This window comes from Enterococcus sp. SMC-9 (genome assembly GCF_021011285.1).
GTDB classification, from domain to species: Bacteria; Bacillota; Bacilli; order Lactobacillales; family Enterococcaceae; genus Enterococcus_C; species Enterococcus_C montenegrensis.
On record NZ_JAILYE010000005.1, the window covers coordinates 1 to 57,671 of the forward strand.

Consider the following 57,671-nt stretch of genomic DNA (forward strand, 5'->3'; position numbering starts at 1 on the left):
CCCTACCACACGATGGGCAAGTACAAGTGGCAAGAATTGGGTTTAAAATATCCATTAGAAGGAATTGAACCACCGACTGAAAATCGTGTTAAAAATGCAAAAGAACTATTGCATACAGATGAATATATGAAGTACTTAACGCGCTAAAAATTAACAGGAAAGATGCATTTATGATTGAATCTTTCCTGTTTTTTGCTATCATAAAGAAGAATGTAAAACCTATGATTACTAAAGGAGTGTCCCACATGTCAAAAATTTTAGTTTTTGGTCATCAAAACCCAGATACTGATGCAATTGGCGCAGCAATTGCATTTGCCCACTTGCAAAATACATTGCGTGATGAAGAAGTTGAGGCAGTTGCGTTAGGTACACCAAGTGAAGAAACTCAGTACGCTTTGGATCACTTTGGTCTAACTGCACCTCGCGTAATTTCAAATGTAAAAGATGATACAGAAAACGTTATGTTAGTTGACCACAATGAATTTCAACAAAGTGCTGCTGATATTGCAGAGGCAAATATCTTAGCGGTTGTTGACCACCATCGGATTGCAAACTTTGAAACTGCTAATCCATTGTACTACCGTGCTGAACCAGTGGGTTGTACGAGTACAATTGTTTTGAAATTGTATAAAGAAGCACAAGTAGAAATTCCAAAAGCTGTTGCAGGTATGATGCTTTCTGCAATTATCTCAGATACGTTGTTATTCAAATCACCAACTTGCACGCCTGAAGATGTTGCTGCAGCAAAAGAACTTGCAGCTATTTGTGAAACAGACTATGAGGCATATGGCTTAGAGATGCTAAAAGCTGGGACAAACTTAAGCGATAAATCAGCTAGCGTTTTATTAGACCTTGATGCTAAAAGTTTCCCAATGGGCGATAAAAACATCCGAATTGGTCAAGTTAATACCGTTGATTTAAAGGAAGTTTTTGATCGTCAAAAAGAATTAGAAGCCGCAATGGAAGTTGAAAATGAAAAAAATGGTTATGATCTATTTGTCTTAATTGTTACCAATATTTTAGATAGTGATTCTGAGTTACTTGTTATTGGTGAACCTAAGGATAAAGTAGAGGCAGCTTTTAATACAAAATTAGAAAATAATCGTGCGCTACTAAAAGGTGTGGTTTCACGTAAAAAACAAGTTGTACCACAACTAACAGAGGCATTTGCCTAAAAATAGGAACTATTAGAATGATATCCGAGCAAAAGCGGTCGCATCACTTTTTTATGGTAGTGATTGGTGCTTGTTCGGGTATTTTTCTTTAACGATATTTTTAAAGATTGGAATTATGTGAATATGAAATTTTATTATGGCGGTAATCACAAAGAAGCATATCAAAATCTGGCTCACAAGCCCACCTTTCAACAGCTTTGTCACTATCTCTTTCAACATGAAGCTGCTATTTTGCGTGATTTAAAAAAAGAGATTACCAATCATGATCTTGAAAAAACGATTGATACAGCAATAAAATTGCAATTAATAGTACGAAAAGATAGGCGCTATCGACTGCTTTTTCCTGTTGTTACACCAGCATTAGTTGCTAATATTCAGGAGGAAAAAACATTTCAGTTAGCTTTACAAACGTTAAAAAAAGAAAGTGATCAGAACGTATTGACGGCGTTAAATTATTTTAACAATCTTTTAGAACAAGATTATTTTTATGGGGTTACTGACGCGATTTCATTTGCAACTGCTACAAAACTAGAAAATGAGAAATTGCACTTAATAAGTTGTCAGTTAAAAGATCAGACGACTACATTGCCTGGCTATTTTAATGCTTTAAAGAAAAGTGAGTTGACAGCAGAAAACTCTTTATATGCCTTGTTAGGTGATGTGGAGATAAATTATGCTCTTGATCAATTTTCTTATATTATTCAAAGGACTTATCAAAAGAAGAAAGTGCGTCCGTCTATTTTTAGGCAAGCACTAGTGATGACCGATATTTTAGCGATTGATGACAGTGACAATTTACAGCTGGCAGTACCAATTTTTGATCATTATGGTGAACAGGTAATTTCTTTAGCCGATGATGTTTTTAAATGGCAGTTATTATTTACGCGGTTTTTGGATTTTAAAGAAATGGATTTTTTACAATTTATTATTCTTAAAGGATAATGATGAAAATAAGATGAGAAAACAAATTTATTTTATTTGTAACAAAAAATACTTATTTGTTTTTTTAAAGCTAATTAAATCGCAATAGACGCGAAGATAATCCTAAAATGTTACGTTAATATTTTATATTATTGATTTTTTTACACCTAACAGAATTACCCGATTAATTTAAATATCTTTAAATTAAAAAATAATAATAATATATGTTGAATTTCTAATAATAAGATGATATTATTATTATAGAATGAATCAGGGGGGCTTCTGGATGGAGAAGATCAAAAAAGAGTATGTAAAAAGTAAACCGGTAGTAAGTGGTTCGATGATTCAATTTATTTCGATGGCAGAAGTAGAGGCTGCACGAGCTGAATTGAAAGCTAATCAAATTGATGAAAATCATTTTTCTGACGGTGAAATCATTTTAGCGATTCAGCAAAAACAAGAGCTTGGCGCACAGACAATTGTTCCGATCGTGGTTGATTGGTTGGTGGAAAATAACTTTATCGTAACTGGGGCACAGGCGGTTAAATATTTATTAGATAATGCGAAGTATGACAACCAACCGTGCTTATACAAAGTTGTAGGAGAATTAGATTTTGATGCCAATGGAAAGTTCTATCTAATCGTGGCAACAAGTCCAAAACGTAAAGTTGAATCTTTATATAAAGTTTATACAAATGGTGTCATAAAAGAGTTATGGGTAGAAAAATAGAGTTATTAGGAAGTGAGCAATCGCTTCTTTTTTTTGTAATTTTTTATTCTTTTTCAGCTTAGTATTAGAATTCTACCTGATATTTTTTGTGAGCTATCAAAACTAGGGCTATAGTAAATTTTTAACGAGTGTTTTTCTGTTGGTTTATACAGCGGCACTACACAAATAAAAGATGACGGAATCTAGAATTCCGTCATCTTTTATTTGTTATGCGTGTATTTTTATTGGTGCGCTCATAAAGAAAATACTAAAAAAAGTAATGTTAATTGTTGCGGCAATAAGGCTTCCTAAATTAGGTAACGAAAAATCAGCAAGTAAAACACTGTAAAGAACACTGACCAAATAAATTAGAATATCAATGGCCATTAAGACGGCAAAGCTAAAAGGGTACTTCCGGTTTAAAAAGGCAATTAAAAAGAAGAATAGTGCCATTAAAGTCGTTAGTATTTGAATGCCAGTTGCTAAAAGATAGAAAAACGAATGAATATTCCCAGTAGGAAGAAACGTACGTAGAAATAAAATTGAAAAAGCAATAAAATAAAAAATTGTGGCTTCTTTAAATTCAGTCTTTTCTGTTTTCCTACAGTAGTAATAAAGCAGTCCACTAAAGATAACTGTAAATAAAATAAGGAGGTGATTAAAGAAGCTCCCTAGGTTACTACTTTCGCCCAATGCATTTAACGATAATTTAATCGCAAGGGTATCAACTACGTAATCGATACAAAATGTTGACACAAAAAGAATCGTAGCGATAAACCCACAAACTACCGTAAGATATTTTAATAATTTTAAATTTGACATATACTCTCTCCAAATAGTTCTTCTGTTCAATAATAACAAAATAATAAGTAAATGTCGAATGTTTCTCATAAAAAGAAAGTTTCATTAATTTAATATGAAAAAAACACCGCTAATTTGCTAAGCAAAGGACTAGCAAATTAGCGGTGTTTTCTTATTGCCGTAGTTGTCTTTTACGAACTTTTTTGGTCCAAAAACCACCAGAAATGTATTTTGGCTCATAGGAGATAATAAAAGCACGCTCTTCCACACTTTTGATTAATTGATAAAGTTGGCGCTCATTTTTTCGTGGTGATAAAATCTCAAGCACAACACGTTCACCTTCCAAACCTTGTGCATTACTTTGCGTAACGCCATAGCCATTGTCGCGTAAAACTTTAGGTAAATGATTTTCTTCACTGGTGTTTGAAGGCAGGATAGCTGTAACCATAATATAGCCTAAAGCCAGTTTATCTTCTATTTTAATCCCAACACTAATCCCAACAGCATAACCGAGTGCGTATACGAATAAGTTGATAGGATCATCTAGACGATCTAAAACCATTGAAAGTCCTAAAATATAAATCGTAATTTCAACCATACTCACAAGTGGTGCAATGACACGATAACCCTTCATTGTTAACATAAAGCGGAGCGTATTCAGGGTGATATAGGCAAAATTAATAGCAAAGATCATAAATAATAATTTGAAATCCAATTAAAAACCCCCTTATTGCTCCAAAATACACTACAAATTCAGAAATTACAATTGAAAGACTAATCAAAATAGAATATTATTGCAAAAATATTAAGAATAGATTACAATTGTTATATAGAACGGTTGTTATGGAATGTGGGAGGTGAGGAAATGACGCGACGTCTTTTATTAGCAAGTCATGGTTTGATGATATTTTTTGGTCTTTATTATTCAATTTATTTACTTTTGATTAATCCCGAAACGCTTTTTACAGTGGAAGATGCTTTACGCTACCATCCTGCTTTTGATCATCTGTTAGTGGTCTTTTTCAAATTCATCTTGATTTCTGTTAGTAGTTTTTTTGCATTTGTGGCGTTGCGGTTCTTTTTACCGTTTTGTCATTCATACTCATTTATACAAGGAATCATCTTATTGTCACTGGCTTTAATTATCCCATACTTGCCGCTTACCATTCGCATGTTTTTAGCTATGATGGGTTTATTTCAATGTGGGATAGTTAGCTATCATAAACTTGCGATGTTGTAAACGATTTTTTTATAATTGGTAAATCTCTAAATAATAAATTATTTTTAAGCACTTGATTTTTTTTAAAATCAAGTGCTTTTTTGTTTGCTAAAAATCACAACATTTTTAAACAATAATGCTCATTGTTGTCTCATATAAAGTTCCGTCATCTTTTAGAATGTTCGGATTTAGTTATATAATTTTTATTTTTTATTGTGCAAAAATATTTTTAAAGCAAATATCACTTATACATCACCATTGTTATCGCATTCATCAATAATGGTGTAAACGCTTTATATTTTGAGCGGTTTAACTGTTACTAAATAGAATGAATTTCTTTTATAGAAACCGAGTTATTTTTTTACACAAAATACTTTTCAAAGATTAGAAGTGTGTTATTATTATATTAGAAAAAGTTAGCAGTTTAACTGAGTTTATTTCTAACTTTTGATTGGAATTTAATTGTCTGATGGGGAAGATTCATTATAGAAAGGAAACTGGTATGGTTGAAAAAAAGCAAGAAGTTGAAGTGCTAGCAGCAGAAGAACGGTTTTTAACAGGGGAAAATTTTTATAGCCAGCATTTTTTGGGTGCACATAAATTAACTGATGACAGTTTTGTTTTCCGAGTTTGGGCTCCTAATGCGCAACAAGTTTGGTTGGTGGGAGATTTTAATGAATGGGATGATTCACTACCTTTACTAAAGCGAGAATCAGGAATTTGGGAAGTTATAACAGATAAACCTCACGAGGGAGATCTTTATAAGTTTAAGGTGCGCCAAGCAAACGGACGCGAGATTTTTAAAATTGATCCTTTTGCCATTCGTTTTGAAGAACGTCCCGGAAGTGCAGCGGTTTTACATACTTTACAGGAGAAAAAATGGAAAGATGGGTTATGGCAAGGGCGCAAAAAGCGGACGAATCATTTTAAGCGGCCTCTTAACATTTATGAAGTGCATGCAAGTTCTTGGAAGCATCATGAAGACAATACACCTTATACCTTTTCTGACTTAACAAAAGAACTTGTTCCGTATGTTAAGGAAATGGGCTATACCCATATTGAGTTTATGCCATTAATGGAGCATCCCTTAGGAAAATCTTGGGGTTATCAATTAGTTGGGTATTTTGCTCTAAGTTCTTATTATGGTACACCAGAAGAATTTCAAGATTTTGTTGAAGCTTGTCATAAAGAAAATATTGGCGTTTTAGTCGATTGGGTTCCGGGGCATTTTTGTATCAATGAAGATACCTTACCCTACTATGACGGCACGCCAACTTTTGAGTATGAAGATAGAAATCGGGCTCGAAATGTTCGTTGGGGTTCAATTAACTTTGATTTAGGTAAACCACAAGTTCAAAGCTTTTTAATCTCCAGTGCACTTTTTTGGTTGGAATTTTACCATCTTGATGGTATTCGTGTGGATGCTGTGTCTAACATGATTTACCGCGATTATGATGAAGGTCCGTGGTCGCCAAATCACGAAGGAGGCAATCGTAATTTTGAAGGTTATTACTTCTTGCAAAAATTAAATGCTGTGGTGAAGTTAGCACATCCTGAAGCCTTAATGATTGCTGAAGAAAGTTCTTCTGATACGAAAATTACCGGTATGATTGAAAGCGGTGCGCTTGGCTTTGATTATAAATGGAATATGGGTTGGATGAATGACGTCTTGCGTTTTTACGAAATGGATCCAATTTATCGTGGGCATAATTTTAATCTTTTGACATTTTCTTTCATGTATATGATGAGTGAAAACTATATTTTACCTTTGTCTCATGACGAAGTGGTTCATGGTAAAAAAAGCCTGATGCATAAGATGTGGGGAGATCGGTACAAACAATTTTCACAACTACGTAATCTATATACTTATATGATTGCGCACCCGGGTAAGAAGCTGCTCTTTATGGGAAGCGAATGGGGACAATTTTTAGAGTGGAAATATGACCATGGTTTGGAATGGGTTGATTTAAATGACGAGATGAATTCTAAGATGCAACATTTCACTAAGACGTTAAATGAACTTTATCGAACAGAAAAAGCGCTTTGGGAACTAGAAGGCAGCTATGACACGATTGAAATTATTGATGCCGATAATGATGCCGATACCGTATTAAGTTTCATTCGGCGGGGGAAAACCAAAAAAGATTTTGTCATTGTCGTTTTAAATTTAACGCCTGTCGAGCGAAAAAACTTTGCCGTGGGTGTGCCATATAAAGGAACTTACCAAGAAATTTTGAATACGGAAATGAAAGAATTTGGCGGAACGTGGGTTAAACCTAATGCTATAAAAGAGGCAATTACTGTTCCGTTTAAAGATTATGATTATCAAATTCAGACTATTGTGCCAGCACTTGGGGCATTATTGATTAAACCATCTGAAATTAATACACGGGTGAAATCAAGTAGTAAGCGTAAAATGTAAAAGCTGAAAAATAAAAGGGGGGAATGGTGAAATTTCACCGCAAAAATGAAAACAGAAATGTTAGCAATGATTTTAGCCGGCGGTCAAGGAACGCGGCTAGGAAAATTAACCAAAAATATTGCCAAACCAGCAGTCCCGTTTGGCGGACGTTATCGAATTATTGACTTTACTTTAAGCAATTGTGCCAACTCAGGAATTCGCAATGTTGGTGTGGTTACACAATATCAACCATTAGCATTAAACAATCATATTGGTAATGGTGCTAGTTGGGGATTAGACGGCATCAATTCAGGGGTAACGATTTTACAACCATTCTCAAGTTCTGAAGGAAGTAAGTGGTTTGAAGGTACGGCCCATGCAATTTATCAAAATATCGCCTATATTGATCAAATGGATCCACAATATGTTTTAGTTTTGTCTGGCGACCACATTTATAAAATGGATTACGAAGACATGTTAGAAACCCATAAAGCCAATAATGCTTCATTATCTGTCGCTGTTATTGAAGTTCCAATTAAAGAAGCTTCACGTTTTGGGATTATGAATACAGATGAAAGTGATCGCATTATTGAATTTGAAGAAAAACCAGAGGAACCCAAAAACAACTTAGCATCGATGGGGATTTATATTTTTAACTGGGGACGCTTACGGAATGTCTTAATGAACAGCTACTCAAAAGATGGTCAAATGATCGACTTTGGGAAACACGTTATTCCAAACTATCTTGAATCAGGTGAAAATGTATTTGCTTACCGTTTTTCTGGCTATTGGAAAGACGTAGGCACAATTGATTCACTTTGGGAAGCCAATATGGAATTCATCGAGCCGGATATGGAATTAGAAATTCGAGACAAATCATGGCGCGTATTTTCAAAAAATACGATTTCCCCTCCGCACTTTTTAACCGAAACAGCTGCAGTGAAAAATTCATTAATTGTGGATGGCTGTTATGTTTCAGGTGAAATTAATCATTCCATTTTATCAGACGACGTACAAGTGAAAGAAGGAACCGTTATTACTGATAGCGTGGTAATGCCTGGGGCAACGATTGGAAAAAATGTTAAAATTCATCGGGCGATTATCGGGGAAAATGCGATTGTCGGGGACGATGCGGTTATTGATGGCAGCGAGGAAATTGCTGTTGTCGGCTATTCTGAAGTGATTGGAGTGACTCTTGATGAGAACTAATAAAATGTGTGCGATTTTGGGTAATTTACATCGTTATAATGAGTTATTACCATTAACCGAAAACCGTCCGCTAGCAACATTACCCTTTGATTGTAAGTATCGTTTAATCGATTTTAATTTATCCAGTATTGTAAATGCCAACATTAATACGGTGTTTATGGTCTTTAATGAAGGGGAAACACAGTCGGTTTTTGACCACATCGGCGGTGGCAAAGAGTGGAACTTAGACAGCGTTCGCAATCGTTTCTTTATTCATGTCTACCAAGATTTCTTAAAACAAAAAGCAGAAAATAAACATTATTACGATACCGTAATTGATTACTTACGCAAATCAAAGTCAGAATATACGGTCTTTATGGGCAGCAAAATGCTTTGCAACATTGATTTACGTGCTGTTTTAAAAATTCATCAAATGCAAGAAAACGATATGACAGTTGTCTATAAACGGATGCCAAAATCACAAGTTTATCCAACCGATATTGTTTTAGACGTTGAAGAACACGGCAAAATTATTGGTGCAACACAAGCAAAAGATGCGCAATTGACAGACTTGGTGAATTTATCAGCCGATATTTATATCGTTCAAACTAACCGCCTAATCGAGGCCTTATCTCAAGGTCAAAATGAGGGAGTATCTGTTAACTTAGAAAGCTTCTTACGTTCTAATATTACCAACGTGAAAAGCTCTGCTTATGAATATACTGGTTATCTAAACAATATTTTTGATATTAATTCTTACTATCAGGCGAATATGGATATGTTGGAACCACAAAAATTTAGTTCACTGTTATATTCAAGTAAGAAAATTTATACTAAATTAAAAAATGAAGTGCCGACATATTATGCACCGACTTCACAAGTAGAGAATTCACAATTTGCAACAGGTTCAATTATTGAAGGAACCGTGAAGAATTCGTTAGTTTCTCGTCACACACTAATTAGTGAAGACGCGACAGTAGAAGATTCTATCATTATGGCAAATAATAAAATTGGTACTGGGGCGCTAGTAAAATATGCGATTTTAGATAAAGAAGTTCAAGTGGCCCCTGGCGTTAAAATCATGGGGACAAAAGAAGAGCCGTTAGTAATCAAAAAACAAAGTCATGTGATTTCAGATATTTACGGAGGCGAATAAAATGAAGGTATTATTTGCTGCCGCTGAATGTGCCCCTTTTTTTAAAACAGGCGGACTTGGGGATGTTGCAGGTGCCCTGCCAAAGGAATTAGTAAAAAAAGGAATTGATTGTCGTGTCGTATTGCCTTATTTTGCTAAAAAAATTCCGGAAAAATATGCTGATCAGTGTGAAGATTTATTTTCTTTTTATGTAAATGTTGGTTGGCGCAGGCAGTATTGCGGGGTAAAACAGTTAGTTTTAAATGATGTTACCTATTATTTTTTAGACAATTTATATTACTTTGGTAATCGGGATGGTTTATACGGTTATTATGATGATGGCGAACGGTTTGCCTTTTTCCAATTGGCATTAATTGAAATGTTGGAACGAATTGGTTTTCTTCCAGATGTTTTACATGTTAATGACTACCATACTGCCATGGTTCCTTTCTTATTAAAAGAGAAGTATCGTTGGATTAATGCGTATAACAGCATCAAAACGGTTTTAACCATCCACAATATTGAATTTCAAGGACAATACGACGGCAGTGTTTTACCTGATTTATTTGGTGTGGGATTGGAGCGTTATGAAGATGGAACTGTGCGCATGAATGATTGCTTGAATTTTATGAAAGCAGGAATTTTATACGCCGATCGCGTCAATACGGTGAGTCCTTCTTATGCTGAGGAAATACAAACACCACAATTTGGTTCTGGCCTGGATGTTATTTTGCGAATGGAAGCTGGCAAGTTAAGCGGTATTTTAAATGGGATTGATTACGATTTAAACGATCCCAAAACAGATCCTGCTTTACCTTTTCATTATGACAACACAGACTTGACGGGAAAAGCGCAAAATAAAGCTGCGTTGCAAGAAAAAATGGGACTACCTCAAAGAGCCGATGTGCCGCTTTTAGCAGTTGTCAGCCGTCTAACTTACCAAAAAGGCTTTAACCTTTTATTAGATGAACTACACAATATTTTACAAAATGATGTCCAATTAGTCCTACTTGGAACAGGAGATAAGGATTTTGAAAATGGCTTCCGCTATTTTGCAGCGACTTATCCAGAAAAATGTTCCGTTAGCATCTCTTTTGATGTGAACTTAGCTCAAATGATGTATGCAGCTGCAGATGTCTTTTTAATGCCTTCTGCATTTGAGCCATGTGGCTTATCACAAATGATTTCGATGCGTTATGGAACGTTGCCGATTGTTCATGAAATCGGGGGCCTAAAAGATACGGTTACACCTTTTAATATCGTGAGCGGCGTCGGAACTGGTTTTGGTTTTGCTGAATTTAGTTCCTATCAGCTTTTAAAAGCAATTGAAAGAGCGCTGATTTTGTACACTGATGATTTTGCAACTTGGCAAAGCTTAATCAAACAAGCAATGGTCAAAGATTTTAGTTGGAAAACTTCTTCAAAAGAATATGTTGCGTTATATGAAACGCTAATTTAGCAAGTAGGCAGAGGAAACCGAGAAACAGCTGACTGTTTTTCGGTTTCTTACCTGTCGAATTAAAAAGGAAATTACTAAAAAATATTTAGCTGAAGAAGGAATCTTCTTCAACTTTTTAATATCCGGGAGGAAAAGAGATGAAAATTACCAAGAAGGTTTTTAAAGAGGAAATGATCCAGCGGCTCAAAGAAAAATATGCGATGGATATCAGTGATGCAACACCGCAAGAACTTTTTCACGTTTTGGGAAGCGTGGTAAAAACGTATTATGCTGATGATTGGGTACAAACGTGGAAAGATTATTTAACTGAGGAAACAAAGCAAGTTTATTACTTTTCCATTGAATTTTTACCCGGGAAAATGCTCAAAAGTAATTTATTAAATTTAGGAATTTTAGACACCGTTCGGTATGGTTTAACCGAATTAGGTTTTTCATTGGATTCGATTGTGGAACAAGAAAAAGACATGGCTTTGGGAAATGGGGGCTTAGGGCGCTTAGCTTCTTGTTTTATGGACTCGATTGCTTCTTGTGGCTTACCAGGAAACGGCAATGGTATTCGCTATGATTATGGCTTGTTCAAACAGCGTTTTGTTGATGGGTATCAAGTCGAATTACCAGACGAATGGTTAAATAATGGGAATGTTTGGGAAGTGCGCAAAGAAAGTAAGGCTGTCGATGTGCGCTTTGGTGGAAATGTTTACATGATGCCACTAGCCGATGGTCGCTTAAAACCAGTCTATGAAAATAGTCGTCTCATTAAAGCTGTTCCTTATGATACAGCAATGGTAGGGTATCAAAATGATGTGGTAAATACCTTAAGACTATGGTCTGTCGAAATTCCAGCTTCTGAAGAAAGTAAGTATCGCAGTTTAGAAGACCGCCGCGAATTAGAAGATTTAACCGCAGTTTTGTATCCTGACGATTCCAATGAAAGAGGTCGTAGAATCAGACTTTTACAAGAGTATTTCTTTGTTTCGGCAGGTGTTCAAAGTATCGTTCGCTACTTTAAAAAACTAAATAAACCGCTAACTGCCATGAGCCAATCTATTGCCATTCACATTAACGATACCCATCCGGCTCTATGTATACCAGAAATGATGCGAATTTTGCTGGATGAATGTGATTTATCTTGGGAGCAAGCCTGGGAAGTGACTGTTAAAGTAATGAGTTACACCAATCATACGATTATGGCAGAGGCACTGGAAAAATGGCCGATTGAGTTAATGCAGGAAATGCTGCCACGGATGTATCAAATCATTGCTGAAATTGACCGTCGTTTTGTTACGCAATATCGCAAATATTATGAAACAAATTTAATCGAGCGTACTCGGATTATCCAAAATGGCCAAGTTCACATGGCGAATTTAGCAATTATTGGTAGCCATAGTACCAACGGTGTTGCTAAATTGCATACCGACTTATTGAAAAATGTCGTGTTACATGATTTTTACGTGATTTTCCCAGGGCGCTTCAATAATAAAACCAATGGTATTGCCCAAAGACGTTGGCTGCAACTTTCTAACGAACCTTTGGCAAAGATTTTAGACGAAACAATTAAAACTTCGTGGCGTAAAAAACCAAATGACTTGCATTTACTACAAAATTTCGTTGAAGATGATGACGTTTTGACAGCCTTAGCAAAAGCAAAACGGGAAAATAAAGTTGCTTTAGCCAAATACATTAAAGAGACAACTGCTATTACCGTTTCTCCTGATGCGATTTTCGATGTCCAAATAAAACGACTGCATGCATATAAACGACAGCTGCTAAATCTTTTACACATTTTGAAATTATACTTTGATCTAAAGAAACAGCCCGATTTACCGATAGAACCGCGGGTATTTATTTTCGGGGCTAAGGCGGCGCCAAGTTACACATATGCTAAAGCCATCATTAAAGCAATCAATGAAACTGCGCAATTAATTAATAATGACCCAGACATTAAAGATCGACTGAAAATTGTCTTTTTAGAAAATTATAATGTGACATTAGCAGAACGGATTATTCCAGCTGCTGATGTAAGTGAGCAAATTTCACTGGCCTCAAAAGAAGCCTCTGGTACTAGCAATATGAAATTAATGTTAAATGGTGCAGTTACCTTGGCAACTTTAGACGGTGCTAATATCGAAATTCGCGATGCCGTAGGAACAGACAATATTGTTATTTTTGGCTTAACTGAAGAAGAAGTTTATGCCTATTATCATGCACAAAACTACAATGCGATGGGAATTTATGAGGATTCACCGACTATTCAAAAGGTTTTGAATGCCTTTATCGATGGCACGATTCCTAATATCCATTCTGAAGGGCAAGAAATTTTTGATTCGTTAATCAAATACAATGATGAATTCTTTGTACTAAGAGATTTTGATTCTTATTGTCGCGCACAAAAACAAATTGAAGAACTTTATCAAGATAAAAGACATTGGCAACAAATTAGTCTAATTAACATCGCCAATGCCGGTCAGTTTTCGGCCGATCATACGGTAGAACGTTATGCAGAAGATATTTGGCAAATTGAACCAGTTTTTGCCCATAAAGAAGTAATGAGGTAATCCCATGACCAAAGTGTATTTTAATTCATGGTTAGAAGAGTATAAAAAGCCCTTTGGCGCGATTTTGGTTAATGAGTTTATATCCTTTAAGTTTAAAGCAGATGATCCTAACGTCACAGGGGTAACGTTAGTAATAGCCCATGATGGCGGTCAAAGCCATACGATTAAGATGGAAAGTTATGGCACGCTAATTTATCATTTTGATTACTTTTTCAACGAGGGCAAAGGTGTTTATTTTTATTATTTTGAATTACATTATTTAGACGCCAACCACGCAGAATATACCCGATATTATGGTGCAGTAGCAGGAGGCGGCCCAGGAAAGCTGGTCGATCACTTAGAGGAGATAAATGCCTATCAAGTGACCTGTTTTGAAAAAAAAGAAACAGCTCCTAATTGGTATCGTAAAGGCGTTTTTTATCAAATTTTTCCCGACCGTTTTTATAATGGTAATCCCAAGGAGTTAGTAAATAATCCTAAGGCCAATACATTTATTTATGGTAGTAAAGAAGATACTCCGATGTATATTAAAGATGAAAACGGCGATATTGCCCGCTGGGATTTTTTTGGAGGCAACTTTAAAGGAATTAAAGCTAAAATTCCCTACTTAAAAGAATTGGGAATTACAGGGATTTATTTGAATCCGATTTTTGAAGCCAGAAGTAATCATCGTTATGATACGAGTAACTATCTGAATATCGACCCCATTTTAGGAACAGAAGAAGACTTTGCTGATCTTTTGGATGCGTTGCATCAAAATGATATTCATGTCATTTTAGATGGTGTATTTAGCCACGTAGGGCGTAACAGTCTTTACTTTAATTACGACGGCGCTTACGGTATTGATAAAGGAGCATATCGTAATATTCATAGCCAGTATTATCCTTGGTTTACCTTTAACCGCTATCCAGATGAATATAATTCTTGGTGGGGAGTAAAAGATTTACCAGAAATTAATAAAGAGAACAAAGAATTCCAAGATTTTATTTTTGGTTCTGCTGGTGTTTTACAAAAGTGGAATAAATTTGGTATTGACGGCTGGCGCTTAGATGTGGCGGATGAATTGCCAGACGAGTTTATTGCCGGTATTCGAAGCAATTTGGACCAATTTGCGGACAAAGTTTTGTTAGGTGAAGTCTGGGAAGACGCCTCTAATAAAATTTCTTATGGCAAAAGACGCCAATATATTTTAGGAAACCATCTCCAAGGGGTTATGAACTATCCTCTAAGAGAGCAAGCACTAGCTTTTCTCACGGCAGATTGTCGTCCAGAAACTATTGCCAGCCATTTTACAACCTTACAAGAAAATTATCCTCGGGACATTTCTTACAATAGTTTCAATAATATTGGGACCCACGATACGGAGCGAATTTTAACGCAATTAAATGGCGATAAACGAAAACTGTCACTGGCTTTTGCTCTGTTGCATCTTTTTCCGGGTGTCCCTTGTGTCTATTACGGTGATGAAGCTGGTTTAACTGGGGGCAAAGATCCAGATAACCGCAAGTTTTTCCCTTGGGATAATATTGAGGAAGACTGTTATGAAGCTTGTCGTAAATGGATTTCTTTACGGGCAGAAAATCCGGTTATTTACGAGGGAGATTTTCTGCTGTTGTACACAGAACGGATTTTAGGAGTACTGCGTTATGATGCAGAAGACTTTGTTTTGGTCTTTTTTAATCCGACAAACGGGCTTCAAGTTTTGAATGTAGCAGAAATTCAAACATTGCGTCCCTTACCGATTACTAAAGAACGCTTGCAGGCGATTATTGGGCGTAACAATACGATTCAAGAGGCCGGAACGCTAACTTTTAGTGGTAAGTTGTTTGAATAATTTATCTTTTTGATTAATAAAAATATTCCTGAACAAAATAAAACTGCAAGTAAGCTCCTACAGGCAAACTGCGCTTGTGGCAAATTTTGTTCAGGTTTTTTTGTATATTTTTTTAAAACAATTGTTATTCGTGGCGAATTTCGCTAGATTTTGGTACTTTATGGTATGATGAAACAAAGTAGATAAAGGATGAATTAAAATGGGAAAATATACAGATATTAACCGTAAACATTACCGTTTTCCAGCCTATGATGATAATGAAAACGTAAAAATTCAAAAAGAAAAGCGGAATCTCTTTGCTAAAGATCGCAGCTGGCTTTTAACTGATGAGCCAGAAGACAAGGGAACCGCCTTTTATACACCACCTAAAAAAAGTGTTTTAAAAAACACACAGATGCAAGAAGAACGGGCCTTGCGCCGTTCCCGTAAAGCGACTGCTGCAAAACAAGGACATACCTTGGCGCAGCAAGAAGAGCTAAAAAAACATCGGGAAAATTTACCAGACTATAGCAAGAAAATTAAACCTGAAACAGATTTAGCCGGTCGAACTTCTCTTTTTGGGAAAGATTATAAGCGCTCCACCTATAAAGTGAAGAACAAACCGCAAATAACACCTGAAGAAAGTACAATGAAGCGTTATTCTTCAGGGCGTTCTTATTTTGTCCCCAAATATATTCCAGCTTCTTTAATTCCTGATGAGAAAAAAGCAGCTGTGGAGGAAACAGAATTAATCGACTCGTTACACAAAAACAAAGAACAGTATTTGCTGTTTGATCATGAACCGGCTGCTTTTCAAGAAAAAAAAGGTGATGATCCTACTGTTGAAAAATTTCATCATGAAAAAAATTCCGAAAAAGAGGATACAACTGCTAAAGCAGCAGTAAATAAGGAAAAAAAGGGGAAAGTTTTAGAGCGCGATTTAAAAGGCTTAATTGAAGATGGGCAATCAGAAAGTCGCCGCAGACCCAGCTATTTTGAAGAGTAAGAGGTTTTGATTAAATGGAAGCATATGATTTACAACTAGAAAAATTGAAAAATGGTGAAATTGAAAAAATTGAAGTGACACAGGAAAATTTTTTCCTTTTTCGCAATGCTTGGGCTAGTCGTGAAGATAAAAAATACTTTGTCGGTGAAGCGCATCATAATGGCGATATTACGTATCATTATGACCCGACTGTTTTGTAGAAATGGGCTAGTGCAAAAGGCTCAGATATCTGCTGCGCTAAAAAACAGTTAGGTATTTAGGTCAGTTGTGTTGCAGCAAGTACGGTCTCTTTTGTAATAAATTGGCTAATTAAAGAAATTTTTATATGTTTTTGATTATTTGCTTTATTTTAAGGCGAAGTATTTAGAAAATGCTATTTATAAAAAGGACTGTCCAAAGTTTTGTTTTGGTCTTATTTAGCAACTGCAAATAAGTGATTCCATTTCATTTTTTAGCGCGATAAAAAGATAAAAGGATACAAATCTTAGAAAAATAAGATTTGTATCCTTTTTAAACCTACTGGAGTGATGCAGAAGACGGGAGTCGAACCCGCACGAGCTTTACGCCCACAAGACCCTCAATCTTGCTTGTCTGCCAATTCCAACACTTCTGCGAAAACAACAACTTATGATACCTTAGAAAAAAATCCTTTGTCAAGATTAAGATTAAAAAGGAAGGTTAATATGAAAAAATCTGACGGTACGTTTCTTTTGCCTGCAGTTTTGTTGGGGCTTTTAGTTGGCTTAATTTTAGATAAGCTTTTATTGGGAATTTTTCTGGGCATTGTGGCAAGTATCGCTATTGACATTGGGATTAATTCTTGGTGGAAAAAAAATTAAAACTTTTGCGAAAAATCACAGGAAAGATTGCTTTTTAAAGGATAAAAAAGTAAAGTAATTAAAAGAATTCAATTAAAAAGGGGCGATGATGATGAAACACTTTGAGAAATCAAATAAATTAGAAGGTGTCAGCTATGACGTGCGCGGTCCGGTGTTGGAAGAGGCCGATCGCATGCAAGAAGAAGGCGTTAGTATTTTAAAACTAAATACTGGTAATCCTGCACCTTTTGGCTTTGAAGCCCCGGATGAAATTGTTCGTGATTTGATTATGAATGTCCGTTCATCAGAAGGCTATTCTGATTCTAAGGGAATTTTTTCGGCACGAAAGGCAATTGAACAATATTGCCAATTAAAGGGATTTCCTAATGTTACGATAAATGATATTTATACTGGCAACGGTGTTAGCGAATTAATTACAATGTGCATGCAAGGCTTGTGTAATGACGGTGATGAAATATTGGTACCCTCCCCGGATTATCCACTGTGGACAGCCTCTGTTTCTCTTGCTGGTGGTAAACCCGTTCATTATATTTGTGATGAAGAAAGTGAATGGTATCCTGATCTTTCGGATATGCGTGCGAAGATTAACAGTAAAACCAAAGCAATTGTAGTCATTAATCCCAATAACCCTACAGGTGCTCTATATCCAAAAGAGATATTAGAAGGTATCGTGGAATTAGCGCGGGAATTTGATTTGATTATTTTTTCAGATGAAATTTACGATCGTTTAGTTATGGATGGTCTAACCCATATCCCAATTGCAACTTTGGCCCCAGATCGGTTTGTCGTTACTTTAAATGGTCTGTCAAAATCACATCGTGTTGCGGGTTTTCGCGTGGGGTGGATGGTCTTAAGTGGGGATAAAAAAGGTGTGAAAGATTATATTGAAGGGCTAAACATGTTGTCTTCCATGCGCTTGTGTTCTAATGTATTATCCCAACAAATCATTCAAACTGCTCTTGGGGGGTATCAAAGTAGTGATGAATTATTATTGCCGGGTGGTCGAATTTATGAGCAGCGGGAATATATTTACAATGCTTTAAATGATATTCCCGGACTTTCAGCAGTAAAACCAAAAGCTGCCTTTTATATTTTTCCTAAAATTGATATTAAACGGTTCAATATCAAAAATGACGAACAATTTGTTCTGGACTTTTTACATGAACACAAAATTTTATTGGTGCATGGTGGCGGCTTTAACTGGCAAGAGCCCGACCATTTTCGGATTGTCTATTTACCAAAAATGGACGACCTGAAATTTACAGCCGAAAAATTACGAGAGTTTTTAGCAACCTATCAACAAAAATAAAATAAAAAAGAGAATGATAAAATTGTGCCGTTGAAAAGTTTAACTTTTTAACGGGGAACACAATTGTTCATTCTCTTTTTTTACATATATGTAAAAACAAGTATGTGGTTATGTAAATGTATTTTTATTCGGTTTGTTAAAGAAGCTCGCAGACTTTTTTACTGATGATAATCCTTTTTGCGTACTTGGTTTCTAATTCTTCGTTTGGATCGGTGACATTGATTAAAAATGAATTTTGATATTCTTTTTCAATCCAGCCATAAAATTTTTCGTCTTGCCAGATAAAGCTAACATTTGATGGTTGTTTCATTCTAAAATCCTCCTTATTTTTTCAATTGTTGCGAAAAAGTTGCTCGTTTTCGGTAGCGCCTTTGCGGGTATTATGTGATAAAATATACAAAAAGGGTAATGCTAATTCGCATAATTGGAGGCAGTTAGAATAATGACAGCAGAAAATGTTTCGTTTGGCCACGTTTTAAAACAAATTCGTAAAGATCGTAAATTAACGCAAAAAATGTTGTCGCAAAATATTTGTTCGCAAAGTGTCTTAAGTCGGATTGAAAATGATGAAGAATTACCAAATGTCTTGGTGATGCAAAATTTGTGCGAACGCTTAGGCGTAACAATCGATCAAGTTATGACGCTCCACTTTGAGGAGATTAGAAAAGTAAATTTACTCTTAGATCAAATGGCTTATCACTTTTTTCATAAAGAGTATATAAAGCTTGCTGCCTTATTAAACCAACCAGCTATTTTAGACCAGTTGTATTTAGACACAGATTTACAGCTCTATTACTATTATCTAGGTAGTTGTGAATACTTTTTGGGTAAAGATTTGGAGTTGGCTTTACAACATTTAAAACACGGTCTTTCTTATACATTTCAAGCAGATAAACATTTTATTGCTTCAAATGAAATTCAATTAATTTCTTGTATCGGTCGCGTGCAAGTGGATTTAGGCCAAAAAAAAGAAGGCGAGTTCAACTTAGCCTATAGTATGGAACTCTTTTATACATTGCCAAATGAACGTATCGACTGTCGGCTTGCAAAAGTTTTCTATAATTACGGTCTGTTTTTATATCGAGAAAAGCGTTATGACGAAGCGATGGACGTTGTCAAACGAGGAACGGAAATGGTGCGCAAACAAAAAAGTTATTATTATTTGGAAGAACTTTTCCGCCTTGAGGGCTTGATTTATGAAGCGCAGGGCAAAAATGAGCAATGCGAAAAATACTTCAAAATATCTAGCGCTGTCCAACGGATTACAAATCTGTAAAATGGTGTAGACCTTTCTTGACTTCTGGGAAAAGAAGGAGTAATTTTAAGTTAGTAAATCAAAGGAGCGATTTAAATGCGAACATTTATTTATGCTGACAAGTTTTTCTTAAACTCTGATACCAAATCAGCCGGCTATTTAGAAATTATTGACGGAAAATTTGGTAACTACTATGCTGAACTACCTGAAAAAGATGCGAATATTATTGACCATAGTGGCAAATGGATTGCCCCAGGTTTAGTGGATACACATATTCATGGTTACAAAAACCAAGATGTTATGGACAATAATGCTGAAGGTTTGAAAATCATGTCTGAAGGTTTGTTGGAATGTGGCGTAACTTCTTATTTGCCAACAACTTTAACTTCTACAAAAGAGTTATTAAAAGATGTTGCAAAAACAATTGGCGACACATACCAAGATGTAAAAGGTGCTAAAATTCAAGGGATTTATTTTGAAGGACCATTCTTTACAGAAGAACATAAAGGTGCGCAAAATCCATCTTACTTTGGCGACCCAGATATTGATACTTTCCATGAATGGCAAGAAGCTTCGGGCGGCTTGATTAAAAAAATTGCGTTAGCTCCTGAACGTAAAGGCGTTAGCGAATTTGTTAACCAAGTAACTGAAGAAGGTGTTGTTGTTGCATTGGGTCACAGCAATGCAACGCTAGAAGAAGCAACGGAAGCTGTTGAAGCTGGAGCAAGCGTGTTTGTTCACGCTTATAATGGGATGCGTGGTTTGAATCACCGCGAACCCGGTATGGTTGGTGCGCTACTTAGCCTGCAACATGTATTTTCAGAATTAATTTGTGATGGTCACCACGTTCATCCACAAGCGGCTGAAATTTTAATGGAAAAAGCAGGACATGATCATGTAGCATTAATCACGGACTGCATGATGGCTGGCGGTATGCCAGATGGAAATTATATTTTAGGCGAATTTCCTGTAGTCGTAAAAGATGGTACTGCTCGTATGAAAGAAGGCAATTTAGCCGGTAGTATTTTGAAATTAAAAGAAGCAATCAAAAATGTAGTGGATTGGGAAATTGCCACACCAGAAGAAGCGATTATGATGGCAACTTGGGTTCCAGCTGTCAGCTGTAAAATCGATGACAAATGTGGTTTGATTAAAAAAGGGCGGGATGCAGACTTTATCGTCTTGAATCCCGATATGACATTAGCTGCCACTTATTTAGATGGCACAAAACGCTACGAAGCTTAATTTAAATAGATTTTTTTTGACGATAGCCAAAATATTGGTTATCGTCTTTTTTTGTTGCAGGAAATACTTTGCGTTATTTTAAATTTCCGTCAAAGAAAAAATGAAATTCGACAGTTGAATTTTTGTGTAAGAAATATCTTGTGTTAAACTTAAATTAACGAGAATTTTTTTTTGTGAGGGAGCTAATTTTATGAGTTATATCGAAGTATTTAATGAGGTGAAAAAGTATCAAATGGGCAACACTGAAATCATCGCCAATGATAATATTACCTTCAGTGTTGAAAAGGGTGAAGTTGCTGTTATTTTAGGGCCAAGTGGTGCTGGAAAATCGACAGTTCTAAATATATTGGGAGGAATGGATACTTGTGATAGTGGCCAAGTTACAGTGGACGGCGTAGACATTGCCCGTTTTGATGCCAAACAATTAACCGGTTATCGAAGAAATGACGTGGGTTTTGTCTTCCAGTTTTATAATTTAGTTCCTAACTTGACTGCCAAAGAAAACGTAGAATTAGCATCACAAATTGTAACTGATGCTATGGATGCAGAAGAGGTTTTACTTAAAGTTGGTTTAGGCAAACGTATGAATAACTTCCCGGCACAATTGTCCGGAGGGGAGCAACAAAGAGTAACGATTGCTCGCGCTTTGGCAAAAAAACCTAAAATCTTGCTTTGTGACGAACCAACTGGGGCATTGGATTATGAAACAGGGAAACAGATTTTGGAAATTTTAAAAGATACAGCAGCGGAATTTCAAACAACGGTAATTATTATTACCCATAATTCTGCTATTGCACCAATGGCCGATCGGGTGATTAAAATTAACGACGCCAAGGTTAGAAGTATCACGCTAAACGAAAACCCACTTTCTGTTGCAGAGATTGCGTGGTGAGGAATAGATGAAAAGTGCTTTGCTCAAAACAAGTTTGAAAGAGATAAAAAATTCACCGGCTCGCTTTTTGTCGATTCTAGGTATCATCTTTTTAGGAACAGCCTTTTTTGTTGGGATTGGTGCAACAGGACCAGACATGATCACCTCCAGTGATAATTATTATGATCAAACGCAATTAGCAGATGCTACCATAATAGCAACATTAGGTCTATCCGATACGGATCTTGATTTAATCAAAGAAGATAGCCAAGTCGCAACCGCAGAACCGGAATATATGCTTGATTTAAATTTAAGCGATAAAAACCAAGTATTGCGATTTTTGGGGTATGATAAAAAACAAAAGCTAAATCAGTATCACATCGTAAAAGGGCGCTTACCCAAACAGTCAGGTGAAATTGCATTAGATGATTTAGCAGACTATCACAAAGACTACCGCATTGGTGACAAATTTACAGTGGCAGTTGATGATGATAAAAAACAACAGCTAAAAAGAAGAGAATTTAAAGTTGTGGGGTTTGTGAATAGCCCGGAATACATTGAAAATATTAAACGTGGGAATACTAATGTCGGCACTGGTACGGTCGATTATTTTGCAGTCGTTGATAAAAGTGACTTGAATCTTAAAGCCTATAGCCGGATTTTGGTGCAATTTAAAGATAGTAAAAAACAGGTGGCCTATTCAAAGACTTATGAAGATACTACGGATAAAGGAATTAAAAGCCTAAAAAGAAAGTTGGCTAAAAGACCACAGCTACGTCTAGTTGAGGTCAAAGAAGAAGCTCAAGTACAATTAAAAGCAGTTCAAGCTGAAATTACAAAAGGTGAGAAAGCTTTAGACACAGGCGAAGATAAACTAAAAGCAGCCAAAGAAAAAATTGACAATGCCAAAAAGGAATTAGCCACCAAAACAAAAGATGGCAAAATAGCCCAAGAAACAGCGGCAAAAAATTTGGCCACAGAAGAAGAGGAACTCCAGCAGCGAAATGAAGAATTAAACCAACAGGCGCAATTGTTAAAAACTGAGCAAGAAAATGTAAGAAAAGCGCGTAAAGCGGCAACTACTGCTCCAGCTTCCCAGGAAAATGATTTGAAAATCAAACAAGTTCAAGCACAAATTACGAGTGGAAATGATTTGAAAAGTCAGTTAGAGCAACTGACGGTTGATGAAGAAGAACTTTCAGATATGATTAGTGAACAGAAAAGTTCCCTTTTGCAACTGGCAGAATCATTGCAAGCCGACGAGCTGGTTAAAATGATCAACAATTGGGATGAAGAAAATACGACGTCAGCCGATATTATGGCAGCTTTAAAAGAAGTCACCAAACAAGTGAGCGACTTAAAAAATCAGTTAACACAATTGCAAAATAGTCAAACAGACAGCTCTTTTGATCTTCGTGAGATTGAAGAAAAAGAACGGAGCTTAGCCCAAGAAGAAACAAAATTGGAAGAAGCAAAAAAAGCGCTGGAACAAGATGCTGAAAAATTGAGCACAGCTAAACAAACCCTAGCCAAAGAAAATGAAAAGGCCAAGGAGGATTTGCAAAAGGCTGAAACTCAAATCTCAGATAGCGAAAAAGAATACCAAAAGCAATTGGCAGATTTTCAAGCAGAAACAAGTGCCAATATGCCTAAATTACTAGATGCAGAATTACAATTAAAAAATGAGCAAAAACGTTTAAGTGACCTAAAGCCAGCCGAGTATATTTTTAGTGATCGCAATGATAATCCCGGCTATACAGAATACAAGCAAAATGCCGATCGCATTACCTCGCTAGCGACCGTTTTTCCTCTGATATTTTACTTGATTGCAGCATTGGTTAGTTTGACTACTATGAGTAGAATGGTAGAAGAAAAAAGAGGCGAGATTGGAACTTTTAAAGCGTTAGGGTATCGCAATTATGAAATTGCTTTGAAATTTCTTATTTATTCCTTATTAGCGGGAATTATCGGTTCACTACTGGGGTTATTGGTTGGCTTCAAGTTGTTTCCAAGTATTATTATTGAAGCCTATGGTCAACTTTATAACTTGCCTTCTTTTGTTACACCATGGTATTTAAATTATACAATCATCGGTATTGTCGTGGGTTTGATTTGTACCGTTGGAGTCGCGATGTTGACGGTGCGACTTGATTTAATTGCACCCCCTGCAACTTTGCTGCGTCCTAAAGCACCAAAGGCCGGAAAACGCGTGTGGTTAGAAAATATTAAACCGTTGTGGAAACGCCTGAACTTTAATCAAAAAGTCACACTGCGAAACTTATTCCGGTATAAATTGCGGATGCTGATGACAATTGTCGGAATTGCTGGCTGTACGGCCATGATTGTGACCGGATTTGGTTTGCGGGACTCCATTACCGATATCATCCCTTTGCAATTTGAGAAATTGTGGCATTACCAAGCTGTTGTTTCCTTTAGTGATGATCAGGCAGCAAAAGATCGTTACCAAAAAGATGCCAAACAATTAAATCGCTATCAAGACACGCTGTCAGTTAGCATGGAGACCTTCAACGTTTCCGGTCATGGTAAAACACCGCAAGATGTTAGTGTCTATGTACCGCAAAATGCCAAAGATTTAGACCAGTTCATTTTATTAAATAATCGTCAAAGTAAGCGGGAATACCAATTACAAAACAAGGGTGCTGTAATTAATGAAAAATTGGCGCAACTTTTTGACCTAAAAATTGGGGACACCATTCAGTTAAAAGATAACAATAAACAAAGCTATCCAGTTAAAATCGCGGGAATTGCTGAGAACTATACCGGACATTTTGCTTATTTGAGCCCAGCTTATTATGAACAAGTCTTTCATAAAAAGCCGGATTACAATGCTGCTTTCTTATTATTTAAAAAGGATTTAACCAGCAGTCAGGAAAAAGACGTAGCCGAAAAGTTGATGGACAATCCTGGTATTGTCAATGTAACTTTTCTATCAGATTCACTAAATGCACTAGATGACACGACCCAAGCGTTGACGATTGTAGTTTGGGTATTGATTATCTCAGCGGGACTTTTGGCCTTCATTGTTTTGTATAACTTAAACAATATCAATATCTCTGAAAGAATTCGCGAGCTTTCAACCATCAAAGTCTTAGGATTTTACGATAATGAATTAACCATGTATATCTATCGGGAAAATATTATTTTAACAATCTTCGGTATTTTACTTGGATTAATCTTAGGTAAAATTGAACACGATTTTGTCTTGAAGACAGTAGAGTTAGATATGGTCATGTTTTCACCAACTATTCAGCCTTTGAGCTATTTGTATGCCAGTCTCATTACAATCTTCTTTACGATAATTGTGGGTATTTTTGTCTATGTTAAGTTAAAAAACGTGGATATGATTGAAGCCTTAAAATCAAATGAATAAAAAAGATCAAGTCCGTTTTGTTTTTTGTCTTAAGAGACAAGCGGACGGATCTTTTTTATTTTTCTTTGTATCCGTTTTCGTTTTGTGTCTTAGGACAGTTTTGTTACAATTAAAGTAATAACAACAAAGGAGGAGGAAAATGTCTTTAAAAGAAGCAGGAATGATTACAATTGTTGCCATGTTATTTGTCTTTTTTATTTTAACGGCATTATGGGGTGCGTTACTTTTATTTAAAAAGATTTTTAAGGAGATGAAAGATGACTGAGATTATACAAAATATGATAGAAACATCGGGTTTTGCCGGCATGACGGGAAAACATTTGATTATGATTTTAATTGCGATTATTTTTTTATACTTGGCGATTTTTAAAGAATATGAGCCTTACTTACTATTACCCATTTCTTTTGGTATTTTATTGGTGAATTTACCTTTTACAGGAATTTTTGCTAGCCCGACAGATGTTGAACCAGGGGGACTTTTGTATTATTTGTATCAAGGAACAAATCTGGGAATTTATCCACCGCTTATCTTTTTATGTTTGGGGGCATCCACTGACTTTGGTCCTTTAATAGCTAATCCCAAAACCCTACTTTTAGGTGCGGCAGCGCAATTTGGAATTTTTGCGGCCTTCTTTGGGGCGATTTTACTCGGTATGACTGGACCAGAAGCGGCAGCAACCGGAATTATAGGTGGTGCAGATGGTCCGACTGCCATTTATTTGACTACCAGATTAGCGCCGCATCTATTGTCTGTGATTGCAATTGCCGCATACTCTTATATGGCGCTAGTACCGTTGATTCAACCGCCAATTATTAATGCCTTAACTACAAAAAAAGAGCGGAAAATTAAAATGCAAATGCAACGGACAGTAACAAAAAAAGAACGGATTGTTTTTCCAATTTTTACCACCATTTTTGTAGCGCTGGTGGTTCCGGCAGCGACGACCTTAATTGGTTGTCTGATGTTGGGTAATTTGATTCGTGAATCACAAGTGGTACCTAAGTTAACTGAAACGCTGCAAAATGCTATGATGTATATTATTACCATTTTGCTAGGGTTAACGGTTGGTGCCAAAGCAGAAGCGGACATTTTTTTATCGTTAGAAACAATCAAAATTATCATTTTAGGATTATTTGCTTTTGCCATTGGAACGGCCGCAGGAATATTATTTGGCAAATTAATGTGTAAACTAACAAAGGGCGAAATAAATCCGATGATAGGTGCAGCCGGTGTCTCAGCAGTGCCGATGGCAGCCAGAGTGGTGCACAAGGAAGGTTTAAAAAATGACCCGACGAATTATTTGTTAATGCATGCCATGGGGCCTAATGTAGCTGGCATTATTGGTTCTGCCGTGGCAGCGGGAACGTTGTTAGCTTATTTTGGTTAAAAAAAGAAGATGGCCATCATTGACCATCTTCTTTTTCATTTCTTTTTTTTATTTCGCTTTGTACTTCTGCAAGCATAAAGTGTAATTTTTCTTCTTTTTTCTTTAATTCCACTAAATCTTCGGCAATCTCTTTTTCTTTTTCGTTGGTCGGTGGCCGCAATATGAAGTTAATCGCTAAGGCAATAAACGTCCCGATAAAGGTGTCCAACACCCGATCAATGGCAAAATAAACCGATTGGCTTTCGGTTACACTTAGCGTAATTAAAAGCATGGTGGCAATTGCTGAAATAATACCAGAATTATTATTAATTCCATCAGAGACAATAATCACCAAAGCTACAAAAATCGGTAACGCAACCAATTCTACTAAGAAATCATGGTGGAAATATTGTTTGATAAAAAAATAAAGAATTGCGGCAATACCGCCAATTGAATTACCCAAGACGCGAGATTTGCCAAAAGAAACGGTTGTGGTTAAATCTTGACGCAATGAAAAAACAGCAGCTAGCGCGGCAATCAAAGGTTGCCCACGGTCGATAAAATGAAAAAGCAAGATACAAATCATAACTGCTAGTGCTGTTTTCATGGTGCGCATTCCAATTCGAAAACGTCCTAATCGCATTATTTAGCTCCTGTTCTATAATTTTTGCTTTGTAAATAAGCTGGTGAAATTTGATTGTTCTTCTATAAATATGATAACGAAAATCCATTAAGATTGCCAGTTTACTGTGAAATCGGTAAACTAAAAGCAAAGGAGGGTCTTATGAAAATTGGATTACGTACGATTAAAACAGTAATTGCTGCCAGTTTTGCGATGTTTTTTGCGCAATTATTAAATTTATTATATGCACCAGCAGCCGGTATTATTGCCGTCTTAAGTGTCGGCAATACCAAAAAAGCTACGCTACTCACCGCTTTTTATCGCGTCGTATCTTTGATTATTGCGACGATTATCGCCTTTTTTATTTTTAATATATTGGGCTTTAATCCTTTTTCCTTTGGTATTTTTTTATTGCTATTTATTCCAGTTTCCGTTTATTTCAAACTAGATGACGGCATCGTTGTCAATTCGGTTTTAGTTACCCATTACTTAACGGAACAATCTTTTGCGTGGCAAATTATTACTAACGAATTTCTATTAATGAGTTTAGGTGTAGGGCTTGCCTTATTGGCAAATTTGTATATGCCTGATATTGGCAAAAATTTAAAAGAAGAACAGACAATTATTGAGGTGATGTTTAAAAAGCTTTTAGCCCAACTGGCAAGTGGGTTAAATACACCTGCTGCTGCCAAAAAAGCCCAACAAACCTGTGGACAGCTCGTGGCATATTTACACGAAGCACAAATTAAAGCCAAGCGGCATCAGCAAAATCAATGGTTTCAAGAAGACACGACTTTTGCCACCTATTTTACGATGCGGCGTGGGCAAGTATTGATTTTAAGAGACATGATAAACTTATTGGATCAGATTGAAGTCGAAGAAGAATATGTAGCTGACATGCGTTATTTGTTGCAAACAACCGCCAAAACATTTGGGTATGACAATGATGGCCGCGAATTGTTACAGTTAATTGCAGCAATTGGTCATAACTATGAAGAAAGTCCACTGCCTAAAGACCGTTTAGAATTTGAAAATCGGGCCCGGTTGTTTCAATTTCTGCAATTGTTTACCAGTTTTATTGAAACAAAGGTGGAATTTAGTAGTAATTTAGAAAATTAAAAAAGAGGGCGCAAAAATTACTTATAAAACACCGCTTATTTGTAAAAGAGAAGGGGACTAAAATCAGTCAAGCGCTTTTACGAATAAACGGTGTTCCAAATGTTTTAGGAAAAATGTTCGGAAGTAGTTTATGTTGCTTTTTTTAGTTAGTGACTTGTTAAGTACCCGGTTGTAAAACTGTGCTATTTAGCCCAATCTTTTTGCATTTGATCTAAAATAGCAATAACATCATGGGTTAAAAAGAGAGATTTATTGGGTTTGCCTTCAATAGTTGCGGTTAAGTTATCAATTTCATAACCAAAAGCTGCGTTACTGGCACCGCTAATAATAGTTTCTTTGCTGCCGTCTGTATAGGTTAATGTCGCTTTATCTGCTCTAGGATAGTCATTAATTTCCAAATAGCCATTTTCAAAAGCTACAATACCAATTTTGGGCATTTTTGCTTGGAAGGTTAAGCTAACGGTAGCCAATTCATCTTCTTTTGTACGTAAAATGGTCACCGACTGTTCATCGACGCCAGTTGAAAAAGGTACCATAGTAGTTGCAACAACAACTGGTGTGCTAGATAAAAAGTAACGGGCAAAAGAAACCGCATATGTGCCAATATCAAGTAAAGCACCACCGGCTAATGCTGGATTAAAAAAGCGATTTTTAGGATCGGGTTCTTTGTAGCTGCCAAAAGGTGCTTGAATCATTTTTAATTTGCCTAATTTGTTTTGATCAATTAAGCGTGTTAGTTCATCGTATAATGGCATGTTGAAGATTGTCATTGCTTCTTGTAAGATTAATTTTTTCTCTTCTGCAATTTTCATGACATCTTCTAGTTCAGCTAAGTTCATTGTGATGGCTTTTTCACATAAGACGTGTTTGCCTGCTATTAAAGCTTTTTTGATATAATCATAGTGAGTGGCATTTGGGACTGCCACATAGACAATATCGATATCACTATTGAGCATTTCCTCATACGTGCCGTAACTATTGGCAATTTGATAACGAGTGGCAAATTCTTTTGCTGTTTCTTCTTTACGAGAAGATACAGCGGTAAGGGTACTTTGTTTACCGGTAAAATTTTCCGCAAATTCGTGGGCAATCCCACCAGTACCGGCAATTCCCCATTTGTAATTTTTCATAAAATCAGCTCCTTTGCTTTAGTTTAGCAATCTTTTAAAAATTAGGAAAGTTACAGGCCTATACCTATCTTAAACAAATAATTTAAGTAAAATAAATAAGAGGAGGATTCTTATGCACGAAGTATATATCACCATTTTAGTACAAACAATTAAAGAACAGTACACAAATGAAGTAACATTTTATCAAAATGTGTTAAATACTGACAAGGTCAGCTGGGAAAAATGGAAGAGTGGAAACGGTACATTAACTCCAGAGCAAAATCAAAAAATTAAGAATCTTTTTAGCGATTATGAATGGATGCTCATGCAAAAAGTGCTGCGCCAAACGATTATTTTCCCCGAAAAAAGAACGCAGGCAGTTAGTGAATATCGCCGTTTGAAAACGCAGATTGCACAAAAATGGTTACAAAAAAAGTTGGCTGATGTTGAAGTAATTACCCATAATGAAGAAAAAGAGAATAATCAGTTGCTTGATTTACGCGTTTTTATTACGTATGATGAGTGGGGTTTTGATGATATCTTAAGTTTTCGCTTGCCAGCACGGATTCAACAACAGTTACAACAAGAAAAAGTTGGCCTGTTAGCTTGGGTTAATGAAAATTTAGAAGAAACCTACAATCAATAGCTATTAAAGGAGCGTTTTAGACTTTTGAATAAAATAATCGGAGTAGGTGCGGTTTTAATCGTAGCTTGTGCCACTTTTTTTGTTTTTTTTGGTCAATATCAACAAAATTATGCGAATAAAACAGTGGCATCCACAGCCATTAGTGCCAAAAAGACAACAACCACCACCTCTTCAACACCTATGCGACCAACAGACTTGCCACAGATTGCACGAGATGATTGGAGGTTAGTCTTAGTTAGCCCGGATCATAAAATCGTAACAGAAGTACCAGAAGAACAATTAACCACCTTAGCTGATGGGCATATTGTCGATCAAAGGATCGTGAAAAGTTATGAAGAATTAACGGACGCTGCTAAAAAAGACAATATCAAGCTCCATCTGGTTTCTGCGTTTCGCTCAGTTGCTTATCAAAAACAAGTTTTTAATGAGCGCGTGACGCAATTAGAAAATCAAGAGCAGTTAACTAAAGAAGCCGCAACACAAAAAGCCAAATTGACCATGACCGAACCTGGTTATAGTGAACATCATACCGGACTTGCAGTAGATGTTGTAGATGAAAATTGGTTAGCCTCTAATCCCAATATGGTGTTAGATGAAAGCTACAGTAGTCAACCAGGCGCGCAATGGTTACAAAAAAATGCCAGTCGCTTCGGTTTTGTCGTGCGCTATCCTGATGGTAAACAAGCTATTACGAAAATCACCTATGAACCGTGGCATTTACGTTATGTTGGAGTAAAAAGTGCTGAATATATGACAAAACATAATTTAACACTGGAAGAGTATCTTGACCTATTAGAAAAGTGGGAGGGTTATGAGCATTAAAAGAAAATACACGAAACGTAAAAAGGCCGGCTTTCCAGCAATTTTAGCCGGATTTTTGCTTATTTTAGCGGCTTTTGTTTTTTCAATTAAACAATTAAGCCAGCCGACTACACCGACACAAGTGGCATCTGTAACAAATGAAGAAGTCAGTCGCAAAGAATTTATAAAAAAATTAGTTCCCCACGCCCAAGAACTTCAAAAAGGCTATGGCGTTTTACCTAGCATTATCCTAGGTCAGGCAGCGCTAGAGTCGAATTTTGGTCAAAGTCAATTAGCTAGTGAGTATAAAAATTTATTTGGCATTAAAGCTTATGGAGATGTCCCGAAAGTAAAATTAGATACCCAAGAATTTGTCAACGAACAATATATCACCATTAAGGGTGAATTTAAGGTTTATGATTCTTGGGAAGCTTCTATGGATGATCACACGATGCTTTTTGTTAACGGTGTGAACTGGGATCGACAAAAATATGAGTCTGTATTATTAGCCCAAGATTATAAACAAGCTGCAAAAGCCTTACAAGAGGCGGGATATGCGACAGATCCTCAATATGCTGATAAAATTATAAGTATGATAGAAGAGTATAATTTAATGCAATATGACTAGTTTTCAATCAAAGGAGGAGTGTTTTCATGGAGCAAAAAATGCCGAAAATCTCGACTGAATTACGCAAAGATATCGTGCGCGTTCCTAAAATTATCCGCGAAGCAACCGGCATACAAATTTTTGGACGTCGGATACGTTCCATTATCTTTACAACTGATATCGCGATTATTCGCAATACCGATGCCGATGCGGTTATTGCTGTGTATCCTTTTACACCACACCCGGCTATTACCAAATCGATTATTGAGGCTGCTGATATCCCCGTTTTTTCTGGTGTAGGTGGCGGCTTAACACAAGGTGAACGTTCGACTTATATGTCGATGTTTGCTGAGGCACAAGGATCGATTGGCGTCGTTTTAAATGCACCAACATCAGTAGACACCGTTCAAATGGTTTGTCGCGTAGTAGATATTCCTGTTGTAAGTACAGTGACCTCTAAATTAACACCAATTGATGAAAAATTAGCGGTGGGGGTTAAAATTATTAATATCAGTGCGGGCAAAGATACGGCAGATACTGTTCGACATTTCCGTGAAAACTATCCTGATTTACCCATTATGGCAACGGGCGGTCCAACAGAAGAAAGTATTTTAGAAACGATTCAAGCTGGCGCCAATGCCATTACCTTTACACCACCATCTAATGGGGAATTATTTAGTCGTAAAATGGAACATTATCGTCAAATGGAAATTGATAAGGAAGGCTAAATAAATTGTAGTAAAACCGATAAAAAACCAGTCAAAAGTTCGCTGAATTGCTAGACTTTTGACTGGTTTTTATTCAATTATAACCTGTTATTAAAAGTGCGAGCCAATTTAAGTTTCTTTAAAAAAATAAATTTTTACGCTGAAATTCCGTATCTTATCACTCGTTTTCTAATTTAGCTTTTATAAGGTTAAAGCGCATTTATAAAATAATTTTGGCGTCTTTTTCTTTAATTCCGTAGATTTTTTGTTTGTGATTGTCTTGCCAATAATACAGTTCACGGCTTTTATTGGTCATAAGAGCAATCAGTAAATCTTTAATGGTTAAAGGTGCTTTATTTTTTTCGGCAATGAAAACAAAGTCGCCTTTTTGATCGATTTTGATAGCTGTAACGAAAGCATCTTCGATATAAAGACCTTGGTAATTTTCTTTTTTTGGCATAGTAGCCAAAATAGTGACGAACTCTTTTGCTTGCATAATCTTCCTCCAACGACGAACTAGTAAGGTCACTATAGCATAGTTTTTAAAAAAAGTTTCTGCCTTTTTATGACAGAAATGCCATGAGCTAAAATTTTGTCGTAACTGTTATTCACCAGCAGTTGAGAAGGAATGAAAAAATCTTACAGAAATTATCATTCTTTCAAGAAAATTGGTTGCCAGTTTTCAATGAAGGTGTTATACTCCAATACATAATTTATTGCGCATGGCGCAGTAAGCTACATACCTGCTTATATATCGTCGTAATCTGGTCGACAGTCTCTACCCAGTACCGTAAATACTGGACTATAAGCAAAAAACGTGCGTAAGGCGCTTTTTTTGCTTAGACTGGCAAAAAGCGTCTTTTTTTGTTAGTTTGGCAGTAAAGATGAAAAATTAAGAAGGAGCAGTGTGATTATGAAAGAATTAGTAGCAAGAATCAAAGAAGATGGGCGTGTATTAGGTGACGGTGTTTTAAAAGTGGATAGTTTTGTAACCCACCAAGTTGATCCCGTTTTAATGGAGGCAATCGGCAAAGTTTTTGCAGATGTCTTTAGAGCAGCTAATATCACAAAAGTCGTGACGATTGAAGCTTCCGGCATTGCTCCAGCGCTTTATACGGCACAAGAATTAGGGGTTCCTTTAGTCTTTGCCCGCAAGTCTAAAAGTTTAACGATGAACGAAGAACTTTTGACAGCGCAAGTTTATTCCTTTACAAAACAAGTAACGAGTACTGTTTCGATTTCAAAAAAATTCTTAACAAAAGACGACAATGTATTATTAATCGATGACTTTTTAGCAAATGGACAGGCAGCAAAAGGTTTAATTGAGCTTTGTCAACAAGCTGGTGCTCATGTTGAAGGAATCGGCATTGTGATTGAAAAATCTTTCCAAGATGGCCGCAAACTTTTAGAAGACATGGGGATTAAAGTTGTTTCATTAGCACGAATTGCATCATTAAAAGCAGGTGAAGTTGAATTTATCGAGGAGGATGCTTAATTGGATAAGCAGACACAAAACGGAAAAGCAGCCGTATTAGGGTTGCAACACTTACTTGCGATGTATGCCGGTGCCGTGGCAGTGCCACTTTTAATCGGAACAGGTTTAGGTTTTAACGAAACACAAATGACCTATTTAATTTCTATTGATATTTTCATGTGTGGGATTGCAACGCTTTTACAATTAACAGTAACGAAATTTTTTGGTATTGGCTTACCGGTAGTTTTAGGGTGTGCCATTCAAGCTGTTGCCCCGTTGATTTTAATTGGTAGTAAATCAGGTGTTGGTGCCATTTATGGTTCCATTATTGCTTCTGGAATTTTTGTAGTTTTAGTAGCAGGTTTCTTTTCAAAGATTAAAAAATTGTTCCCCTCATTGGTAACAGGAACAGTTATTACAGTGATTGGATTAACTTTAATTCCGGTTGCTATTACCAAAATGGGTGGCGGCGATGTGACAGCTCAAAATTTCGGTGATCCCAATCAATTGATTTTAGCTTTTGTCACCATTTTATTAATTGTTGGTGTTCAAGTTTTCGCTAAGGGATTCTTGCATTCAATTTCTGTTTTAGTCGGACTTGTGGGGGGAACACTACTGGCTTGTTTGATGGGATTAGTTGATTTTGCTGCAATTGGTCACGCACCTGTTTTCCATATTCCGCAACCATTTTACTTTGGAAAACCAACTTTTGATGTTTGGTCGATTTTACTTATGATTATCATCTCGATTGTCAGTATGGTAGAGTCAACGGGCGTTTATTTTGCGCTAGGAGATATTACAGGTAAAAAAATTACAGAAGATGATCTTAAACGCGGGTACCGCGCAGAAGGATTGGCAGTTATTTTAGGTGGCATTTTTAATACATTTCCATATACTGGTTTTTCACAAAATGTTGGCTTGGTACAACTATCAGGGATTAAGACGAAAAAACCAATTTATTTTTCAGCTATTTTCTTAATTATTTTAGGACTTTTCCCTAAAATCGGTGCTATTGCTCAAATTATTCCTGAACCCGTTTTAGGTGGGGGGATGTTAGTTATGTTTGGTATGGTGGCTGTTCAAGGAATGAAGATGTTGTCAAAAGTTGATTTTAACAACGATAAAAATTTGTTGATTATTGCTGTGTCCATTAGTTTTGGCTTAGGCTTTAACTTAATGCCACAACTTTTTAGCCAATTACCAGAGACTGTTCAAATGTTCACCGGTAATGGGATTGTTATGAGTAGTTTAACTGCGATTATTTTAAATCTTGTCTTTAACGGTTTGAAAGATGATGAAAAAGTCGTGATTGATTAGGCAATAAAGCAAAATAGAAAATTGATGCAAATGACAGTGCGCTTGTCATTTGCATTTTTTTGTTTTAAATAAAACACGAACGAAAAAACTAAAAACAATATTATTATTCGAGTAATTATTTACAGTCGAAATTATCCTTGTTACAATAAAAAAAAGTCAACGATAAAGGAGCAAATCATGACAGCAGAAGTTGCAATAATTATGGGAAGCGTATCCGATTGGGAAACAATGAAACACGCTTGTGAGCAGTTGGATGAATTAGAAATCAGCTATATAAAACAAGTTGTATCTGCCCACAGAACACCAGATTTAATGTTTGAATTTGCCGAGGGGGCAAGAGAAAAAGGAATAAAAATAATCATTGCCGGTGCGGGTGGCGCTGCACATTTACCTGGTATGGTCGCTGCCAAAACAACGTTGCCAGTGATTGGTGTTCCAGTTAAATCACGAACATTAAATGGTTTGGATTCTTTGCTTTCGATTGTGCAAATGCCAGCTGGAGTGCCGGTTGCGACGACGGCAATAGGACAAGCTGGTGCAACAAACGCCGGACTACTTGCGGCGCAGATGCTTTCCATGTATGATTTAGACATAGCGCAAAAATTAGCTGAAAAGAGAGCGACGATGCGTGAGATTGTGATGGAAAGTAGTGATCAACTTGGTTAAGCCTTTATTACCAGGAGCTGTAATTGGGATTGTCGGCGGTGGACAATTAGGTCGAATGATGACCATTAGTGCAAAGGAAATGGGATTTCGTGTTGGTGTTTTAGATCCAGCCGAAGACTGCCCGACTGCGCAAGTGGCCGATTGGCACATTGTTGCAGCTTATGACGACGTTTTTGCTTTAGAAGAAATGGCACGACGTTGTGATGTAATTACTTATGAATTTGAAAATGTAAGTGTGGATGCCTTAAATGCGATTATTTATACCGCCAATGTCCCACAAGGTACAGATCTTTTAGCGATTACCCAAGACCGTTTAATGGAAAAAGCTTTCTTGGAAGAAAATAATATTGTGATTGCTCCTTATGAAACAATCATTAGCCCAACTGATATTCAAGATGCTATTGACAGTATCGGTTATCCTTGTGTGTTAAAAACCACGCGGGGAGGTTATGACGGAAAAGGACAGTATGTTTTATATAGTACTGCTGATTTGGCGCCGTCCATGAATCTATTGCGTTCAGGTACTTGTGAATTGGAAGCGTGGATTCCTTTTGAAAAAGAAATTTCCGTGATGGTTGCCGGTAATGGCAGCGGTGAATTTATGGTGTTTCCAGTAGTAGAAAATATCCATCGTAACAATATTTTACATGAAACGATTGCGCCAGCACGAGTTGCAACCGAAGTTTCACAAGAAGCACAACGAATTGCCAGAGTGATCGCAAAAGCGCTGGATTTACGAGGTGTTTTGGCCATTGAAATGTTTTTAACCAAAACAGGTAGCATTTATGTTAATGAATTAGCGCCTCGGCCGCATAATTCTGGTCACTATTCTATTGAAGCTTGCAGCCAAAGCCAATTTGACGCCCATATACGTGGGATTTGCGGTTGGCCACTAGGTGAAGTCAAATTATTAAGTGATGCTGTTATGGTCAATATCTTAGGTGATGAGCTAGGGGAAACCTATGACTTGATTGCACGAAAACCCAATTGGCAGTTTCATTATTATGGAAAAGCACAAGCAAAATCTGGCCGTAAAATGGGACACATTACCATTACCACAGATGATATTTATGGCACCTTAGAGGAAATCTACCAAACCAATATTTGGGATTAGATAACGCGTGTCTTAAAAGTTTAAATAGAATATAAAATAGAGGAGCTATTGCATGTTAGAACGTTATACACGCCCGGAAATGGGTGCAATTTGGACAGATGAAAATCGTTATAAAGCGTGGTTAGAAGTAGAAATTTTAGCTGATGAAGCTTGGGCTGAATTAGGTGAAATCCCAAAAGATGATGTAAAAAAAATTCGCGAACAGGCAACATTTGATATTCCAAGAATTTTAGAAATTGAAGAGGAAACGCGGCATGACGTGGTTGCCTTTACCAGAGCAGTCTCAGAAAGTTTAGGAGAAGAACGCAAGTGGGTACATTACGGCTTAACGAGTACCGATGTGGTTGACACAGCTTACGGTTACTTATTAAAACAAGCTAATGATATTTTACGCAAAGACTTACAAAACTTTTTAGAAATTATCGGCAATAAAGCTATCGAGCACAAAAACACAGTCTGTATGGGTCGGACGCATGGTGTCCACGCAGAACCAACTACTTTTGGCTTAAAATTAGCTACTTGGTATTCTGAAATGAAGCGAAATATCGAACGCTTTGATCATGCTGCCAAAGCAGTTGAAGCTGGCAAAATTTCTGGTGCAGTGGGAACATTTGCAAACATTCCACCTTTTATTGAAGAATATGTCTGTGAACACTTGGAAATTCGGCCCCAAGAAATCTCAACACAAGTATTGCCTCGCGATTTACATGCAGAGTACTTTGCTGCAATGGGATTAATTGCAACTAGTATCGAACGTTTTGCTACTGAAATTCGTGGATTACAAAAATCTGAAACAAGAGAAGTAGAGGAGTATTTTGCCAAAGGTCAAAAAGGCTCATCTGCTATGCCACACAAACGCAATCCGATTGGCTCTGAAAATATGTGTGGACTGGCGCGGGTGATTCGTGGTCATATGCTAACTGCCTATGAAAACGTACCGTTGTGGCACGAGCGGGATATTTCTCACTCTTCAGCAGAACGTATCATTGTTCCGGATACAACAATTTTATTGAACTATATGTTAAATCGTTTTGGCAACATCGTTAAAAATTTGACAGTCTTTCCGGAAAATATGAAACGAAATATGGATGCTACTTTTGGCCTGATTTACAGTCAACGGGTAATGTTAAAGTTAATTGATAAAGGAATGACCCGAGAAGCAGCATATGATTTGGTACAACCAAAAACTGCCTTTGCATGGGATCATCAAACGGCTTTTCGACCTTTGTTAGAAGAAGATGAAAAAATCACTTCTATTTTAAGTAATGAGGACTTAGATGATGCCTTTGATTATCATTACCACCTTAAAAATGTAGATGCAATCTTTAAACGTGTCGGTCTAGAATAAAAAAACGACGAACTCGCAAATGGGTTCGTCGTTTTTTATTTCTGGTTGTTTAACTTTATAAATAACTCTGCGGCTATTTGAACCTTATGCCGCAAAACCAAAATTTCTATAAAAAAAGACGCTGATAATAAATCAGCATCTTTAACCAAATACTACTTTTGGTTGTGTATAATGGCGCATTCTTTCATCTCGCAAAACAGCGAGGATGTTTTCTACAAAGGAAAAATTATACTCTTCCAAATTAAAAAATACTTTAAAAGTATAGTTGTTTTTAAAGAAACGTTGTTCATGAATCTGTTCGATAATTAACTCTTCGTTGTGACTGTTTTGATATCGAAAAATTCGTTTGCGACAGTCAACATGACGTTTTGATGCTTGTTTTACCTTGCGAAAAGTATAAAACGAAGTATTTTTATTCATTTGATAAACTTCTTCTACTGCTAATAAGTCGTTAAACAGCCGACGTTTTTCTTCAAATACAAGGGAATCCAAAAAGTTGGCAACCAGTTGACTTTCTTCCATGCATAGGCCTCCTAAAAATAATCCTATCAATGAGTCTAAAAGTACTATAACACTTTTTTATTTTACTGTAAACGCTTCATTAAAAACCGCTTTGAAAAACTATTTTAAAAAATTTTACGAATAGTTATATCAATAAAAATATTTTTTTTGAAAAAAAGTTAAACACGAACAATTAAGTACGTTTTGATAATTATTATCCAGATAAATGTTGACCCGTATCTTTGCGATTGTTAAAATAAACACAAGTTAAACACGAACGATTTTGGCGATGCAAAATTTAATGTCAATAAAATGAGGTGCAAAATGCAAAAAAAAGAATTACGTTACGCCGGCAAAGCTAAAAAACTTTATACGACTGACGATCCAGCTGTTTATTGGGTAGAATATCTTGACCAAGCTACTGCGTTAAATGGCGCTAAAAAAGATCAAGTATCTGGCAAAGGGGCGCTAAATAATCAAATTACCAGCTTAATTTTCCAACAACTAAAAAACGAAGGAATTCCCTCTCATTTTGTCGGGAAAATATCAAAAACCGAACAATTGATAGAGTGTGTAGAAATAATTCCACTGGAAGTTGTTGTTCGGAACACTGCTGCAGGTAGCTTCTCAAAACGATTACAAGTTGCAGAAGGAACACCCCTTAGTTTTCCGGTTGTAGAGTTTTATTACAAAGAAGATAAACTAGATGATCCTTTCATTAATGACGATCACGTAAAATTACTAAAATTAGCTACAGGCAAAGAGATTAACGATATTAAACATTTAGCTCGAAATGTAAATGTGGCGTTACAACGAATTTTTGCCCAAATTGGCATTAAATTAATTGACTTTAAAATTGAAATTGGACGCACCACTTCCGGGCAACTGCTCTTGGCGGATGAAATTTCACCAGATACTTGTCGACTTTGGGATTTGGCAACCAATGAACATTTAGATAAAGATATTTACCGACGTGATTTAGGGGATTTGGTTCCTGTTTATGAAGAAGTTTTAAAGCGTTTAGAAAATCAATTTTTAGTGGAGGAGCAATAGCATGTATTTCGTAAAAGTTTATGTAACGTACAAAGAATCAGTTTTAGATCCACAAGGGCAAGCAGTTAAAGGTGCCGTTCATCGTATGGGTTATGAAGAAATTGATGAGATTCGCATCGGAAAATATTTTGAAATTAAAGTAGCTAAAGGCGATCGGCCCGTTGAGGAAATGATTGAAAATATTTGTGACAAGTTACTTGCTAATGTCAACATGGAAACTTATCGTTACGAAATTACTGCAATGGAGGAAGTTTAATATGAAATTCGCCGTAATTGTATTTCCCGGCTCTAACTGTGATATGGATATGCTTTGGGCGATTAAAGATGTGATGGGATCACAAGCCGAATATGTCCGTCATGATGTTACTTCTTTAGCGGGTTTTGATGGTGTGTTATTACCTGGGGGATTTTCATATGGTGATTACTTGCGCTGTGGTGCAATTGCTCGTTTTTCACCAATTATGGCTGAAGTGAAACGATTTGCCAAAGAAGGAAAGCCTGTATTTGGTACTTGTAATGGTTTTCAAGTGTTAACAGAGGCGGGCTTGTTACCGGGGGCTCTAATTCGGAACAAGTCGTTACACTTTGTTTGCAAAACGACACCTTTAAAGGTGAACAATCAAACAAAATTTACTTCTGAATATGAAAACGATGAGGTAATCAAAATCCCCGTCGCTCATGGGGAAGGAAATTATATCTGCGATGAAAAGACATTAGCAAAATTAAAAGCCAATAATCAAATTGTTTTTACGTATGAAGAAGATGTGAATGGCAGTATGGCAAATATCGCTGGCATTTGTAATGAAGCTGGTAATGTTATGGGAATGATGCCCCATCCAGAACGTGCGATGGAAGAATTATTAGGTTCAACAGATGGTCGTCGTTTTTTTGCCTCAATTTTGAAAAATTTTGGAAAGGTGCCAGTTAAATAATGATGAAAATAAGTGAACCAACACCACAAGAAATAAAAGAGCGTAAAATTTACGCGCAGTGGGGCTTAACTGATGAAGAATATCAGATGATTTCAGAAGATATTTTAGGGCGCTTACCTAATTATACTGAAACTGGTCTTTTTTCTGTCATGTGGAGTGAACATTGCTCTTATAAAAATTCAAAGCCCGTTTTACGCAAATTTCCAACTAGTGGACCCCAAGTTTTACAAGGACCTGGTGAAGGTGCTGGGATTGTTGACATTGGTGATGGTCAAGCGGTTGTTTTTAAAGCGGAAAGTCACAATCATCCGTCAGCTGTTGAACCTTATGAAGGCGCAGCTACCGGGGTTGGTGGAATTATTCGCGATATTTTTAGTATGGGAGCACGTCCGATTGCAGTTTTAGATTCTTTGCGTTTTGGCGAGCTGAATAATTCCCGCACAAAATATTTATTAGAAGAAGTGGTGGCTGGAATTTCAGGTTATGGTAACTGTATTGGAATCCCAACTGTCGGCGGCGAAGTAGCCTTTGATCCTTGCTATGAAGGCAATCCGTTAGTTAACGCTATGTGCGTTGGGTTAATTGAGCACAAAGATATTCAAAAAGGCCAAGCTAAAGGTGTCGGAAATGCAATTATGTACGTTGGAGCCAAAACAGGACGTGATGGCATTCACGGTGCAACCTTCGCCTCAGAAGAATTTGTTGAAGGCCAAGAACAGCAACGTTCAGCCGTTCAAGTAGGCGATCCATTTATGGAAAAACTGTTACTAGAAGCCTGTCTAGAATTAATTTTAGAACATCAAGATATTTTAGTTGGCATTCAGGATATGGGGGCGGCCGGTCTGGTATCTTCCAGCTCAGAAATGGCTTCAAAAGCTGGCTCTGGTTTAAAACTATATCTAGATGATGTACCACAACGGGAAACGGGTATGACCCCTTATGAAATGATGTTATCTGAATCGCAAGAGCGCATGTTAATTTGTGTGAAAAAAGGACATGAAAAAGAAGTTGAAGCGCTCTTTAGTAAATATGAGTTAGACGCAGTCACAATTGGTGAAGTAACCGATGACGGTTTATATCGGTTGTATCATCGTGGTGTTGAAGTAGCGAATTTACCTGTCGATGCGCTAGCAGAAGAGGCACCGACCTATCATAAAGCATACGCAGAACCAGCGCGAATCAAAGAATTTGCCAAATTAGCTGATTTTACGCCAGTAGTAGAAGACGCTACGGCTACTTTATTACAACTTTTACAACAACCTACTATTGCTTCTAAAAAAATGATTTATGAAACTTATGATTCACAAGTACGTACGAATACCGTAGTAGCACCAGGAAGTGATGCTGCTGTTTTACGGGTACGTGGGACAAAAAAGGCTTTGGCGATGACGACGGATTGTAATGCGCGCTATTTATATTTGAACCCAGAAATTGGCGGACAAATTGCCGTTGCCGAAGCGGCACGAAATATTGTTGCAAGTGGTGGACAGCCACTAGCAATTACCGATTGCTTAAATTATGGCTCGCCAGACAAACCAGAAGGATTTTGGGAACTATGGACCTCAGCTGATGGAATCAGTGAAGCTTGCCGCACTTTGGATACGCCGGTTATTTCGGGGAATGTTTCTTTATATAACGAAACAGACGGCAAAGCAATTTATCCAACGCCAATGATTGGAATGGTTGGTTTAATTGCTGATAGTAAAAATATTACTACCCAAGACTTTAAAGACGCAGATGACTTAATTTATCTTGTGGGGGAGACGTTTGCTGATTTTAACGGAACTGAAATCCAAAAAATGCAAAAAGGTCTAATTGAAGGTAGACTTATGAATTTCGATTTAGCAAATGAAAAAGCCAATCAAGCTTTGGTATTAAATGCTATTCAAAAAGGACTTGTAGTCAGTGCACATGATTGTGCTGAGGGTGGTTTGGCGATTGCGTTAGCCGAGTGTACGTTTAAAAATGGTTTGGGAATTTCAGTTGATGTTTCAATGCCAAAAGAAAACCTATTTTCAGAAACACAATCTCGTTTTGTTTTATCAGTGAAAAAGACAGCTCAAAAAGATTTTGAAATGTTAGCAAAAGATAAAGCAACTTTGATTGGGACAGTCACTAATGATGGAAAAATTAAAATTAATGCAAATGACGGCAACATTGCAGTTGCAACGCATACTGCAAAAGAACTTTGGGAGGAAGCAATTCCATGTCTTATGAAGTAAAAAGTTTGAATGAAGAATGTGGCATTTTTGGCGTCTGGGGTCACCCAGACGCTGCGCGTGTCACTTATTTTGGTCTCCATAGTTTGCAACACCGCGGTCAAGAAGGAGCGGGGATTGTTTCAAACGATGCCGGTAAATTGTACGGCTATCGTGAATTGGGGTTATTGTCTGAAGTTTTTAAAGACGATAGACAGCTCGCACAATTAAAAGGAAATGCGGCGATTGGCCACGTGCGATATGCGACGGCCGGTAATGGTAGCGTTGATAATATCCAACCCTTTTTGTTTAAATTTTACGACTGTTCTGTCGGTCTTGCCCACAATGGTAATTTGACCAATGCTTGTAGTTTACGGACAGAATTAGAACGTGATGGCGCGATTTTTCATTCTAATTCTGATACTGAAATTTTAATGCATCTGATTCGGCGGAGTAAAAGAGAAACGTGGTTGGATCAATTAAAAGAAGCGTTAAACCAAGTTAAAGGCGGTTTTGCCTACATTTTAATGCGGGAAGACTACATGATTGCAGCGCTTGATGCCAATGGGTTTCGTCCTTTGGCCATCGGGAAGATGAAAAACGGGGCCTATGTGGTGGCCTCTGAAACATGTGCCTTAGAAGTTAGCGGGGCAGAATTTGTTCGTGATGTACAACCCGGAGAAATTATCATCATTAATGATGATGGGGTTAAAATCGAACATTTCACTAAAGATACCCAACATGCTATCTGTTCGATGGAATATGTCTATTTTGCGCGACCAGATTCCAATATTGCCGGAGTGAATGTTCACACAGCGAGAAAAAATATGGGGCGAAATTTAGCCAAAGAAGCACCAGTAGCAGCTGATATGGTCATTGGTGTGCCCAATTCTTCTTTGTCAGCTGCTAGTGGCTATGCAGAAGCTTCAGGTATTCCTTATGAACTGGGATTGGTGAAAAATCAATATGTAGCCCGCACGTTTATTCAACCAACTCAAGAATTAAGAGAGCAAGGAGTGCGGATGAAATTATCAGCTGTTCGAGGAGTAGTTGCTGGTAAAAAGGTAATTATGGTGGACGATTCGATTGTAAGAGGAACTACCAGCCGCAGGATTGTGGATTTACTAAAAGAAGCTGGTGCCAAGGAAGTGCACGTCAGAATTGCTTCACCACCTTTAAAATATCCTTGTTTTTATGGCATTGATATTCAAACACGAAAAGAATTAATTGCGGCCAATCATTCGGTAGAAGAAATTCGTCAAGTGATAGGAGCCGACTCGTTAAGTTATTTAAGCGAAGAGGGTTTGATTAACGCCATTGGATTAGATTTTGATGCCCCATATGGCGGTTTATGTATGGCCTATTTTAACGGGGACTATCCAACCCCTTTATACGATTACCAAGAAAAATATCAGGCTTCATTAAAAGAACAAACTTCATTTTTCTAAATAAAAGGAGCGAAAATAAGTGGCCAATGCATATGCAAAAGCTGGCGTTGATGTGAACGCTGGGTATGAAGTAGTAGAGCGAATCAAAAAACATGTGAAAAAAACGGAACGTCTAGGTGTGATGGGTGCGCTAGGTGGCTTTGGTGGTTGTTTTGATTTAAGTAGCTTAGGTGTAAAAGAACCCGTTTTAATTTCCGGGACTGATGGTGTCGGGACTAAACTAATGGTAGCTTTTAAAGCGGATAAACACGACACTATTGGTATTGATTGTGTGGCGATGTGTGTAAATGATATCGTTGCGCAAGGAGCAGAACCTTTGTATTTCTTAGATTATTTGGCAACTGGCAAAAACGAACCTGCTCGCTTGGAACAAGTAGTTGCAGGTGTGGCAAACGGGTGTCTTGAAGCTGGTGCGGCTTTAATTGGTGGTGAAACTGCTGAAATGCCAGGTATGTATGCAACAGATGAATACGATTTAGCTGGCTTTGCAGTAGGTGTAGCCGAAAAAAGTCAAATAGTAACCGGCGAAAATATCAAAGCAGGCGATATTTTGTTAGGATTGCCCTCAAGTGGAATTCACTCAAACGGTTTTTCGCTTGTTCGAAAAATTTTCTTTACCGAACATAATTTAAGTGAAGCTAAAAAGATTGCTGCGTTAGGGGATAAACCGTTAGGCGAAGTTCTCTTAACCCCAACTAAAATTTATGTGAAATCAATCCTCCCGCTAGTAAAAGAAAATTTGGTGAACGGCATTGCCCACATTACCGGTGGTGGTTTTGTAGAAAATATTCCGCGGATGTTAAAGGAAAATGTTGCTGTTGAAATTACAGAAGGTACCTGGCCAGTTTTACCAATTTTTGACGTGTTGGAAGATTATGGCAAAATCAATCACGCTGAAATGTTTGAAATTTTCAATATGGGAATTGGTATGGTATTGGCAGTAAGTCCCGAAAAAGTGGAACAAGTTAAGCAGATTTTAGCAGCTTTAAATGAACCTTGTTATGAAATTGGTCGAATTGTCGAAAAAACAAAAAACACGCCTTTACTTACGATCCACGAGGAAAAAAAATGAGGATTGCAGTTTTAGCTTCTGGGAATGGGAGTAATTTTGCTGCTATTGCCGATTATTTTCAAAAAGAAAGCGTAGCAGCGGAAATCGCCTTCGTTTTTAGTGATAAAAAAAATGCTTTTGTGCTGGAACGGGCCCAAAAAATTGGGGTTGCAACGTTTCAATTTAGTCCTCAAGACTTTCCAAGTAAAAAGGATTATGAAAAAGCGCTGTTAGCGTTAATGCAGCAAGAAAAAATTGATTTAATCGTTTTGGCGGGTTATATGCGCATTATTGGCCCCCAACTTTTGGCGGCTTTTCCCAAAAAAATTATTAATATCCATCCGTCATTACTACCGGCTTTTCCTGGTCTTAACGGCATCAAAGATGCCTATGATTATGGCGTCAAAGTAACGGGGGTAACGGTACATTACATTGATGCCGGTGTGGATACTGGTCCGATTATTGCCCAAGTTCCTGTTTTAATTTTAGATGATGATCTAGCCAGTTTGGAAGCCAAAATTCACCAAGCCGAGCATCAATTATACCCCGCCGTTTTAAAACAAATTGTACAGGGGCAGCAATAAAGACTTGGCAATCGTTACACTTTAATGCCTATTACGGAATAAAAATTAATTAAGAGGAGTTTATGAAATGAAAAGAGCTTTAATCAGTGTTTCCGATAAAACCGGTGTCGTAGAACTGGCAGAAGGATTACTACAGGCTGGCTGGGAAATTATTTCGACTGGCGGCACGCAAAATGCCCTTACAAAAGCCGGTATTGCGACAATTGGAATTGAAGAAGTAACTCATTTTCCAGAGATGATGGACGGTCGGGTTAAAACATTACATCCTCTTATTCACGGTGGGCTATTAAGTCGTCGTGATAATACTGAACACGTCAAAGCTATGACAGACCATAATATTCAGCCAATTGATTTGGTAGTGGTCAATCTTTATCCTTTTAAAGAAACTATTTTAAAAGCGGATGTAACGACAAAAGGTGCCATTGAAAATATTGATATTGGTGGGCCCAGTATGTTGCGCTCAGCTGCTAAAAACCATGAATTTGTAACGGTTGTGGTTGATCCGTTGGATTACGGGAAAGTTTTAGCCGAAATTAAAGAAAATGGGAAGACAACTTTTGCAACCAGACAAAAATTAGCCGCAAAAGTTTTTCGACATACGGCTGCTTATGATGCGTTGATTGCAGGCTTTATGACAGAGCTTGTGGCAGAAAAAGAGCCAGAAAAGTTAACTTTAACGTATGATTTGAAACAAAATTTGCGTTATGGGGAAAATTCTCATCAAGAGGCGGCTTTTTACGCCGATGCATTACCGGTCAGCTACTCGATCGCGCAAGCCAAACAACTTCATGGTAAAGAGCTGTCTTATAATAATATTAAAGACGCCGATGCAGCAATTCGGATCGTAAGAGAGTTTAAAGAGCCAACGGTAGTAGCGCTAAAACATATGAATCCTTGTGGCATCGGCTCAGCTGATACCATTGTAAAGGCCTATGATTTTGCTTATGATGCCGATCCAGTTTCTATTTTTGGAGGAATCATTGTTTTAAATCGAAAGGTAGATCTGGCGACCGCTGAAAAAATGCACAAATTATTCTTGGAAATTATTATTGCCCCAAGTTTTGCTACAGATGCCTTAGAACTGTTAAGTAGTAAGAAAAATATTCGTTTAATGACACTAGATTTTAGTGAAGTCAATAAAGCTGAATTACCAGAAAAAGTTTCCGTTTTAGGTGGATTACTCCTGCAAGATCAAGATGTAATAAAAGAAGAGGCAAATGATTTTAAAGTGGTCACTAAAAGACAACCAAGTGCCCAGGAGTTAAATGCTTTAGCTTTTGCCTGGAAGGCCGTAAAACATGTAAAATCAAATGCAATTGTGTTGGCAAATGAACATCAAACCGTTGGGATTGGTGCCGGTCAGATGAATCGTGTTGGTTCTGTTAAAATTGCAATTGCGCAAGCAGAAAATGCTGGCAAAATGGACGGTGCAGTTTTAGCCAGTGATGCATATTTTCCAATGGGAGACTCAGTGGAATTTGCCGCAGAGCATGGCATTAAAGCAATTGTGCAACCGGGTGGAAGTATTCGTGATCAAGAATCAATTGACATGGCGGATAAATACGGTGTTGCAATGGTCTTCACGGGTGTTCGTCATTTCCGTCACTAAGAGAGGATATTAAAATGAAATTATTTATTATTGGTGGCGGTGGTCGTGAACACGCCATTGCTAAGAAATTGTTAGCAGATGAAAAAGTGGAACAGGTATTTTGTGCTCCGGGAAATCCAGGGATGAAACAAGATGGGATAATAACTGTTGCCATTGCAGAAAACGAGCATGAAAAACTCATTGACTTTGCCAAGAAAGAAAATGTTACGTGGACTTTTGTTGGGCCTGAAGCCCCGCTACAAAGAGGGATTGTCGATGATTTTCAAAAGGCAGGTTTACTAATTTTTGGTCCGAATCAAAAGGCAGCGCAGATTGAAAGTTCAAAAGATTTCGCCAAACAAATTATGGTAAATAATCAGATTCCAACCGCAGCTTATAAAACTTTTTCTGATTATCAAAAAGCGGCGGCTTACGTTGAGGAAAAAGGTGCCCCAATTGTCATTAAAGCTGATGGATTAGCGGCTGGAAAAGGTGTAGTCGTAGCTGAAACAATAGAAGAAGCACTAACGGCGTTAGCCGACATGTTAGAGGGAAATCGTTTTGGTGAAAGTGGTGCTAAGGTAGTCGTCGAAGAATTTTTAGCTGGAGAAGAATTTTCCTTATTGGCGTTTGTTAAAAATGAAGAAGTTTACCCTATGGTTATTGCCCAAGACCATAAACGCGCCTATGACGGAGATAAAGGACCAAATACCGGCGGCATGGGTGCATATTCTCCTGTACCGCAAATCAGTGATGAAATGGTGACAAAGGCAGTTAAAGAAATTTTGGAACCTGCGGCTTATGGCATGGTAAAAAACGGCACACCTTTTACTGGAATTTTGTATGCTGGCTTAATAGCGACAAAAGATGGGGCCAAAGTAATCGAATTTAATGCACGCTTTGGTGATCCAGAGACACAAGTTGTCTTACCGCGCTTAAAATCTAGTTTAGCAGATATTATTACGGCACTTTTAGAAGGGACAAAACCGGTGGTGACGTGGCATGATCAGGCAGCATTTGGGGTAGTCGTTGCCGCACAAGGCTATCCTGGCGATTATCAAAAAGGTATGGTATTGCCACAAACTACAACTGAAAAGACAGAATTATATTATGCTGGGACAGCTAAAAAAGCTGAAAACTTAGTCGCAGCCGGTGGTAGAATTTTCTTAGTCGCAGCCCAAGCTAGCGATTTGAAAACGGCCCGCGATGAGGTTTATGCAGCGCTAGCTCAAATGGACTTGCCGCAAATGTTTTATCGCAAAGATATTGGCGCAAGAGCATTCAAATAAATTCAGAACAACAGCAGGACATATGTTTGAAAAACAGTAGGTGGGACAAAATGTTTGTCTTGTCTGCTGTTTTTATTTGTGGAGGATTTTTTAAATTAAGTTGTTAGCGTTTTCTCTAAGTTGTGTTAAAATTTAACAGGAAGCAATTTTAATGAACTATATTTGCAAATTTGGAGGTTACAAGATGAAACAAGTTAACTTTGGACCAAATGAATTAGGTGTCTCTAGTGTCGTCTTAGGTTGTATGCGAATTACTGAGGCCAAAGATCCTGTCGCGGTGATTCACGCAGCCGTAGAAAATGGCATCAACTTTTTTGATCATGCGGATATTTACGGGCAAGGAAAATGCGAAGAAATTTTTGCAGAAGCTTTTGCTAAAACCGGCTATAAAAGAGAAGATATGTTTATCCAAAGTAAGTGTGGCATTGTCCCAGGTAAAATGTTTGATTTTTCAAAAGAACATATCATATCTTCAGTAGAAAAAAGCTTGAAACGCTTAAATGTCGACTATCTAGATGCACTATTACTACATCGCCCAGATACATTGATGGAGCCAGAAGAAGTAGCGGCAGCTTTTGATCAATTGGAGTCAGAAGGTAAAGTAAAATATTTTGGGGTCAGCAATCAATACTCACGCCAAATTGAATTGTTAAAAAAATATGTGCGCCAACCCTTAGTTGCCAATCAATTACAATTTGGAATTATGCATACGGGCATGATTGATTTTGGCTTACATGTGAATATGACAGATTCTCGTAGTGTTGATCACGACGATGGTATTTTGGAATTTTCACGATTGAATGATATGACAATTCAAGCTTGGTCACCTTATCAATATGGTTTTTTTGAAGGGGTCTTTATTGGTAACGAGAAATTCCCTGAATTAAATAAAAAATTAACAGAAATGGCTGAAAAGTATAATACGACACCAACTGGTATTGCGTCAGCCTGGATTTTACGTCATCCGGCCAATATGCAAGTGATTGCTGGTACTATGAATCCGCAACGAATTGAAGAAATTGCCAAAGCTAGTGATGTGGTAATGGCAAAAGAAGATTGGTATGACATTTATTTAGCAGCAGGAAATGATTTGCCATAAATTAATTATAATTTCTGATAATAAATAGCGTGAAAACGATAATCGTTCGGAATTTCCGAACGATTTTTGCGTTTTAAGAAAATATTTACGATTATTCTGTTGCATTTCTGAATAAGATGGGCTAAATTACATAGGGCGCAAAAAATGTGACCCAAATAAACAAATGGAGGCTATTCATTATGTTTGATATGAAAGTTTTTGATTATGAAGATGTTCAACTGATTCCAAATAAATGTATCGTAAGTTCTCGTTCCGAGTGTGATACAACGGTAACCTTAGGGAAGCACTCGTTTAAAATGCCGGTAGTACCTGCTAATATGCAGACGATTATCGATGAAAATATCGCGGAATTTTTAGCTGAAAATGGCTATTTCTACATTATGCATCGTTTCAATGAAGATGCCCGTATTCCTTTTATCAAAAAAATGCAAAGTCGTAACTTGATTACGTCAATTAGTGTTGGCGTAAAACCTCATGAGTACACTTTTGTTGAAGAATTGGCAGCAGAAAATCTAGTGCCAGACTACATTACAATTGATATTGCCCATGGGCATGCTAATGCTGTGATTGAAATGATTCAACACATTAAACGTTTATTGCCAGAGACATTTGTCATTGCCGGTAACGTGGGAACACCAGAAGCAGTTCGTGAATTGGAAAACGCTGGTGCGGATGCAACTAAAGTTGGAATTGGACCAGGTAAAGTTTGTATCACTAAAATTAAAACCGGTTTTGGTACAGGGGGCTGGCAATTAGCAGCTGTGCGTTGGTGTGCAAAAGCGGCTAGAAAACCAATCATTGCCGACGGCGGAATTAGAACCCACGGAGATATTGCAAAATCCGTTCGTTTTGGTGCTACTATGGTTATGATTGGCTCGCTGTTTGCTGGGCATGAAGAATCTCCAGGGGAAACCAAAGTACAAGACGGTGTTGTCTTGAAGGAATATTTTGGTAGTGCTTCTGAATTTCAAAAAGGTGAAAAGAAAAATGTAGAAGGTAAGAAAATTTGGATTCCTTACAAAGGTAAGCTTGCAGATACTTTGGTGGAAATGCAACAAGACTTACAGTCATCGATCTCTTATGCGGGCGGCAAAGACTTAGAAGCAATTCGCAAAGTCGATTATGTGATTGTGAAAAACTCTATTTTTAATGGCGATACGATTTAAGTAGTACTTTTAACCACGACTGTCGACGGTCGTGGTTTTTTTCATCCTGTTACAGGTTATGCTAGAATGAAGACGAAGGATTAGATGTTATTTGTGATCGAAATTTATTATTTTTTTGAAAGAGGGGATAAAATGACAATCAAAGTCATGTCGATTTTTGGTACACGACCAGAAGCGATTAAGATGGCACCACTTATTAAAGCGCTGGAAAAAGATACGCGTTTTGAATCAATTGTCACTATAACAGCACAGCATCGTGAAATGCTAGATCAAGTGATGGAAATCTTTTCGTTAAAAGCGGATTTTGACTTGGATATTATGAGTAACGGGCAGACGTTGACTGATATTACGACCAAAGTTTTATTGGAATTACAGCCAGTGTTAAAACAAGCACGACCAGATATCGTGTTAGTTCACGGGGATACTACAACAACGTTTGCTGCGGCAACTGCCGCTTTTTATCAGCAAATTCCAATTGGTCACGTCGAAGCCGGATTAAGAACTTATAAAAAATATTCGCCTTATCCAGAAGAAGCCAACCGTCAGTTGACGGATGTTTTAAGTGATCTTTATTTTGCGCCGACTGCCACCAGTGCGGAGAATTTGCAACAAGAGCATCATTTATCTGATCATATTTATATCACGGGTAATACAGCAATTGATGCCATGAAATATACGCTGAAAAAAGAATATGGACATCCTGCACTTTCAGCAGATAAAAAACAGATCCTAGTTACCATGCATCGACGGGAAAACTTAGGGGATAAAATGGCATCGGTATTTCATGCATTGCGCCGCTTAGCCACGGAATTTCCTGAAGTTTCGATTGTTTTTCCGATGCACAAAAATCCATTAGTACGACAAAATGCACGAAAACAGCTGGGGGATTTGGCAAATGTGGCGTTAATTGAACCACTAGATGTAGTGGATTTTCATAATATTGCTGCTAGAAGTTATTTGATTATGACCGACTCTGGCGGGGTGCAAGAAGAAGCCCCCTCACTTGGGGTGCCGGTTTTGGTATTGCGGGATACAACGGAGCGACCAGAGGGAATAAAAGCTGGAACGTTGCGCTTAGTGGGGACTGATGAAGAGCAAGTTTATGAAGCGGCTAAAAATCTTTTAACCAGCCAAGAGGCATATAAAAAAATGGCTCAGGCGAAAAATCCATATGGCGATGGAAAAGCGAGTGAGCGAATTTTAAATGCTATTGTTGCGTATTTTACAAAAAATAATGAAGGGATATAAAAAGTTTTAACAAATTAGGACCAAAAGCCACCATGGCTATTGGTCCTAATTTGTTAGGCTGTTATTATTCAAAAGAGGAAAAGTTAAGAGAAATTCCCTTAGGCGGAATGTTTGTGGGCAGTTACTTGTTGTAAAGCCGACTCGATTTTAAGAAAGTCGTGAAAATCAGGTATCGGTTTAATCGTCACGATGGGAAGATGACCAAACATTTCTTGCGGCGAGAAGGTTGAGATGATTAAATCATAAGCTTCAAATTGTTCGTGCATCTTTTGGTGATGTGTATTGACACAGTCGATTAGTTCGAAATCGGTTTGGTTAATAAAATGCTGTTGTAACTTTTTTTGTAAGTAGTGGGGATGTGCTAAAGAAACGTCGGATAAAATTAACGTTCGGGTTTTAAACTGCCAATATTCCAAAACTTGAGGCAGTAAAGTAATGATAAGAAATAGTTGATGGTACATATGGTCAATCGTGATTTGAATGTTGTTTTTAATTCCATAGTCGCCAATAAATTGCTTCAAACCAGCAATAATATGAGGAAACTTTTTCTCGTAATTCAAAACAAAGCCACGCCTTGAATTGGATAAAATCGCAATGAAGTCACTATTTTTTAAGTAAATATAATTTTCATTGCAAAAGTGCCACACTAATTCTTCCAATTGCAAAAAGGAAATGGTCGTTGATGTTAATGCGAGTAAGTCTTCTAGAAAACGCGTCGTTAATTCACTTAACTCTTGAATACGAGCATTCGTTTTTTTGGCCAAGGTAAAATGCTCAAAAGAAAGTAGTAAATAATCATAGCAAAGTGGCCAAAGGGTTTCTTCAAAATCGTAATGCCAATTCATAGTTAATAAAGAGTCTTTTAGCTGAAACAGTGCAGTTTCTGTTTTTTTTGTCGCTGTTTTGATAAAGTTGCTTTTAAACTTTTCTTGAAGAGGGTGGTTATTATTTTGACGCCATAAAGAAACTGCGCCTGCAAAGTAGAGCTGCTCGTGTAGCCGGTAATTTTGCGGCAATTGATTTTCTTTTAAAATGGTACGAACCAAATCGCTTAAGGCATGATCGCTTTTACTGTCAGGTAAGAGATATGCTGCAGCGTAGCGTTTTTCGCAAAAATATAATGTGTATAACGCGCGAATAAACACTTCATTTCCTTCAATTCGGACAGGACGGTTGGCTATTTTAACGTTAAAGGGAGCTAAAAGTTGAGAAAAATTATGATGCAACCGATGAAAGCTAGCGTTACTTAAGTAAAGCGTATTGGCACAGTCAGAAAAGGTAAAACAATCTTCAAAAAGTAAGTGTTCTAAAAAGCGCATTTCGCTTGTTTCTTGCATCAAATAATCGTAAAGGCGATCTAAGCCAAAGTCAAAAGGGGCTTGCCAATAATAACGATTTTGATGAAAATCAATTTCAAAACCAGGAAAGTAGCTTGTTATTTCAGCAATTGTATTGCGAATGGTTTTTAATGAAAATGGGCAGATCTTTAACAATTTATCTAAAGTAATGCCGTTAGGGTGTTGATAAAGGGCTTCAATGACGATAAGTTGACGTTGCTCCTGGCGAGCTAAAAAAGAACGTAAATTCATAAAACTCTCCTGTGTAATAATTATAAGAAAATAATAATTATAATTTTTTACAGTTAATAATACGGTGAAATAAGAGATTGCGCAATGAGAATTGCGGGCTTTTTAAATCTTTACAAAAATTTTATTAAAACGAGATTGAGTTATTTTTTTTTGAAAAAAATGTTTCGTTAGTGTTGACAAAGAAGTTTAGATTCTTTAGGATGTAAGTGAAAAGAGATTGAAATTTTCATAATTAAATATTTGTTAGGTGAGGCTCCTATATGGACACAAGCTGCTGCCGCGAAAGAATCGAGAGACTCTTAGTTGGTAGAACAGGAATGATCGTGAAGGTTATTCATAACGCAGCTGATAGCAGATGCTATCTACGCCCTATAGTGCTAAAGCTCAACATGAACATACGCTTATTAAACGCGTGCTCATTGTTGAGCACGCGTTTTTTCTTTTTGACAAGGTGGTCTTTTCAAAAATGAAGTGAGCAGATTTTTTTGGTTACGCTTTGCCGGCTAAATATTTGAAATAAAGTTCAGAAAGGTTGATTGACATGGAACACCCCAGTCCCTCGCGACAGAAACTAAATAAAAACAGCTAGGGAAGCGGGAGTCTTTCCTAGTGGCAAGGAGAGAAAACATGTTATTTACAAAAAACACAAAAGAACAAGAATTAAAAAAATTAGCACTTTTATCAGAACGAGAATTATTTATGGAGCTGAGAACCTCTATTAACGGGTTATCTTCTGAAGATGCAAGAAAACGGTTAGAAGAGTATGGTGAAAATCGGGTAGATGCGCAAAAACCGACACCTGCTTGGCTCTTGTTTTTAGAAGCCTTTAAAGATCCTTTTGTTTTGGTTTTGGCGGCTTTGGCCATTGTATCATTTGCAACGAGGGATTATGAGGCAGCCATTGTTATGATAGTGATGATTTTAGCCAGTGTCATTATTACCTTTGTGCAAGAATATCGCTCTCAAAAAGCAAGTTTAGAATTAAAGAAATTAATCGAAAATACTTGCGCAGTAACACGAGATGGGCTCACCAAAGAAATTCCGATGGATGAAGTGGTGCCAGGGGATATCGTGACCCTTGCAACAGGTGACATGATCCCAGCTGATGCTGTTTTGATTTGGACCAAGGACTTATTTGTTAATCAATCTTCTTTGACTGGTGAGTCAATGCCAGTGGAAAAATTTGTCGAAGCTGGTGTTAAAAAAGATGAAGATGTTTCTGCACTAGACTTAGATGATTTAGTATTTATGGGGACAGATGTATTAAGTGGTCAAGGAAAAGTTATCATTTTAAAAACGGGACAACAAACTTTCTTTGGCGATATTGCCAAAAATGCAACGAGTAAACGTGGAAAAACAGCTTTTGATATCGGTTTGACTCGGGTTAGCAAGTTGTTATTACGGATGGTAATGGTTTTATTTCCGGTAGTCTTTTTAATTAACGGCCTAACAAAAGGAGATTGGACTTCTGCGTTCTTTTTTGCAATTGCCGTAGCAGTGGGCCTAACGCCTGAAATGTTACCGATGATTGTGACGAGTAATTTAGCCAAAGGTGCACTTGCATTATCCAAACAAAAAGTCATTGTAAAAGAGTTGCCTTCTATTCAAAATTTAGGCAGTATGGATGTATTGTGTACGGATAAAACCGGTACAATCACTGAAGACCGTGTAGTTTTGGTGCAACATTTAAATCCAATGGGAAAAGAAAATCAAGCTGTTCTAAACATGACATATCTTAATTCTCACTATCAAACCGGTTGGAAAAATTTGATGGATATTGCCGTTTTAAATTATTTTGAAGAAAATAGTTGCCAGTTGCCTTTTGAAAATGTCGTTAAAATCGATGAAATTCCTTTTGACTTTTCTCGTCGTCGGTTAACTGTTGTGGTAAAAGCTGATAATCATCAAATCATGGTAACAAAAGGTGCTGTGGAAGAGATGGAACAAGTTTGTAAATATGCTGAAATTGATGGTGAAGTTGTTCTCTTAGACGATGAATTAAGAGAAAAAATGCGCAACGTGAATATTAAGATGAACGAACAAGGGATGCGAGTTTTAACCGTGGCGGTGAAAAGAGATGCCCACAGTGATGCGAATTATTCGGTTTCAGATGAAAAAGATATGACCTTAATCGGATTTATGGGCTTTTTAGATCCAGCCAAAGAATCGGCGATTTCTGCCATTAAGTCGCTACATGCACACGGTGTTTCAGTAAAAGTTTTAACCGGCGATAATGCTATCGTTGCCAAAAAAGTTTGCCAAGATGTAGGCATTGGTGTTACCAATATTTTGTTAGGGACAGATGTTGAAGCTTTATCAGATGAAGAATTGATGGCACAAGTGGATGAAACGAATTTATTTGCCAAATTAAATCCCATGCAAAAATCCCGGCTAATTGAAGTCATTCAACGAAAAGGTCACACCGTTGGTTTTATGGGGGATGGCATTAATGATGCACCAGCGTTAAGAAAAGCTGATGTTGGTATCTCCGTGGATACAGCAGCCGATATCACCAAAGATGCCAGTTCAATTATTTTGTTAGAAAAAAGCCTAAATGTGTTGGAAACAGGGGTCATTGAAGGCCGTCGGGTTTTTTCTAACATGATGAAATACATTAAGTTTACGATCAGTTCAAACTTTGGCAATGTCTTTTCAATTTTAGTAGCAAGTGCTTTTTTACCTTTCTTGCCGATGCTTTCGATGCAATTATTGGTACAAAATTTGATTTATGATATGGCACAATTGACAATTCCTTGGGATAATGTAGATGAAGAAGAGTTAGTAAAACCTGTGCGTTGGGAAATTGGTGATTTGTTTAAATTTACCGTTTCCATCGGTCCGGTTTCTAGTATTTTTGATATTTTGACTTTTTTGGTAATGTGGTTTGTTCTAGGTGCAAATACAGTTGCAGAACAAAGCCTTTTCCAAACAGGCTGGTTTTTAGTCGGTTTAACGACGCAGACCTTAGTTGTTCATATGGTTCGCACTAGAAAAGTACCCTTTATTCAAAGTCGGGCTTCCTTACCAGTTATTTTGACTAGTCTTTTAGCAATTGTAACAGGTTTTGTATTAGTTTTATCCCCATTACGAAGTGTTTTTGATTTTGTGATGTTACCTGCGAATTATTGGGGTTGGTTCATTTTAATCATCATAGGTTACCTGATTGTGATTGAAATTGCGAAACGACTTTACATTAAATTCACTTCTGAGTGGGTATAAAGAGATAAATGCGGCAGTTACTTCTGTAACTGTCGCATTTTTAATATCTTGCTGTATTAGCAATTAATTGGATTTTTGTCAAATGAAATCTAGAATTTTTAAAAGCGCTTCACAAATGTGATGGAATTCACAAAAATAATTTGATATTAAGCTGTTTTAACGAATTTTTATTTCGTGATTTAGTGAGCGTCTTAGTTGTATTTATTTCAGATAAATGATAGCTTAGTGATGTAAGTTTTACGAATTACCTAATACAGAATATTATGCTGTTATACTTAGGGTCATTTATTTAGGAGAGGAATGGATAATAAAATGGCAAAGAATGTAATCGATTTCCAAAAGATTTTGGATGAGATCAATGCTGATTTTCCAACGTATCAGGCATTAGACAAGGACGGTAAGGTGGTTAATAAAGATTTAATCCCTGACTTAAGCGATGATGAATTAGTTGCGTTGATGACACAAATGGTGTGGTCACGCGTTTTGGATCAACGTTCAACTGCATTAAACCGTCAAG

Annotated in this window: 52 protein-coding genes, 1 tRNA gene, 1 pseudogene and 2 riboswitches (1 of these 56 running past the window's edge); of the genes and pseudogenes, 45 read left to right on the plus strand and 9 right to left on the minus strand. The window is 37.1% G+C overall.

Annotated features, from left to right (window positions below):
* The 4 genes and pseudogenes from pflA to K4422_RS08380 form a co-directional block, all read left to right on the plus strand.
* Positions 1-147 (plus strand): annotated as a pseudogene (pflA, locus tag K4422_RS08365) (pyruvate formate lyase 1-activating protein); the annotation flags it as partial.
* Between the two features lie 98 nt (positions 148-245).
* The gene (locus tag K4422_RS08370; protein ID WP_206905892.1) at positions 246-1,175 is read left to right on the plus strand and encodes a manganese-dependent inorganic pyrophosphatase; all 930 of its coding nucleotides are present in this window, start codon (positions 246-248) and stop codon (positions 1,173-1,175) included.
* A gap of 123 nt (positions 1,176-1,298) precedes the next feature.
* On the plus strand, positions 1,299-2,117 hold the full coding sequence (locus K4422_RS08375) for a DUF1803 domain-containing protein (RefSeq protein ID WP_230710502.1): 819 nt from the start codon (positions 1,299-1,301) through the stop codon (positions 2,115-2,117).
* Between the two features lie 265 nt (positions 2,118-2,382).
* Positions 2,383-2,826: a hypothetical protein gene (locus K4422_RS08380; protein WP_206905890.1), complete on the plus strand. Its 444-nt coding sequence runs from the start codon at positions 2,383-2,385 to the stop codon at positions 2,824-2,826.
* A 207-nt stretch (positions 2,827-3,033) separates the two neighbouring features.
* On the opposite strand, the gene K4422_RS08385 is transcribed toward K4422_RS08380, so the two are convergent.
* Together K4422_RS08385 and K4422_RS08390 are read right to left on the minus strand one after the other, a co-directional pair.
* The gene (locus tag K4422_RS08385; RefSeq protein WP_206905889.1) at positions 3,034-3,627 is read right to left on the minus strand and encodes a hypothetical protein; all 594 of its coding nucleotides are present in this window, start codon (positions 3,625-3,627) and stop codon (positions 3,034-3,036) included.
* A 151-nt stretch (positions 3,628-3,778) separates the two neighbouring features.
* On the minus strand, positions 3,779-4,321 hold the full coding sequence (locus K4422_RS08390; RefSeq protein ID WP_268991020.1) for a DUF2179 domain-containing protein: 543 nt from the start codon (positions 4,319-4,321) through the stop codon (positions 3,779-3,781).
* A gap of 150 nt (positions 4,322-4,471) precedes the next feature.
* Between K4422_RS08390 and K4422_RS08395 the strand changes: the two genes are divergently transcribed.
* From K4422_RS08395 to K4422_RS08435, 9 genes are all read left to right on the plus strand, one after another.
* Positions 4,472-4,846, plus strand: coding sequence for a hypothetical protein (locus K4422_RS08395; RefSeq protein ID WP_230710504.1), 375 nt, complete (start codon positions 4,472-4,474; stop codon positions 4,844-4,846).
* A 481-nt stretch (positions 4,847-5,327) separates the two neighbouring features.
* Positions 5,328-7,247, plus strand: coding sequence for a 1,4-alpha-glucan branching protein GlgB (gene glgB, locus K4422_RS08400; RefSeq protein ID WP_230710506.1), 1,920 nt, complete (start codon positions 5,328-5,330; stop codon positions 7,245-7,247).
* A gap of 45 nt (positions 7,248-7,292) precedes the next feature.
* Positions 7,293-8,435 carry a glucose-1-phosphate adenylyltransferase gene (locus tag K4422_RS08405; RefSeq protein ID WP_230710508.1) on the plus strand — a complete coding sequence of 381 codons (1,143 nt, stop codon included), beginning with the start codon at positions 7,293-7,295 and terminating at the stop codon, positions 8,433-8,435.
* Complete coding sequence (gene glgD, locus K4422_RS08410; protein ID WP_230710520.1) at positions 8,425-9,570, plus strand: glucose-1-phosphate adenylyltransferase subunit GlgD; 1,146 nt, start codon at positions 8,425-8,427, stop codon at positions 9,568-9,570. Before K4422_RS08405 ends, glgD begins: the two co-directional genes overlap by 11 nt.
* Before the next feature lies 1 nt (position 9,571).
* Positions 9,572-11,008 carry a glycogen synthase GlgA gene (glgA, locus tag K4422_RS08415; protein ID WP_230710526.1) on the plus strand — a complete coding sequence of 479 codons (1,437 nt, stop codon included), beginning with the start codon at positions 9,572-9,574 and terminating at the stop codon, positions 11,006-11,008.
* A gap of 143 nt (positions 11,009-11,151) precedes the next feature.
* Positions 11,152-13,563: a glycogen/starch/alpha-glucan phosphorylase gene (locus tag K4422_RS08420; RefSeq protein ID WP_442896732.1), complete on the plus strand. Its 2,412-nt coding sequence runs from the start codon at positions 11,152-11,154 to the stop codon at positions 13,561-13,563.
* Positions 13,564-13,567: 4 nt separating this feature from the next.
* Positions 13,568-15,397, plus strand: coding sequence for a glycoside hydrolase family 13 protein (locus tag K4422_RS08425; protein WP_230710531.1), 1,830 nt, complete (start codon positions 13,568-13,570; stop codon positions 15,395-15,397).
* 199 nt (positions 15,398-15,596) lie between these two features.
* Positions 15,597-16,382, plus strand: coding sequence for a hypothetical protein (locus K4422_RS08430; protein ID WP_230710533.1), 786 nt, complete (start codon positions 15,597-15,599; stop codon positions 16,380-16,382).
* Between the two features lie 14 nt (positions 16,383-16,396).
* The gene (locus tag K4422_RS08435; RefSeq protein WP_206903741.1) at positions 16,397-16,582 is read left to right on the plus strand and encodes a hypothetical protein; all 186 of its coding nucleotides are present in this window, start codon (positions 16,397-16,399) and stop codon (positions 16,580-16,582) included.
* 328 nt (positions 16,583-16,910) lie between these two features.
* Here K4422_RS08435 and K4422_RS08440 read toward each other — a convergent pair.
* Positions 16,911-16,995: transfer RNA gene (locus K4422_RS08440), tRNA-Leu, on the minus strand.
* Positions 16,996-17,065: 70 nt separating this feature from the next.
* On the opposite strand from K4422_RS08440, the gene K4422_RS08445 reads away from it, so the two are divergent.
* The gene (locus K4422_RS08445) at positions 17,066-17,221 is read left to right on the plus strand and encodes a hypothetical protein (protein ID WP_206903740.1); all 156 of its coding nucleotides are present in this window, start codon (positions 17,066-17,068) and stop codon (positions 17,219-17,221) included.
* 91 nt (positions 17,222-17,312) lie between these two features.
* Entirely contained in the window at positions 17,313-18,530 is a 1,218-nt protein-coding gene (locus tag K4422_RS08450; protein WP_230710536.1) for a pyridoxal phosphate-dependent aminotransferase, read from the plus strand.
* Positions 18,531-18,666: 136 nt separating this feature from the next.
* Here K4422_RS08450 and K4422_RS08455 read toward each other — a convergent pair whose 3' ends face one another.
* Positions 18,667-18,840, minus strand: a complete 174-nt coding sequence (locus K4422_RS08455) for a DUF2187 domain-containing protein (protein WP_206903738.1) — start codon at positions 18,838-18,840, stop codon at positions 18,667-18,669.
* 132 nt (positions 18,841-18,972) lie between these two features.
* Between K4422_RS08455 and K4422_RS08460 the strand changes: the two genes are divergently transcribed.
* From K4422_RS08460 to K4422_RS08485, 6 genes are all read left to right on the plus strand, one after another.
* A complete protein-coding gene (locus K4422_RS08460) occupies positions 18,973-19,806 on the plus strand; it encodes a helix-turn-helix domain-containing protein (RefSeq protein ID WP_230710538.1) in 834 nt (277 codons plus the stop codon).
* Between the two features lie 75 nt (positions 19,807-19,881).
* Positions 19,882-21,030 (plus strand): N-acetylglucosamine-6-phosphate deacetylase, encoded by a 1,149-nt coding sequence (nagA, locus tag K4422_RS08465; RefSeq protein ID WP_206903736.1) that lies wholly within the window; start codon positions 19,882-19,884, stop codon positions 21,028-21,030.
* 190 nt (positions 21,031-21,220) lie between these two features.
* Entirely contained in the window at positions 21,221-21,922 is a 702-nt protein-coding gene (locus K4422_RS08470) for an ABC transporter ATP-binding protein (protein ID WP_206903735.1), read from the plus strand.
* A gap of 7 nt (positions 21,923-21,929) precedes the next feature.
* On the plus strand, positions 21,930-25,292 hold the full coding sequence (locus tag K4422_RS08475) for an FtsX-like permease family protein (RefSeq protein ID WP_230710540.1): 3,363 nt from the start codon (positions 21,930-21,932) through the stop codon (positions 25,290-25,292).
* 139 nt (positions 25,293-25,431) lie between these two features.
* Entirely contained in the window at positions 25,432-25,557 is a 126-nt protein-coding gene (locus K4422_RS08480) for an OadG family protein (protein WP_206903733.1), read from the plus strand.
* The gene (locus K4422_RS08485; RefSeq protein WP_230710545.1) at positions 25,550-26,680 is read left to right on the plus strand and encodes a sodium ion-translocating decarboxylase subunit beta; all 1,131 of its coding nucleotides are present in this window, start codon (positions 25,550-25,552) and stop codon (positions 26,678-26,680) included. Before K4422_RS08480 ends, K4422_RS08485 begins: the two co-directional genes overlap by 8 nt.
* Before the next feature lie 16 nt (positions 26,681-26,696).
* On the opposite strand, the gene K4422_RS08490 is transcribed toward K4422_RS08485, so the two are convergent.
* Positions 26,697-27,302, minus strand: a complete 606-nt coding sequence (locus tag K4422_RS08490) for an FUSC family protein (RefSeq protein WP_206903731.1) — start codon at positions 27,300-27,302, stop codon at positions 26,697-26,699.
* A 141-nt stretch (positions 27,303-27,443) separates the two neighbouring features.
* Here K4422_RS08490 and K4422_RS08495 point away from each other — a divergent pair, with 141 nt between their 5' ends.
* On the plus strand, positions 27,444-28,400 hold the full coding sequence (locus K4422_RS08495) for an aromatic acid exporter family protein (RefSeq protein WP_230710547.1): 957 nt from the start codon (positions 27,444-27,446) through the stop codon (positions 28,398-28,400).
* Between the two features lie 182 nt (positions 28,401-28,582).
* On the opposite strand, the gene K4422_RS08500 is transcribed toward K4422_RS08495, so the two are convergent.
* Positions 28,583-29,530 (minus strand): Gfo/Idh/MocA family protein, encoded by a 948-nt coding sequence (locus K4422_RS08500; protein WP_206903729.1) that lies wholly within the window; start codon positions 29,528-29,530, stop codon positions 28,583-28,585.
* Between the two features lie 112 nt (positions 29,531-29,642).
* On the opposite strand from K4422_RS08500, the gene K4422_RS08505 reads away from it, so the two are divergent.
* From K4422_RS08505 to K4422_RS08520, 4 genes are read left to right on the plus strand one after another with little or no spacing between them, the layout of a single operon-like run.
* Entirely contained in the window at positions 29,643-30,155 is a 513-nt protein-coding gene (locus K4422_RS08505) for a hypothetical protein (RefSeq protein ID WP_206903728.1), read from the plus strand.
* A 24-nt stretch (positions 30,156-30,179) separates the two neighbouring features.
* Positions 30,180-30,977 carry a M15 family metallopeptidase gene (locus K4422_RS08510; RefSeq protein ID WP_230710550.1) on the plus strand — a complete coding sequence of 266 codons (798 nt, stop codon included), beginning with the start codon at positions 30,180-30,182 and terminating at the stop codon, positions 30,975-30,977.
* Positions 30,967-31,584, plus strand: coding sequence for a glycoside hydrolase family 73 protein (locus tag K4422_RS08515; protein WP_230710552.1), 618 nt, complete (start codon positions 30,967-30,969; stop codon positions 31,582-31,584). The genes K4422_RS08510 and K4422_RS08515 overlap by 11 nt, the downstream gene beginning before the upstream one ends.
* Positions 31,585-31,610: 26 nt before the next feature.
* On the plus strand, positions 31,611-32,291 hold the full coding sequence (locus K4422_RS08520) for a hydrolase (protein WP_230710554.1): 681 nt from the start codon (positions 31,611-31,613) through the stop codon (positions 32,289-32,291).
* Between the two features lie 199 nt (positions 32,292-32,490).
* On the opposite strand, the gene K4422_RS08525 is transcribed toward K4422_RS08520, so the two are convergent.
* The gene (locus K4422_RS08525; RefSeq protein ID WP_206903724.1) at positions 32,491-32,766 is read right to left on the minus strand and encodes a hypothetical protein; all 276 of its coding nucleotides are present in this window, start codon (positions 32,764-32,766) and stop codon (positions 32,491-32,493) included.
* A 231-nt stretch (positions 32,767-32,997) separates the two neighbouring features.
* A riboswitch (purine riboswitch) is annotated at positions 32,998-33,095 on the plus strand.
* An 88-nt stretch (positions 33,096-33,183) separates the two neighbouring features.
* Between K4422_RS08525 and K4422_RS08530 the strand changes: the two genes are divergently transcribed.
* The 5 genes from K4422_RS08530 (at position 33,184) to purB (ending at position 38,189) form a co-directional block, all read left to right on the plus strand.
* On the plus strand, positions 33,184-33,765 hold the full coding sequence (locus K4422_RS08530) for a xanthine phosphoribosyltransferase (protein ID WP_230710557.1): 582 nt from the start codon (positions 33,184-33,186) through the stop codon (positions 33,763-33,765).
* Positions 33,766-35,061 carry a nucleobase:cation symporter-2 family protein gene (locus tag K4422_RS08535; protein ID WP_230710559.1) on the plus strand — a complete coding sequence of 432 codons (1,296 nt, stop codon included), beginning with the start codon at positions 33,766-33,768 and terminating at the stop codon, positions 35,059-35,061.
* A gap of 177 nt (positions 35,062-35,238) precedes the next feature.
* Positions 35,239-35,727: a 5-(carboxyamino)imidazole ribonucleotide mutase gene (purE, locus tag K4422_RS08540; protein WP_230710561.1), complete on the plus strand. Its 489-nt coding sequence runs from the start codon at positions 35,239-35,241 to the stop codon at positions 35,725-35,727.
* Positions 35,711-36,841, plus strand: coding sequence for a 5-(carboxyamino)imidazole ribonucleotide synthase (gene purK, locus K4422_RS08545; RefSeq protein WP_230710563.1), 1,131 nt, complete (start codon positions 35,711-35,713; stop codon positions 36,839-36,841). Before purE ends, purK begins: the two co-directional genes overlap by 17 nt.
* Positions 36,842-36,893: 52 nt before the next feature.
* Positions 36,894-38,189 (plus strand): adenylosuccinate lyase, encoded by a 1,296-nt coding sequence (gene purB / locus K4422_RS08550; protein ID WP_230710565.1) that lies wholly within the window; start codon positions 36,894-36,896, stop codon positions 38,187-38,189.
* Positions 38,190-38,330: 141 nt separating this feature from the next.
* Here purB and K4422_RS08555 read toward each other — a convergent pair whose 3' ends face one another.
* Positions 38,331-38,711: a hypothetical protein gene (locus K4422_RS08555; RefSeq protein ID WP_206903718.1), complete on the minus strand. Its 381-nt coding sequence runs from the start codon at positions 38,709-38,711 to the stop codon at positions 38,331-38,333.
* Positions 38,712-39,014: 303 nt separating this feature from the next.
* Between K4422_RS08555 and purC the strand changes: the two genes are divergently transcribed.
* The 12 genes from purC to wecB all read left to right on the plus strand — a co-directional run bounded on the left by purC (position 39,015) and on the right by wecB (position 52,346).
* The gene (gene purC, locus K4422_RS08560) at positions 39,015-39,743 is read left to right on the plus strand and encodes a phosphoribosylaminoimidazolesuccinocarboxamide synthase (protein WP_230710566.1); all 729 of its coding nucleotides are present in this window, start codon (positions 39,015-39,017) and stop codon (positions 39,741-39,743) included.
* A 1-nt stretch (position 39,744) separates the two neighbouring features.
* Complete coding sequence (gene purS, locus K4422_RS08565) at positions 39,745-39,999, plus strand: phosphoribosylformylglycinamidine synthase subunit PurS (RefSeq protein WP_206903716.1); 255 nt, start codon at positions 39,745-39,747, stop codon at positions 39,997-39,999.
* Between the two features lies 1 nt (position 40,000).
* Positions 40,001-40,675 carry a phosphoribosylformylglycinamidine synthase subunit PurQ gene (gene purQ / locus K4422_RS08570; RefSeq protein WP_230710573.1) on the plus strand — a complete coding sequence of 225 codons (675 nt, stop codon included), beginning with the start codon at positions 40,001-40,003 and terminating at the stop codon, positions 40,673-40,675.
* The gene (gene purL, locus K4422_RS08575; protein WP_230710575.1) at positions 40,675-42,897 is read left to right on the plus strand and encodes a phosphoribosylformylglycinamidine synthase subunit PurL; all 2,223 of its coding nucleotides are present in this window, start codon (positions 40,675-40,677) and stop codon (positions 42,895-42,897) included. The genes purQ and purL overlap by 1 nt, the downstream gene beginning before the upstream one ends.
* Complete coding sequence (purF, locus tag K4422_RS08580) at positions 42,882-44,321, plus strand: amidophosphoribosyltransferase (RefSeq protein WP_230710577.1); 1,440 nt, start codon at positions 42,882-42,884, stop codon at positions 44,319-44,321. Before purL ends, purF begins: the two co-directional genes overlap by 16 nt.
* Positions 44,322-44,340: 19 nt before the next feature.
* Positions 44,341-45,393, plus strand: coding sequence for a phosphoribosylformylglycinamidine cyclo-ligase (purM, locus tag K4422_RS08585; RefSeq protein ID WP_230710579.1), 1,053 nt, complete (start codon positions 44,341-44,343; stop codon positions 45,391-45,393).
* A complete protein-coding gene (gene purN / locus K4422_RS08590) occupies positions 45,390-45,956 on the plus strand; it encodes a phosphoribosylglycinamide formyltransferase (protein ID WP_230710581.1) in 567 nt (188 codons plus the stop codon). Before purM ends, purN begins: the two co-directional genes overlap by 4 nt.
* A gap of 67 nt (positions 45,957-46,023) precedes the next feature.
* Positions 46,024-47,565: a bifunctional phosphoribosylaminoimidazolecarboxamide formyltransferase/IMP cyclohydrolase gene (gene purH, locus K4422_RS08595; protein WP_230710583.1), complete on the plus strand. Its 1,542-nt coding sequence runs from the start codon at positions 46,024-46,026 to the stop codon at positions 47,563-47,565.
* Positions 47,566-47,579: 14 nt separating this feature from the next.
* Positions 47,580-48,833: a phosphoribosylamine--glycine ligase gene (gene purD, locus K4422_RS08600; RefSeq protein ID WP_206903709.1), complete on the plus strand. Its 1,254-nt coding sequence runs from the start codon at positions 47,580-47,582 to the stop codon at positions 48,831-48,833.
* Between the two features lie 184 nt (positions 48,834-49,017).
* Entirely contained in the window at positions 49,018-49,932 is a 915-nt protein-coding gene (locus tag K4422_RS08605; RefSeq protein ID WP_230710585.1) for an aldo/keto reductase, read from the plus strand.
* A gap of 188 nt (positions 49,933-50,120) precedes the next feature.
* A complete protein-coding gene (guaC, locus tag K4422_RS08610; protein WP_206903750.1) occupies positions 50,121-51,098 on the plus strand; it encodes a GMP reductase in 978 nt (325 codons plus the stop codon).
* 132 nt (positions 51,099-51,230) lie between these two features.
* Complete coding sequence (wecB, locus tag K4422_RS08615; protein WP_206903707.1) at positions 51,231-52,346, plus strand: non-hydrolyzing UDP-N-acetylglucosamine 2-epimerase; 1,116 nt, start codon at positions 51,231-51,233, stop codon at positions 52,344-52,346.
* Between the two features lie 98 nt (positions 52,347-52,444).
* Here wecB and K4422_RS08620 read toward each other — a convergent pair whose 3' ends face one another.
* Positions 52,445-53,935 carry a helix-turn-helix domain-containing protein gene (locus K4422_RS08620; protein WP_230710587.1) on the minus strand — a complete coding sequence of 497 codons (1,491 nt, stop codon included), beginning with the start codon at positions 53,933-53,935 and terminating at the stop codon, positions 52,445-52,447.
* Positions 53,936-54,167: 232 nt separating this feature from the next.
* Positions 54,168-54,338: riboswitch (M-box (ykoK) riboswitch) on the plus strand.
* A 224-nt stretch (positions 54,339-54,562) separates the two neighbouring features.
* Here K4422_RS08620 and mgtA point away from each other — a divergent pair.
* On the plus strand, positions 54,563-57,154 hold the full coding sequence (gene mgtA / locus K4422_RS08625; protein ID WP_230710589.1) for a magnesium-translocating P-type ATPase: 2,592 nt from the start codon (positions 54,563-54,565) through the stop codon (positions 57,152-57,154).
* Positions 57,155-57,454: 300 nt separating this feature from the next.
* Positions 57,455-57,671, plus strand: the start of a protein-coding gene (gene pdhA, locus K4422_RS08630) for a pyruvate dehydrogenase (acetyl-transferring) E1 component subunit alpha (RefSeq protein WP_396140026.1). It continues 899 nt past the right edge of the window; the window shows 217 of its 1,116 coding nt (coding positions 1-217); it begins with the start codon at positions 57,455-57,457; its stop codon lies beyond the right edge, outside the window.

Coding starts and splice junctions, on each gene's coding strand:
- K4422_RS08485 (WP_230710545.1), top strand. CDS start 25,550: ATGACTGAGATTATACAAAATATGATAGAAACATCGGGTTTTGCCGGC.
- K4422_RS08405 (WP_230710508.1), top strand. CDS start 7,293: ATGAAAACAGAAATGTTAGCAATGATTTTAGCCGGCGGTCAAGGAACG.
- K4422_RS08490 (WP_206903731.1), bottom strand. CDS start 27,302: ATGCGATTAGGACGTTTTCGAATTGGAATGCGCACCATGAAAACAGCA.
- purL (WP_230710575.1), top strand. CDS start 40,675: ATGATGAAAATAAGTGAACCAACACCACAAGAAATAAAAGAGCGTAAA.
- glgA (WP_230710526.1), top strand. CDS start 9,572: ATGAAGGTATTATTTGCTGCCGCTGAATGTGCCCCTTTTTTTAAAACA.
- K4422_RS08480 (WP_206903733.1), top strand. CDS start 25,432: ATGTCTTTAAAAGAAGCAGGAATGATTACAATTGTTGCCATGTTATTT.
- K4422_RS08520 (WP_230710554.1), top strand. CDS start 31,611: ATGGAGCAAAAAATGCCGAAAATCTCGACTGAATTACGCAAAGATATC.
- wecB (WP_206903707.1), top strand. CDS start 51,231: ATGACAATCAAAGTCATGTCGATTTTTGGTACACGACCAGAAGCGATT.
- purQ (WP_230710573.1), top strand. CDS start 40,001: ATGAAATTCGCCGTAATTGTATTTCCCGGCTCTAACTGTGATATGGAT.
- K4422_RS08375 (WP_230710502.1), top strand. CDS start 1,299: ATGAAATTTTATTATGGCGGTAATCACAAAGAAGCATATCAAAATCTG.
- glgD (WP_230710520.1), top strand. CDS start 8,425: ATGAGAACTAATAAAATGTGTGCGATTTTGGGTAATTTACATCGTTAT.
- purE (WP_230710561.1), top strand. CDS start 35,239: ATGACAGCAGAAGTTGCAATAATTATGGGAAGCGTATCCGATTGGGAA.
- K4422_RS08505 (WP_206903728.1), top strand. CDS start 29,643: ATGCACGAAGTATATATCACCATTTTAGTACAAACAATTAAAGAACAG.
- K4422_RS08495 (WP_230710547.1), top strand. CDS start 27,444: ATGAAAATTGGATTACGTACGATTAAAACAGTAATTGCTGCCAGTTTT.
- purB (WP_230710565.1), top strand. CDS start 36,894: ATGTTAGAACGTTATACACGCCCGGAAATGGGTGCAATTTGGACAGAT.
- K4422_RS08385 (WP_206905889.1), bottom strand. CDS start 3,627: ATGTCAAATTTAAAATTATTAAAATATCTTACGGTAGTTTGTGGGTTT.
- K4422_RS08395 (WP_230710504.1), top strand. CDS start 4,472: ATGACGCGACGTCTTTTATTAGCAAGTCATGGTTTGATGATATTTTTT.
- K4422_RS08455 (WP_206903738.1), bottom strand. CDS start 18,840: ATGAAACAACCATCAAATGTTAGCTTTATCTGGCAAGACGAAAAATTT.
- K4422_RS08555 (WP_206903718.1), bottom strand. CDS start 38,711: ATGGAAGAAAGTCAACTGGTTGCCAACTTTTTGGATTCCCTTGTATTT.
- purF (WP_230710577.1), top strand. CDS start 42,882: ATGTCTTATGAAGTAAAAAGTTTGAATGAAGAATGTGGCATTTTTGGC.
- purD (WP_206903709.1), top strand. CDS start 47,580: ATGAAATTATTTATTATTGGTGGCGGTGGTCGTGAACACGCCATTGCT.
- purS (WP_206903716.1), top strand. CDS start 39,745: ATGTATTTCGTAAAAGTTTATGTAACGTACAAAGAATCAGTTTTAGAT.
- K4422_RS08515 (WP_230710552.1), top strand. CDS start 30,967: ATGAGCATTAAAAGAAAATACACGAAACGTAAAAAGGCCGGCTTTCCA.
- K4422_RS08525 (WP_206903724.1), bottom strand. CDS start 32,766: ATGCAAGCAAAAGAGTTCGTCACTATTTTGGCTACTATGCCAAAAAAA.
- K4422_RS08530 (WP_230710557.1), top strand. CDS start 33,184: ATGAAAGAATTAGTAGCAAGAATCAAAGAAGATGGGCGTGTATTAGGT.
- mgtA (WP_230710589.1), top strand. CDS start 54,563: ATGTTATTTACAAAAAACACAAAAGAACAAGAATTAAAAAAATTAGCA.
- K4422_RS08380 (WP_206905890.1), top strand. CDS start 2,383: ATGGAGAAGATCAAAAAAGAGTATGTAAAAAGTAAACCGGTAGTAAGT.
- K4422_RS08445 (WP_206903740.1), top strand. CDS start 17,066: ATGAAAAAATCTGACGGTACGTTTCTTTTGCCTGCAGTTTTGTTGGGG.
- K4422_RS08500 (WP_206903729.1), bottom strand. CDS start 29,530: ATGAAAAATTACAAATGGGGAATTGCCGGTACTGGTGGGATTGCCCAC.
- guaC (WP_206903750.1), top strand. CDS start 50,121: ATGAAAGTTTTTGATTATGAAGATGTTCAACTGATTCCAAATAAATGT.
- K4422_RS08475 (WP_230710540.1), top strand. CDS start 21,930: ATGAAAAGTGCTTTGCTCAAAACAAGTTTGAAAGAGATAAAAAATTCA.
- glgB (WP_230710506.1), top strand. CDS start 5,328: ATGGTTGAAAAAAAGCAAGAAGTTGAAGTGCTAGCAGCAGAAGAACGG.
- K4422_RS08460 (WP_230710538.1), top strand. CDS start 18,973: ATGACAGCAGAAAATGTTTCGTTTGGCCACGTTTTAAAACAAATTCGT.
- K4422_RS08425 (WP_230710531.1), top strand. CDS start 13,568: ATGACCAAAGTGTATTTTAATTCATGGTTAGAAGAGTATAAAAAGCCC.
- K4422_RS08620 (WP_230710587.1), bottom strand. CDS start 53,935: ATGAATTTACGTTCTTTTTTAGCTCGCCAGGAGCAACGTCAACTTATC.
- K4422_RS08435 (WP_206903741.1), top strand. CDS start 16,397: ATGGAAGCATATGATTTACAACTAGAAAAATTGAAAAATGGTGAAATT.
- purN (WP_230710581.1), top strand. CDS start 45,390: ATGAGGATTGCAGTTTTAGCTTCTGGGAATGGGAGTAATTTTGCTGCT.
- K4422_RS08605 (WP_230710585.1), top strand. CDS start 49,018: ATGAAACAAGTTAACTTTGGACCAAATGAATTAGGTGTCTCTAGTGTC.
- K4422_RS08450 (WP_230710536.1), top strand. CDS start 17,313: ATGAAACACTTTGAGAAATCAAATAAATTAGAAGGTGTCAGCTATGAC.
- K4422_RS08430 (WP_230710533.1), top strand. CDS start 15,597: ATGGGAAAATATACAGATATTAACCGTAAACATTACCGTTTTCCAGCC.
- purH (WP_230710583.1), top strand. CDS start 46,024: ATGAAAAGAGCTTTAATCAGTGTTTCCGATAAAACCGGTGTCGTAGAA.
- K4422_RS08370 (WP_206905892.1), top strand. CDS start 246: ATGTCAAAAATTTTAGTTTTTGGTCATCAAAACCCAGATACTGATGCA.
- nagA (WP_206903736.1), top strand. CDS start 19,882: ATGCGAACATTTATTTATGCTGACAAGTTTTTCTTAAACTCTGATACC.
- purC (WP_230710566.1), top strand. CDS start 39,015: ATGCAAAAAAAAGAATTACGTTACGCCGGCAAAGCTAAAAAACTTTAT.
- K4422_RS08470 (WP_206903735.1), top strand. CDS start 21,221: ATGAGTTATATCGAAGTATTTAATGAGGTGAAAAAGTATCAAATGGGC.